Genomic DNA, 57,671 nt, shown 5'->3' on the forward strand with positions numbered 1-57,671 from the left:
AATTTGGTGCGTCCGAGTGGACTCGAACCACCGACCCCCACCATGTCAAGGTGGTGCTCTAACCAACTGAGCTACGGACGCAATCTAAATTGCATTGGTGACAGCGGGGACGAATATTAGCGGCCAGTTAGTCTTCTTGCAAGAGGAATAATACAAATTAAGGTTTAACTGTTCGTATTTGCATCTTTCGCAATGAGCGTGCCGTTTATTTATACAATAAGTATATTCGTCCCCAGTTTTAGAGACAACAAATTAGCGGGTTGAGCGTTGTAAAACCACCTCATCTGATTGTTTATGTATCCGTAAAATACGGAAGGAGATCAGTATTGCTGATGTGGTCAGGCCAATAATAAAGCCAATCCAAAATCCTGTTGGCCCCATGGCGGGTACAATATAGTTGGTTAATCCTAGAATATAACCACTGGGTAACCCCAGAATCCAATAGGAGGTGAAAGTGATATAGAAGATAGATCGCGTATCTTTATATCCACGCAAAACACCAGTACCAACAACTTGTATGGCATCAGATAGTTGGTAAAAAGCAGCAAATAGCATAAGTTGTGACGCCATGGTGACAACTTCAGGGCTGTCGTTATACATCAAGGCTATCGGTTCTCGTAGCATGATAGTAAAGATTGCAGTTAAACAGGAAAATATCAAACCTACGGCAATGCTGGTATAAGCTGATATACGGGTATTCTCAATAGATTTTTGTCCCAGGTTATATCCCACTCGAATAGTGGCTGCAACGCCTAAAGATATTGGAAACATGAACATCAATGAACTGAAATTCAGTGCGATCTGATGCCCTGCCACAGCAGTAACACCTAAAGGGGAAATTAATAATGCAACTATCGCAAATAGAGTAACCTCAAAAAACATTGCCATAGCAATAGGCAAGCCCAGAGAGGAGATACGTTTCAGGATATGCCATTCTGGTGCTGCAAAACGACGTACAGGGCGAATATCCTTTTGTGAGGATGAATGTTTCACATACCAACGTAATAACAGAAACATAACCCAGTAAACGCTAGCAGTAGCAACACCACAGCCAACGCCACCCAGAGCGGGTGCGCCAAATTTACCGTAAATGAGTATGTAGTTAATCGGAATGTTAATTAACAATCCTAAGAATCCAATAACCATTCCTGGCTTAGTTTTTGATAAACCTTCACATTGATTACGAAGTACCTGATAAAACAGGTAACCTGGTGCACCCCACATTATTGCGTGGATAAATCCAACCGCTTTTTCTGCCAAAAGCGGGTCTATATTGTGTTGTTTATCAATGAGAAATTTACAGTTATATAAAATAGCAATAATGATAATTGACAGGAAGGTTGCCAACCAAAACCCTTGCTGTGTTTGGCTGGCAATCATATGCCTGCGACCTGAACCATTCATCTGCGCAATAATTGGTGTCAAAGCCATTAGCAGACCATAGCCAAATAAGATAACTGGTAGCCAGATAGAGGTACCAACAGCAACCGCGGACATATCTGTTGCACTGACACCACCCGCCATAACCGTATCCACAACCCCCATTGCAGTTTGTGAGAATTGGGCAATGATGACGGGAATTCCCAGAGCAAGCAGACTACGCGCTTCTTTTAAATACTTCTGCACGTATACACCTTTTTATAAGTAGAAAATATTAAGTAAAACTTCAGTATATGAGAAATGATTTTCGAAAAATCAATTGCTTAACTAACCATGATATTGTATCCGTTTGATATTATTTAGCAAGAAACGTCTTAACACCTCTTTTGGGCCAGGGAGTTACCACTCAATAGAAATAGGAAATCTACATTCATAAGGCTCGTATAGTATTTATAAATGGTAACTTGATATAAACTAATTAGTAATTTTACATGGTATTAAGAGGTTCTCTTATGTTCACTGGTATAGTTCAAGGAAAAGCACCATTGGTTGCTATTGATGAAAAAAATAATTTCCGGACTTATGTAATTAAATTTCCGGCTGAGTTATTGCCAGGCATTGAAACGGGAGCGTCAGTTGCCAATAACGGTTGTTGTCTGACAGTGACCAAAGTGGAAGGTGATAAGATCAGTTTCGATTTAATGAAAGAGACTCTGCGCTTGACTAACCTTGGTGATTTACAGGTAGGAGATTATGTAAACCTGGAGCGGGCGATTAAATTTGGCGATGAAATTGGTGGACATTTGATGTCCGGTCATATCATCACTGTCGCTGAAATATCTAAAATTTTTACGTCAGAAAATAATCATCAAATATGGTTCCGTATCCACGATAAGCAATTGATGAAATATATCATGCATAAAGGATTTATTGGCATTGATGGCATCAGCTTGACGGTTGGTGATGTGGTGAATAATCGTTTTTGTGTTCACCTTATTCCTGAAACACTAGAACGCACAACATTGGGTAAAAAACGCCTTGGTCAAAAAGTGAATATTGAGATTGATCCACAGACTCAGGCGATTGTTGATACGGTAGAACGGGTTCTTGCTCAGAAAGAGCAGGAAAAAATTATCGCTCAACATCCAGTGATTATTCTTGATGAATAGTTGGTAAACGAAAAGCTACAGGGTGTTCTGTAGCTTTTGGCTTTAAGCTGACAGTGAAGCCATTGAGTCAGTATTATTATGGCGCAAGCCAATAGTTTTGTTTTCATAATCAATCTAATCACATAGCAAAAAGAGTCGTTGAGCTTATCGATGATGGAAAAATGAAGCTTTTGTGATTTCCATTGCAGTATTTTGTGTATTATGTTAGTTAATATAATTTCTGACGTTGCTATATTGTTAAGATACTATCTTGCAAAGTGCAAGTCAGCCACTGTATTACTGTATTTTTAGAGGCTATTTTATGGAAAACACGCTTGAGTTAGATGAATGGCTTGAAGAACCTACCCACGATGATGCTGTTGAAATGATGAATGCACAAGCTGTCGTCCCTTTCGGCACAGCGCTCTGGCCTTAACAGCCCTTCATAAAGAAAAAGTAAGGGGAATATCCCCTTACTTAAAAAAAGACAGGATTGTTCTTATGGATAAAAGTCTTAGAAATATGTATCGATGTTTATCGTATCATCCTGCAATTTCGGATAAAGTAAGAAATAATGAATGTATAAAATTGTTTATTGGAGCTGACATTGAACATGGTGATATTGTACAAAAGATGCATGTGTACGAAAAGAATTTTAAGGTAAAATCAGATCTCATTTTCTTAGAAGAAGCATCAGTTGACGATGTAAAACAGAAAATATCTGATTGCGATTTGTTTATTTTTCTTTATGCATCATCAACATTGAAAAATGCATCTCCACAAGGTCCGGAATATTTAATTAAACTAAAGCGCTTTATTACTGAATCATGGAAAAAGTCAGTACTGTTTAAAGATTACGGTTATCATTTTATTGAAGCATTTAGTGAGTCGCAAGAATCAATAGCAGAAAGAAATAAAAAACTTATTGAGCTATTAAAACGATCACAAAAAATCCAATATACAGATAATAAAGGTAATTCAATTATAGGTTATTTAGATAAAGATCATAAATGGACTTCTGTTGATGGAAGTGGAAATCTTGATGTTATCCCTGGAGAAATAGCAAGCCACATAAAGAACCTTAACGGCAGCATTAGTTTCAGTGGTACCTTTTTGAGCACTGCGCCATTTGCCATAAAATATGGTGTTGTGAATGATATGATGATTATAAATATACAGGACGGTGAGATTATTGGGTTTGATTGTGATAATGCTGAATTTAGTCGGGATTTTGATTTATATTTGAATCATAATCGCGGTAATAGCATTGTCGAAGAATTTGGTATTGGTACCAACACGGGAGTGAAAGCACTCTACGGCAGAAATGCAGGTTTTGAAGAAAGGCACCCAGGTTTGCATCTAGGTTTGGGTGGTGGAATAAAGGGAAGTCATCATTTGGATTTGATATTTTCTGGTGGAAAAATAGAGTTTGATCAAACACTTGTTTTTGATAATGGCTATATTGGTTATTTTAGTTAGCGAGGGGTGTTTATATTTTTAATGTTAAAGACATCTCTTGCATAAATATTTAAATAGTAAAGTTATATTAAAATTCTTCTTTTAATGTTTAAAGATCTGAAATCGATTTCTTATATCGTTTAAATTTAGTTAAGTCCTAGGTTGAGGCTACAGTGGTATTCCGCTGTAGCCTTTGATTAATTAGCGGGTTACTCGCAATCCACCTTCAATACCTTTGGGGCTGAACATTATTTGCCATAATTGAATATCGCGGGCACGAAATGCACCTGCACTGGCATTTAGGTAATAGCTGAACATACGTTTAAATATTGGGCCATAGTTATCTTTTATTTCAGGCCAACTGGCAATAAACCGCTCATACCAGGCCATCAATGTGCGGTCATAGTCTGCTCCAAAATTATGCCAATCTTCCATAATAAGACGGTTTTTACTAGTGTGAGCTACTTGTTCAATAGAAGGTATACAGCCATTAGGAAAAATATATTTACTAATCCACGGATCAGCACTGGCTTTATCTTTGTTAGAACCGATGGTGTGTAGTAAGAATAATCCGTCAGGTTTCAGGTTTCTTTTGACAACCTCGAAGTAAGTTGAATAATTCTTAGGCCCGACGTGTTCAAACATACCTACAGAAACAATCCTGTCGAACTGTTGATGTAAATCTCGGTAATCTGTCAGAAGAATGTTTACGTCCAGATTAATACATCTTTCCTGTGCATATTTTTGTTGTTCCGTAGATATGGTTACTCCTGTTACGGAAACGCCATAATTTTTGGCAGCATAAGCCGATAATCCCCCCCAGCCACAACCAATATCTAGCAGAGTCATACCTGGAGAGAGCTCTAATTTCTCGCAAATGAGTTTCAATTTATCAAGTTGAGCTTGTTCTAATGTTGCAGCTTGTTTCCAGTATCCGCAGGAATATTGCATATGAGAGTCAAGCATACGGATGAAAAGGTCATTGCCTAAATCGTAATGTTTATGGCCTACAATCCATGCCCGTTTTGGGGTTTGCAGATTACGCAAACGAGTTATTGCGATTTTCAGCGTATCTTTGAGGCTATGAGGTATTTTATTTTCTAGTCCAGCTCGTAAAACGCGATAAAAGAAAATATCTAACCGTTCGCAATCCCACCAGCCATCCATATAACTTTCACCTAATCCCATTGAGCCATGCTGTAAAACTCTTTTATAGAAGTCAGGATTTTTTACCTGAATATCATAAGAATTGTGACCGTTAATCTGTATACCCGCTTCTTGTAACATTTCATTGGCAATTTGCTGCCAGGAGTTAGTGACGACTTTCTGGTTTTCGATATAGGATGAACTCATACTACTCTCCAACGTTAAGGTGATGGGATAATTGAGGAGCTTGTTTTAGCTAATAAAGTAGAATGTGAGAACGCAAAATGCGAAAAGTTAAAGCGAAAAACCTTAAAGGTGGCTAATCCATTAGTTTAATAAGAGCAACCATTGCTCCTGAAAACCTCAAATTCCAGATTATTAGAATAAGGAATTGATATGAGTATAAAAGCGTAAAATTGTTTCATCAATTAATAAATAAAGACTGTGATTAATTGAACATTAACAGTCTTTATTTAATTAACACTTTGATTAATATTAAGAATTCTGCTCGGCGGCTTGTTTATAACTGTCAGGTTTTTTTTTCCATTGTATAAAATATCCTAATGACATTAGCACAATGGTAGAAGCCATGACGGCTGTTGTTGATACCAGTGGGTTGCCAATAAGTGGATTGTCGATAAATGCTGAAACAATCAGACTGGCAATAAAACAAAGTCCTAATTGAAGTGTATTTTGCAATGCGGCTGCTTTTCCACTGTCTTGTGGGTAAGCGGATAAAGCGTTTGCTACTGCTATTGGATATGAAGCACCATTCATTACCGCCATAAAACAGAAAGGTATCAGAATTGTGAGCAGAGAGGGGGCACTGAATTTGGCGATTAAATACAGTGAAATCATACTGGCAGCATAACCAGCTAATAGATAAGGGAAAATAATCTCACTTTTTATTTTAGTTAAAATGCTGCGGCACCCGTAACCTCCTATCATAAAGGCCAATGTTTGTGGTACATAACTTAGACCTATGTCATTCGGGTTATATCCCATTTCACTAAGAATAACAGGCGAGCCTGTTAACCAGGCAAAAAAGCCAGCGCTGCATGATGCATATATTAAAACATTGCCACTGAATATCGGTGCTCTGAGTAACGTAAAGAAAGATACATTACTCGTTTGTGTTTGAGCCTGATCCTTTCTACGATTTTCTTGCAGGAATAGAGTTGGTAACAGCAGCAGGAGTGCGGTTGCCATTAATACCAGAAAAATTATGCGCCAGCCGCCATGTTGTAACAGCCAGGCTCCCATCAAAGGCGCCAAAGCAGGGGAAAGGGCAACCAGAGGCATAATCGTTGCAAAAACGCGTTTAGTACGATTGCTATCATAACGATCAATAACGAGAGCTTGCCATGAGACTGCTGCTGAACAAACACCTACAGCCTGGACAAAACGCAACACCAAAAGTTGAGAGGCGTCTGTTACCCAAATCATGCCCAGGCAGCCAATAGAAAACATGGATAATCCTATGATAATAATCGGTTTTCTTCCGAAGCGATCAGAAAGAGGCCCCCATAAAAGCTGAGCAACGGCAAAACCGGCAAGAAAGATGCTTAGGCTGGCACTGATTGCTCCAGCCGATGTGTTTAGCTCTTGTTGCATCGAGCTGAAAGCCGGCAAATACATATCGATAGCCAGATAACCTAGCATACTCAAGCCTGCAAGGTAGAACATGAACTGACTTGAGTTTTTCATTTGATTACTCTCTTTAGGTGTCATGATTGAAATAACTTGCTGTGATAGGTAGATAAAAACACTTGTACCTATTCTATATGCCGTGATTTTTACTTGTGAAACGGTAATATTTGCATAATGCTGTGAAAAAAATTGAAAGGTAAAATTATGTGGTCAGAATATTCACTTGAAGTCGTGGATGCTGTCGCCAGAACAGGAAGTTTTAGTGCTGCTGCGTCGGAACTTCATCGTGTTCCTTCTGCTGTCAGTTATACCGTAAGACAACTAGAAGAGTGGCTTGCTGTTCCGCTATTTGAGCGTCGCCATCGGGATGTGGAATTAACGGAGGCTGGTAGTATTTTCATTAAAGAGGCTCGTTCTGTTATCAAAAAGATGATTGACACTCGCCATCAATGTCAACAGGTTGCAAATGGTTGGAGAGGGCAATTCCATATTGCTATTGACAGAGTAGTAAAACCAGAACGTAGTCGTCAGCTTATTCTTGATTTTTATCACCATTTTCCTGATGTAGAACTGTTTATTCATCAGGAAGTGTTTAATGGCGTGTGGGATGCGTTGGTAGATGGCCGGGTTGATGTTGCAATTGGTGCAACCCGGGTCGCGCCAGTAGGAGCAAGATTCAGTTTCAGAGATATGGGATTTATGCCCTGGTTATGTGTGGTCAGTGCGGGTCATGCTCTTACTCAGTTGACTGCTCCACTGTCTGATAATCAAATGCGACCTTATCCAAGTTTGTGTCTTGAGGATACTTCCCGCAATTTACCGAAGCGTGACACTTGGACGCTGGATAATCAGCGCAGATTGGTCGTTCCTGATTGGGAATCTGGCCTGGATTGTTTGAATGAAGGGTTATGTGTGGGAATGGTACCAAAACATAGGGCAATGCCGCTTATCCGGCAGAAAAAGCTGGAGGCGTTGGAATTGGTTCAGCCTTTGCCAGATAGCCCGTGCTGCCTGACATGGGCACAAAATAGCCATTCTCCAGCATTAAGTTGGTTGCTCGACTATCTTGGCGATAGTGAAACACTTAATGCTGAATGGCTTCAGGAGGAGTGAGGAATAAGCAAAATTAACGACGATAGTCGATAAATGGGCCATCTGCGACGGAACGACGTTCAACCAGGCGTGGATGTACTTCAATGGTTTGTGCATCTTCACGTTTATTGATTATTCTGTCTAGTAACATGGAAAATGCCATCTGTCCCAGGCGTTCTTTGGGTTGATGAATGGTTGTCAATGCAGGCGAAAAATAACGGGCGTTGCGTACATTATCGTAACCAATCACTGAAATATCCTGGGGGACTCGTAACCCTAATTCATCAGCAGCACAAATAGCGCCCATTGCCATAACATCACCACCACAGAAAACCGCGGTTGGACGTTGTTTTTGATTTAGAATTTGATGCATGGCTTTATAACCCGATTCAGGCTCAAAATCTCCTTGAACAATCCATTCGTCTCTGATTGGGATGCTGGCTTCTTTTAATGCTTTCAAGAATCCTTGATGGCGGCCACCACCGGTATTTCGTGCCAGGGGACCAGGGATTGCACCAATATCCCGATGGCCTCGTTCAATAAGATAACGGCCAGCTAAATAACCGCCGTGGAATGCATTATCGATAATAGTATCAGTGAAATCACTTCTGGCTTGTCCCCAATCCATGACGACCATCGGAATATTGCGATAATCTTCCAGCATTCCTAGCAGCTGTTCCGGATATTCTGAACACATAATCAGTAAACCATCCACACGCTTTTGTGCCAGCATGGCTAAATAGGCTTTCTGCTTATCAATATTGTTGTGTGAGTTACATAAAATCAACGTATAGCCTTTGCTGTAACAACTGTTTTCAACGGCTTCAATGACCTCAGCAAAATAGGGGGCCTCACTGGACGTTGCCAGTAATCCGATCGATTTGGTGTGGTTAACCTTCAGACTGCGAGCAACGGCGCTGGGTGAATAATTCAGTTCTTTAATCGCAGCCCAAACCGCAGCCTTAGTATCTTCAGCGACAAAGCGGGTTTTATTAATAACATGGGATACGGTAGTGGTTGAAACGCTAGCATGTTTAGCCACATCTTTGATCGTTGCCATGAGATGAAAGACTCCTGACCTTTTGGTCTAAATTTATAAATCTTTGTGAATCGTTTGCCAATATCTTTGATACATAGGGAACGTGGCAATTATTTATCGATAAACTTCGAATTTTGTCTGATCTGGCTCAAAAGTGAAAGCAATAATCGATGTTATAAAATGAGTGGTAATCGCTATTTTATGCTTTTTCCTTTCTATTAAGGATGATTAGCCATATCAAATCAAGGGTTTTTGTGGCTATAAACTTTTATTTTGAGGAGGCTCTATGGATACCGATTTAAAACTTGGTTTATTGACAGCTGTGAGTACGTTAGTGATGATTGCCATTTTAGCTGCTCTTTGCTTGATTTTTGCGTGATGTTTTTAACTGATTAAATGGTATGGAATATTGAGTTTTATATTAACAGAAAACAGGGCAGATGGCTTGGATGGAGCATCCGCCCTGAATGTTAGAATGGATGGTAATTAGTTGAATGAATAGCTATTAAGCCAGGTTTTCTTCAACGAATTTCCAGTTAACCAATGCCCAGAAACTTTCCAAATATTTAGGGCGTGCATTACGATAATCGATGTAATATGCGTGTTCCCAAACATCCACGGTCAATATTGGTTTATTAGAAGAAGTCAGGGGAGATGCTGCATTAGACGTATTCACGATAGCCAGGCTACCATCAGTTTTCTTAACCAACCAAGTCCAGCCGGAACCAAAATTTTTCATAGCTGAATCGGTAAATTGCTGTTTGAATTCAGCAAAAGAACCGAATGATTTATTAATAGCCTCAGCGATTTTACCTGTTGGTTCTCCACCACTATTGGGAGACAAGCAATGCCAGTAAAAAGTGTGATTCCAGACTTGAGCTGCGTTGTTGAGAATGCCACCTTCAGAAGTTCTTATAATTTCTTCCAGAGACTTCTCGGCAAATTCGGTGTCTTTAATCAGATTATTCAGATTTATGACATAAGTATTGTGGTGTTTACCATAATGGTATTCCAGTGTTTCTGCGGAAATATGGGGCTCTAATGCATCTTTAGCATAAGGCAGAGGTGGTAATTCAAAAGACATTGCGTACTCCTTTTCATTTCGGGTTTTAGCTCTGTAAATCATGCATTCAGTAGGACAAAGCATGGTAAAGAGCAAATGTAAGCTAATTATTGTATGGCTATTTTTGTTAATTATCTTAACAACTTCTACGATAAATAACAGAAAAAAAGATGTCATTTGCGCTTGGATAAGAAAATATCAGGATGCATCTTGGTGAAAGAAAATGGTATTCTCCGCCAATATATTGTGACGATGTTGGCTATCAGCATACTGTTGGTTTAAAGGAAATAAAAATGACGACTATTGAGAAGATTGAGCGCCAAATTAACGAGAACCCAATTTTGTTGTATATGAAAGGTTCTCCTAAATTACCAAGTTGTGGTTTTTCTGCGCAGGCGGTTCAGGCTTTATCTGCATGTGGTGAACGTTTTGCTTATGTTGATATTTTGCAAAATCCAGATATTCGCGCAGAATTGCCAAAATATGCTAACTGGCCAACTTTTCCTCAACTTTGGGTAGAGGGCGAGTTGGTAGGTGGATGCGATATTATAATTGAAATGTTTCAGCGCGGTGAGTTACAAACATTAATTAAAGAAGCGGCTGATAAATACCGCTCTCAGGACGAAAACATCGTAGAGTAATTATTCAATTAACTACAGACTATACCCTATGGATTTCAAGATGCCTCGCGACGGCAAGGGAGCGAATCCTCGGGAACATAGATAACGATGTGACTGGGGTAAGTGAACGCAGCAAACAAAGCAGTAGCTTGAAAGATGACGGGTATATATATGTTATCTCCCCATATTCTGATATATGGGGAGATTATTATCTTATTAAATTACATTTAATTATATTAATCATATAGTTAACTGTAATTCTGTGGTTTATAATTAGCTTATTACGGTAAGAGCATGAGTGATATTCACGATGCACATAAACTTAAATAAGTTTGGTCCATTGGCACTTAATCAGGCATTTTCCTCTACTACTGTTGTTAATGGCCAGCCACCAAGCCGTTTCCAGCGGTTAACCATTTCACAGAATAATTCGGCAGTACGATTAGTATCGTATAAGGCGCTGTGAGCCTGATTATTGTCGAAAGAAACTCCCGCTGTGATGCAGGCTTTTGCCAGAATCGTTTGCCCTAAAACCAAACCACTTAAAGCAGCTGTATCAAAAGTCGCAAATGGATGAAATGGATTCCGTTTTAGCCTCGTGCGTTCCGCTGCGGCCATAACAAAACCGTGATCAAAGTTAGCATTGTGAGCCACTATAATTGCCCGATTACAGTGGCTGTTTTTTATCCCTTTACGAACCATTTTAAAAATAGCATGCAAAGCTTCGTATTCACTCACTGCTCCACGTAGCGGATTTGATGGATCAATTCCGGTAAATTCCAGAGCGGCTGGTTCAAGATTAGCCCCTTCAAATGGTTCAATATGGAAATGAAGTGATTCGTCAGGCGCTATCCAGCCGTCATCATCCATCTTCAGTGTTATCGCAGCAATTTCAAGTAATGCATCTGTTTTGGCGTTAAAGCCGCCAGTTTCAACATCAATGACTACAGGATAATAACCTCGAAAACGTCCACTAAGGACGTTTGGCTCTTTTTTATCAGACATCAGATTGAGTTACCCAGAGCATTGCTGGCATTTTTGTTTTCAATAAGCTCAATTTTGTAGCCATCGGGATCTTCAACGAAAGCGATGATAGTTGTTCCGCCTTTTACCGGGCCAGCCTCACGGGTAATATTTCCGCCAGCTTTGCGAATACGCTCGCAAGTTATTGCGACATCATCAACACCTAATGCTACATGACCAAATGCATTTCCCATCTCATAACTGTCAACTCCCCAGTTATAAGTTAACTCAATCACTGCTCCCTCACTTTCATCAGCATAGCCAACGAAGGCGAGTGAGTACTTATATTCTGTATTTTCACTGACGCGCAGTAGGCGCATTCCTAAAACCTCAGTATAGAAATCAATGGAACGTTGTAAATCACCAACGCGGATCATAGTATGGAGTAAACGCATAATTACCTCTAATTTAATGGTTTTTATTTTATTTTTGTGCAGTACCCCGCACAAAAAACACTAACTATAACTTGTCTTACGGTTACAGTTCAATTTATCCATAATTATAATTTATTCTTATTTAGGTTTATAATTAAACATAGTATATGAAATGTATAGGTAAGGGGATGTGATGGTTGAGCAACTAGAGTTTTTTGCTATTCCTAGCCCTTGCCGAGGAATTTGTCAGGCTAATGAACGGGGCTTCTGCTTGGGGTGCTATCGTAGCCGGGAAGAAAGGTTTAATTGGATGAGAATGACGGATGAGCAAAAGCGCCAAGTATTGAGACTTTGTCGGCAAAGATATTTACGTACATTGAGAGTTCCCAATCAACCAGATGAAGAAAGACCTGAACAGCCATCACTATTTTAATTAACGATTCTTTGAGGTTATTGGGATTAACAATTCAATGATTTACTTATATGGAGTTATATTTTTGGCGAAGTCATAAATGTTCTACTATAATTTAGCGTATTTTGTTTGTTATTTTCTTATTTATTGTTTAGTGGAAAAGTTCATTGTTCTTATTTTGATTGTCTGTATAACATTATGTTTCAAATGAAATTTTTAGCTTGGTTGTGTGACAAATGTAAAATAAAAACAATATTAATGCAAAAATAGATAGATTAGCATTTGGATGACAGCTATCCTTATAGTACTTGGAATAAAGTATTGAATGGTATTTATTGATTCCTATTTGTTTGCATTCATAGTTATGATGGTTTTTATGGTTAAGATATTGTATGTTGATTGTTTTACTTTGGATTTAATTTAAGTTTTGTTGTTCTTGGTTATAGTTACCTGAATTAGTTAGTTATTACGAATTTGCTGTGATTACATAGAAGTTATATATACTTTTTAAGGCTAGTTAGCCTAATTTAGAAAAATTTGGCTGTTATGTTTAGTAGGCTGGTTATTTAAGGAGGGACAATTGGAATCGACATTGGGATCAGATCTGGCACGGTTAGTCCGTATTTGGCGTGCTTTAATTGACTATCGTTTAAAACCATTGGAATTAACTCAGACTCATTGGGTAACGTTATACAATATTAGCCGGTTACCACAGGAGCAATCTCAGATACAGTTGGCGAAAGCTATCGGTATTGAGCAACCATCTTTGGTAAGGACATTAGATCAGCTTGAGGAGAAAAGGCTCATCACCAGGCACACTTGTGCTAATGATCGTCGAGCTAAAAGAATCAAGCTAACTGAAGACTCTGAGTCTGTTATTAGGGAGCTAGATGGTGTTATTGAATCCACAAGAAATGAGATCCTGGATGGTATTACACGAGAGGAACTTGATTTTCTTTCCACTTTAGTTCAGAGACTAGAGCAAAATATTATCCAATTACAGAGTAGATAGTAATTATGGTATTTATGAAGTGCTAACAAAATGAAAGAAGACCGCGACTTGAAAACTAAGTCACGGTTTTCTTATTGATTTCTGATTTATTGTCGAGGAGAAACGGTAATATTGCTGCCTTGGCCTGCAATTCTTACACGTTGACCTTTACTGAAGACTGTTTTGCCTTGTTTTTGAACGACAATAATACTTTCACCGCTATCCCGACGAATTTCTAATTCTACACCTTTAGTTGTGTTGAGTGCGCCTTGAACATTTTGACCTGCAACACCACCAGCAATCGCACCAGCGGCTGTTGCCAATGTGTTACCACTCCCCCCCCCAATAGTATTACCAACCAAACCACCAAGAACGGCTCCACCAATCGCACCTAATACGTTCTCATCACTGCCTGCCTGAATGTTGACAGGGCGAACGGAGACAATAGTACCGTAAGAAACAGTTTGAACCTGTTTAGCTTGCCCGGCAGTATATGTATCTCCAGAAAGGGAATCGGTATTGACACAGCCTGATAATGAAACGACTGCGACCGCGCTAACTAAGAAATGCTTCAACATAGTAACTCCTAATTTCGATGCCTGACTGCGGAAATCTGATAGCTGATGGGCAACCAGGCTAACAACCGGCATTGGCAACAAGTAGTAAAAAGTTTATTTGAATAGAATATCAGTACATTAGCAATCTAGTACTCAATGTATATTAAACGTCAATAGAGATTTTTCAAAGAAATAGCTATTAATGAAAAATTCAGCATTTTTTGTGAGGTTGTTTCCAAAACTCAGGTTTTATTCCTTTGTTTGTCTGTTAGCCATATACAGCTAAAACCACTGCGCTTTATAGTTATTAACTGACATGGTTTCTGATTTTATCAAGACAGATTATAAGCAGGAAGGCAAAATAATGGTTATGAAGTCGGGTCGCTATATTGGTGTAATGTCTGGTACAAGTCTGGATGGGGTTGATGTAGTACTTGCAGCAATTAACGATAAAGTTGTTGCTCAGCAAGCCAGTTATTCGCATTTGTTCCCATATGAATTGAAGCAAAAAATTCTCGCAGTTTGCCAGGGGCAGCAAACGACATTATCTGCAATAGGCCGGTTAGATTATGAACTTGGCTCTTTATTCGCTGAAGCGGTACAAGGTTTACTAGATAAAACAGGATTAACTGCTAGCGATATTACCGCGGTGGGGTGTCATGGTCAGACTGTTTGGCATGAACCAGATAGTCATACTCCGTTCACCATGCAACTCGGTGATAATAACCGTATTGCAGCTTTAACCGGAATTACGACTATTGGTGATTTTCGGCGGCGGGATATGGCGTATGGTGGGCAGGGAGCACCATTAGTCCCGGCGTTTCATTTTGCTGTATTGGGTCATCCGACAGAACGAAGGATAATTCTCAATATTGGTGGCATTGCTAACATAACGACTTTATTGCCAGGTTCATTGGTCAAAGGGTATGACACCGGTCCGGGGAATATGTTGATGGATAGCTGGGTATGGCGCCATCAGAAAAAACCTTATGATAAAGATTCTCAATGGGCACGAGAAGGTGTCGTTAATAGCAGCTTACTCAAACAAATGCTTTCTGATAATTACTTCTCACGACCGGCTCCTAAGAGTACAGGTCGCGAGTATTTCAATATGAGTTGGTTGGAAACACAATTAACGAGCTTTCCGGATATATCGCCTGTTGATGTTCAGGCAACACTGGCTGAGCTGACGGCGGTGTCTGTGTCACAGCAAATCATGTTGAGTGGTGGGTGTGAACGTCTGCTGGTTTGTGGTGGTGGTGCTCATAATTTGCTGATAATGGGTCGACTTTCTGCATTATTGCCGGGAACAGAGGTGTGTCCGACAGATAAATATGGCCTTAGTGGTGATGATATGGAAGCACTGGCATTTGCCTGGTTGGCATTCCGTACAATGTCAGGGGCTCCAGGGAATTTACCTTCTGTTACTGGTGCTAATGCTGAAACTATTTTAGGTGCAATTTATCCTGTTACTAATCAGTAACAATGATAAGCTGTCGTCGGTATTTAATGGGTGATAAGCAGAGTTACATAATGTCAGAGCATAATGAATTTGATGTTGCAAAATTACGCCGAGAATATATTCGTGGTGGGTTAAGACGCAAGGATTTGACCAAAGAACCTATTGAACTTTTTGAGCGTTGGCTTAAGCAAGCATGTGAAGCCAAACTCAGTGATCCAACCGCAATGTGTATAGCAACCGTGGATGAGCATGGTCAACCATATCAACGTATTGTTTTATTGAAGCATTTTGATGCGAATGGATTAGTTTTTTATACAAATTTAGGCAGCCGGAAAGCAAAACATTTGGCTCAGAATAACAAAATTAGCCTTCATTTCCCTTGGTATCCTTTGGAAAGGCAAGTTTCTTTCCTTGGTAAAGCTGAACGCCTTTCTTCTGTTGAAGTGGTGAAGTATTTCCATAGCCGCCCTAAAAATAGCCAGATTGCTGCATGGGCTTCGCAACAATCTTCTCGTATTTCCACGCGAGGTATTTTAGAAGGAAAATTTCTTGAACTGAAACAGAAATTCCTAAATGGTGAGGTGCCTTTGCCGAGTTTCTGGGGGGGATTCAGAGTGACTTTTGATTTTGTTGAGTTCTGGCAAGGTGGGGCAAATCGGTTGCATGATCGGTTTATTTATCAACGAGAAGATGATGGTTGGCGGATTGACAGGCTTGCACCATAAATCGTGGATTATCATTTTTAATACTGGTACTTATAGTAGTGGCGTTTTATGCTATGCCACTCTTTTTTAAGCTGCGACTTATACCCTATGGATTTCAAGATGCATCGCGACGGCAAAGGAGCGAATCCCCGGGAGCATAGTGAACTATGTGACCGGGGTGAGTGAGTGCAGCTAACAAAGAGGCAACTTGAAAGATAACGGGTATATACAACAGATAAATACACAAACCGATGGAGTCATTAATGTCTAGCAATAACCTGATAAAACAACTGCAAGAGCGGGGCCTCATTGCCCAGGTGACGGATGAGGATGCGTTAGTAGAGAGACTGGCGCAAGGCCCTGTTTCTCTCTATTGCGGTTTCGATCCGACCGCCGATAGCTTGCATTTGGGGCATCTGGTTCCTTTGCTGTGTTTAAAACGATTCCAGCTAGCTGGGCATAAACCTGTGGCATTGGTCGGGGGAGCCACGGGTTTGATTGGTGATCCAAGTTTTAAAGCCACTGAGCGCAAATTAAATACTGCGGATACTGTTAAAGAGTGGGTAGAAAAGATCCGCAGACAAGTTTCACCTTTCTTGGATTTTGATTGTGGTGAAAATAGCGCCAAAACAGCTAATAATTATGACTGGTTTGGCGGCATGGACGTTTTGACTTTTTTGCGTGATATTGGCAAGCATTTCTCGGTTAACCAGATGATTAACAAAGAAGCGGTTAAACAGCGTTTGAACCGTGATGATGTTGGTATTTCTTTCACTGAGTTTTCTTATAACCTGCTGCAATCATATGACTTTGTTCGTTTGAATGAAGAACATGATGTTGAGTTGCAGATTGGTGGTTCTGACCAGTGGGGAAATATTACTTCTGGTATTGATTTAACCCGTCGTATCAACCAGAAACAAGTGTTTGGTATGACCGTACCGCTGATCACTAAATCTGATGGTACTAAATTTGGCAAAACCGAAGGTGGCGCTGTTTGGCTGGACCCGAAGAAAACCAGCCCATATAAGTTCTATCAATTCTGGATCAACACTGCGGATGCGGATGTTTATCGTTTCCTGAAATTCTTTACCTTTATGAATCTTGAAGATATTAACGCTCTGGAAGAAGAAGATAAAAATAGTGGTAAAGCTCCTCGTGCCCAGTATGTATTGGCAGAACAAGTCACCGGGATGGTGCATGGTGAAGGAGGGTTGGCAGCGGCTAAACGTATTACAGAAAGCCTGTTCTCCGGTGCTGTTGCTGATTTGACTGAAGCTGATTTTGCTCAACTGGCACAGGATGGTATGCCGGTAATTGAGTTGGAAAAAGGAGCAGATTTACAACAGGCTCTGGTTAATGCTGGGTTAGTGCCTTCCCGTGGGCAGGCTCGTACTATGATTAGTTCCAATGCGGTAGCCGTTAACGGTGAAAAACAATCTGAACCTGAATATGTATTTACTGACAATAATTGCCTGTTTGGTCGCTACACATTATTGCGTCGTGGTAAAAAACACGATTGTTTAATTTGCTGGAAATAACCGATATTGCATAGCATAACGGGCAACGGTAACTAACGTTGCCCTTTCTTACTTATGATTCTTATTTTACAAATAGAAGCCAGAATAAAAAACATAGGCCACCATTGTGAAAAATATCCTTTCAATTCAATCTCATGTTGTTTTTGGGCACGCTGGTAACAGCGCTGCGGAATTTCCTATGCGTCGGATGGGAGTAAATGTCTGGCCGTTGAATACAGTACAGTTTTCAAATCACACTCAATATGCACAATGGAAGGGGTGTGTTATGCCTGCGGGTCATCTTACAGAAGTCGTTCAGGGCATTGAAGAAATTGGACAGCTGAAATCCTGTCATGCTGTGTTGAGTGGGTACATTGGTTCACCGGAGCAGGGAAGTCATATCATTGATATCGTGAAACGGGTAAAAGCTGCGAATCCTGATGCCTGGTATTTCTGTGATCCCGTTATGGGACATCCAGAGAAAGGTTGTATCGTTGCTCCTGGGGTTACTGAGTTTTTGTGTGAAAAGGCGCTTCCTGCGAGTGATGTCATTGCGCCGAATTTACTGGAGCTTGAAACGCTCAGTATGCAGAAAGTGACTAATGTAGAGCAGGCGGTTACAGCTGCTCGCACTCTGTGCGAAAAAGGGCCGGGTATTGTACTGGTTAAGCACCTTAGTCGTGCTGGTTACCAGACTGATTGCTTTGAAATGTTATTGGTGACGCAAAAACATAGCTGGCATGTTAGTCGGCCTTTGGTGGATTTTGGTGGGTGTCAGCCAGTTGGGGTTGGTGACTTAACCAGTGGTTTGTTATTAGTTAATCTATTAAAAGGTGAGTCTTTACAGACGGCTCTTGAGCATGTTGCTGCTGCGGTTTATGAAGTTATGGTAACAACTAAAGATATGGATGAATATGAGTTACAGATTGTAGCTGCTCAAGACAGAATGGTAGCCCCTGACCATAAATTCTGTGCAACACAACTGGATTAATCTCATTAACCGTTCCACGAGTATCGTATGTGGAACGGTTTGTATTATCTGTAAATCAAATTAATCCTTCAGCTTTTAATGCATCACGAACATTCGGACGTTCCGCAATTCTTTCACGATAGTCTTTAAGATGTAACAGATTGGATAGATCTACTTTAACCAAAGGAGCCCAGTTACTGACAGTAAATAAATAGGCGTCAGCAACAGTAAAATGATTTCCGGCAATATAGGGTTGTTTTGCTAATACTTTATCTACGTAAGTGAATTTTTTCAGTAAGTTATTAATAACAATTGGGAAATAATTTTCTGGTGTTCCTGGTAAAAACAGTGGTGAGAATCCTTTGTGAATTTCACTGGAAATATAGCTAAGCCATTCAAGTTGATGATATCGTTCCATGGTTCCGGCTGGTGCAATCAATTGTCTGTCCGGTTTCTGGTCTGCAATATATTGAACAATAACAGTCCCTTCAGTAAGGAGTTCATTGTTGTCTAGCAGGAGAGTTGGTACCTGGCCTTTGGGATTAACTGCGAGAAAATCGTCGCCGTTCTCCATTTTTTTGGTTTTCAAATCAACTTTAATGATGCTGAAATCAAATCCAGCTTCGCGAAGTATGATGTGAGGAGATAAGGAACAAGCTCCGGGTTGGTAATACAGTTTCATGTGTCGCTCCTTAAAAATTTCCGATACGATAATAGATATAATAGGACAAAGGAACTTAGTAAGGCATTTGTCATGGCCTTAATATATATTACCACGACATAGGAGAATATGTTATATCAAACTAATAATTAAACTGAGATAAGATTGTGGAGTTGTATCATGGCGTGCTTTATTTTATCTTTTTCCTTGGCTTATTTGATGTGTTATCTGGGCTTTTATACCCTATGGATTTCAAGATGTATCGCGACGGTAAGGGAGCGAATCCCCGGGAGCATAGATAACGATGTGACCGGGGTGAGTGAGTGCAGCCAACAAATAGGCAACTTGAAAGATAACGAGTATATAACATTTCTGGCAAAATTGTGGTGTAAATAGGAAAAATTAAGGGCAGTTTTGGATGAAATTGTTTATCCAAAACTACCAAATACTTTGTTTCATATCACATATCTTACAATTATTTATGTTATCCTGAATGAATAATAGAGATTGTTGATAATTTCAGAAATTAATCTTCTATTGGCTATAGAATAATTAATATGTTATTTTTGCTGAATGATTTATAATCATAGTAAAATAAATTGAATTTGTTTGTAAAATCATTAAAAATAACCATGCATTTTTTATAGTCTCTTGTAAAAATATCCTTTTTATTTTCTTTTTGAAAACTCTCAATTAATTTAATATAAGCGTCATTAATTATTTTAATTTGCTTATTAAGTCTATTTATTGAATTGTTTATGTTTTCAAAACTGAATGAAACATCAGGTATATTTAAAGTGATTTCCTCTATCAATGAAGAAAATTTATGTATTTGTTTTTTATCCTCTCCATTAGGCATATTCTTTAATAATTGTTGTATTTTTATGTGAGTTTTTATTGCGAAACTTTTCATTTGGTCAAATTCATCTTTAGTTATTTCAAAGAATTGTGGTAACTTTAGGATAAAATCATTCACCTTGTTGAAATCTGACTTGATTTCTTTCAATATGTGATTTACCTTGGCAATATAACCATGACCTAAATACCCACAGCTAAGTGATCCTAGATAATTTGTGGTTTTGTGTATATTTTGAATAATTCTATCAATATCTTGTTCATCAAAATTATATGCGTATTCATAGTTTTCCAGAGCTGACGGCCAGCCAGATAATGATTTGCTAAATTCATGCCAAAAGGCTGTAATCTCTTGCGAAGGATCATGATTTCTCAGACATTCTGGCAATTTTATATTGGTAATTGATTTAAACATATTGGATATAATTAAAAAGTCATTTTTCATTTTATGTACCTTGCTAGAATAATAAAAGTCATTAAATTGTAAAAATTATGGAATATAATGTTTTAGTAAAAAGATTAAAACTATTATAAATATAAGATATTCTATTGTTCTTTCGTTGATTTTATACAAATTAAGTTTTTGGTTATATTAAAGGACAGATTGCTGATTAGCGCAAGGAATAGAGATGATATTTTTTATTTCAGTAAAAACAATTATGAGGTTATATCATTTAACTATTTAATTACAAAGGATTTAATTATTTTTCTTAAATAGTTTCTAATATCTTAATTTAAAATTAAATTTTACCTATTCGAGAATATTTAATTAAGTGATTAATTTATCTTTTTATTATAGATAAAAAGGCCCGAGAAATAGTTTTTTCGGGCCTTATAAATTAAAAATCCATGATCATTAATTAGATTGTTGTAATTCCAGTTCATTCATTGTTGAAATGCTGAAACCACCGTCAACATGCAGAATTTCACCGGTAATACCACCGGACAGATCTGAGCATAGGAATGCCGCCGCGTTACCAACATCTTCAGTTGTTACAGTGCGGCGAATTGGGTTGACGGATTCACAATGAGCCAGCATCTTACGGAAATCTTTGATGCCGGAAGCGGCTAAAGTACGGATAGGGCCAGCGGAGATACCGTTGACACGAATACCTTCAGTACCCATAGCGTTAGCCATATAACGAACATTAGCTTCCAGGGAAGCTTTTGCCAGGCCCATAACGTTATAGTTAGGGATTGAACGTTCTGCTCCCAGATAGGAGAGTGTCAGTAAAGCAGAATTTGGGTTCAGCATTTCACGGCAAGCCTTTGCCAAAGCAACAAAGCTGTAAGAGCTGATATCATGCGCGATTTGAAAGCCTTCGCGGGTAACTGTATCCACATAATTACCATCCAGTTGATCAGCAGGTGCAAAGCCAATGGAGTGAACAAAACCATCGAATTTTGGCCAGACTTTGCCTAACTCAATGAACAGGGCTTCAATGCTTTCATCTTCAGTTACATCGCAAGGCAAAGCAATAGTAGAATTTAGAGATTCAGCGAATTCTTCTACACGAGGTTTCAACTTATCATTTTGATAAGTGAAAGCCAGCTCAGCGCCTTGGTCATGCATTGTTTTTGCAATACCATAAGCGATGGAGAGTTTACTGGCGACGCCAGTGATCAGAATGCGCTTACCGGTCATAAAGCCCATAACAGTATCCTTAGTGTGATAACGTCAAATGATATTAATGAATTAAAATTGCTTACAGAAACAATATCAATATGACGTTTTATTGTTAACAAACCTAGTGATTCTATCACGCTGGAGAGAAATATGCTGTATTTTGCTTTCTGCTCCGAGCAGTGATTATTGTTTTGTATATCCTAAGGCTATCCTAAGGCATATTCTGTCGCCAAGCATCAGCGGTGAGGGGTTCACCGAAATGGCTGGCGATCAGGCGGCGGGTTATATCATGTAGAGGAGAAGCTAACACTTCTGCTGTATTTCCCCGCTCAACAACTTCTCCCTGATGCATTACCAATACTTGGTCGCTGATATGTTTCATCATTCCAAGGTGCTGGGTAACATAGAGATAAGAGATGCCTTGTTTCTCCTGTAGTTCCAACATTAAATTAATTATTTGGGAACGCATAGACATATCGAGTGATGCGAGTGCTTCATCCGCGATAATAATCTGAGGTTGTAAGATCAAGGCACGTGCTAGTGCTACCCGCTGTTTCTGGCCTGAGGCTAGCATATGTGGATAATAGTTGGCGTGGTCCGGTAACAAGCCAACTTGCCGTAATGTTTGGTTAATTCGTTTTTCTCGTTCTGCGGTATTTAGTTCTGTATTAAGTAGAAGAGGGATATCAAGAATTTGCCCAATACGTTGACGAGGGTTTAATGATGTACTTGGGTCTTGAAATATCATGCGAATGCGTTGACTGCGATAACTGTAATCGCCGTAAGTAAGTTTATGACCTTCGATTATAATTTCTCCGGAGGTGGGTTCCATGACACCTGAAAGCATTTTTGCCAGCGTTGATTTCCCTGAGCCATTTTCACCAATAATCGCTAGTGTCTGTTTTGTCTTTAAGGTAAAGCTGACAGGTTTCACTGCATCAAGATGTTGACGATGAAAAAATCCGGTCCGATAACGGAAAGTTTTAGCTAAGTTCCTGACTTCCAATAGAGCATCCGCCATTATTATTCCTCCAAATTCAATGGAAAATGGCAGGCAAAAGCGTGGTTTTTAATTACCCGTAATCGAGGGGTTTCAATACAGGTTTTTTGTGCGTAAGGGCAACGTGGGCCTAGACGGCAGCCGACTGGCAGATGCTCAAGGGATGGAATAGCGCCTGGCAAGGTATTTAGTCTGCTTTTATGAGGTAAGGAGCTACCAAAATCAGGAATAGCGCGGTTCAACGCTTGTGTATAGGGATGGTGTGGTGTCACTAATAATTCATCGGGAGCGGCGCTTTCGACAGTTTGGCCGCAATATAAAACATTAATACGATCCACCAGTTTGCTCATGATTTGTAAATCATGGCTTATTAATAGAATGGTGGTGTTATTGTTTTGGTTCAATTTTGCTAACAGACGGAAAATCTGAGCTTGAGTGGTCGGTTCCATCGCATTCGTTGGTTCATCTGCAATCAGTAGGCGTGGCTGGTTAGCTAATGCAATAGCAATCATGACTTTCTGGCATTCCCCTTCGGTTAATTCATAAGGGAAACTACTCATAATATCTTTGTGATCTTTAATTCCCACGCGATGAAGTAACTCAATAGCTCGGCGTTTACGCCAGTTGAAACATTGCCACCAGCGGCCTTTATAAGTCCAGCGAGGGATTGCCTGAATGAGTTGTTGACCAATATTTTCAGAAGGATCAAGACAAGATTGTGGTTCCTGAAAAATCATTGAGATGTTGTGACCGATAACTTTTCGACGTTGTCGTGGAGTCAGGCGAAGCAAATCAATATCGTTGAAGCGGAAGCGGTCAGCCGTCACTTTGAGATTGTCTTTAGTGACCCCGCTTATTGCTTTGGCAATCAGGCTCTTGCCGGAGCCTGATTCGCCAACCAAGCCACGTATTTCACCTTCTATCAGTGAAATACTAACGCGATCAACGGCTTTTACTGGCCCTTTAGCAGTCATAAATTCAATCGTGAGGTTGCGAATATCAAGTAATGGCATTTATTCCACCCCGGAATTAATTGCACGGTGTAATCCATCACCTAGCAAGTTTATTAACAATACACTTATCATTATTGCTGCGCCGGGTAGCATAACGGTCCAGGGAGCAACATAGATGAGTTCCAGTGAATCTCCCAACATAGCACCCCATTCAGGTGAAGGTAGCTGAGCACCAAGATCGAGAAAACCAAGTGAAGCAATATCGAGTATGGCAATAGAAAGGGCGCGTGTCAGCTCGTTGACCAGTATAGCGGTAATATTCGGTAATACGGCATACCATAGGATGTGGTAATTGGATGCGCCATCTAGACGTGCCGCAATGACATATTCTTTATCCAACTCATCATGAACCGCACTGTAAACAGAGCGCACTATACGCGGTAATAGTGCCAGCCAAATAGCGATTATTGCATGTTGTAAACTGGCACCAACAAAAGCGACAACAATAATTGCTAGCAATAATGATGGGATAGAAAGTAACGTGTCAAGGATATGATTGAGCACGGCGGATTTCAATCCTCGTGTCATACCTGCCAGGCAACCTATGATGAGGCCACATAAAGCTGCCGCCACAGTTACCAACAGCGCTGAACCGAATGTAGATGCAGTACCTATCAATAATCGACTGAGAATGTCGCGCCCAAGATCATCGGTACCCAAAAAGAACGCGATATTACCGTGATGTGACCACGAAGGTGGCAGTAGTTGGTGACCGAGAAATTGTTGATCAAGCTCATAGGGAGCCAAATACTTACCAAGTAGGCTTAAGGTAATAAGAATAAGTACGCCATAAAAACCTGTCATTGCCAGCATATCAGAATAGAAAAAACGCCAGATGACCTTTATCGGAGACGGCATTTTCTTTTCACGATAAAAGTTATCTAAGGGCATACCATTCCTTATGCTTCAAAGGGGTGGTTATTGCGCCAATAATATCAGACAGCACATTGACAGAAATAACCAGTGTACCAACAACCATAACACCGGCAGAGATGGCTGAATAATCCTGCTGACGAATTGCGCTGACCAACCAGTGGCCAAGCCCTGGCCAGTTAAATACTAATTCTGTCATCATAGCTAATGTCAGCATGGTAGAAAATTGTAATCCTAATTTCGGGATGATGGGAGGCAATGCATTATGTAGTACATGACGACGGATAATGGTCAGTCTTGATAAGCCACGGGTTGCGGCAGCTTTAATATAATTTTCCCCAAAAACTTCTTCTGTACTGTTTCTCATTAGCCGGATGACTTCTGTTGTTGGTGCAACCGCGAGGGTAATGACTGGCAAGAGTAGATGTTGAATGGCATTAATAATCATCTCATTGCGATAGGGTGATTTTGATAACCAGGCATCAATTAATGAGAAGCCTGTCACAGGATCAATCTGATATAGCAAATTAAAGCGACCGGAAACCGGTAGCCAGCCAAGATAAAGAGAAAAAAATAAGGTCAGCAATAGTGCCAGCCAAAAGATTGGTATAGAAAATCCGATTAAAGCAATGGAGATGATAACAGTATCGGCTGTTTTATTACGCCACACTCCGGCAATAATACCTAGCGGGATGCCGGCCAGTAAAGCGGCAGAGAAAGCCAGAATGCAAAGCTCCATCGTAGCAGGAAATACTTCCCATAGTTGCTCGCTGATGAGTTCGCCATTGATGCTAGATACACCAAAATCCCATAGTAATAAGCTGTGGAAATAGAAGGTATAAGCATCAAACAGGGATGCACCGCTAAGTGGTGCATTGGGGGTAAAGTAACTGAGGCTAAAGCTAATCAGCGATAGGAAAAATAGTGTAATAATCAGTAGCAACAGACGACGGAGAGTGTAAATAATCATTTGCCGTCCTTTTGAGCAATATGATCGGTTTCTTTTTCTCGGTAAACACCGGCGAAAGAAGTATTACCAAATGGACTAAGTATTAGCCCCTTAATATCATGGCGATAAGCTTGTAAGCGTAGGGAATAAGCTAGTGGTAAAACAGGTAATTGTTGTTCGAGAATTTTTTGCGCGTCATGATAATACTTAATCCGGGATAATAATTGTTGGTTAATCAAAGCTTGCCGCAAAATCTTATCAAATGCTGGGTTACACCAATGGCTGAAATTTGTCTGTGAGGCGATAGCAGCACAGCTTAATAATGGTCGGAAAAAGCTGTCTGGGTCATTACTGTCAGTTGACCAGCCTGACAATGTCATATCATGAGATTTATCCATCAGTTTGGTTTCCTGAAAGCGACCCTCAACAGGTTTGATGCTCATTATAATACCAACCTGTGCTAAATCAGCCTGAATCAGTTCTGCCATTTTTAATGGGCTTGGATTATAAGACTGAGAAGCAGTGGGTACCCATAAGCTAAGTTTCATTCCATTCAACCCAAGATCATTAAGCATCTTACGAGATTTTTCCGGATTGTATTCTGTAATCTCAGCTTGATTATCATAAGCCCATGATGCTCTCGGTAAAATTGATGCAGCTGTTTCTGCTGTTCCATAATAGATGGATTGCATTAACCGTTGGTTATTAATTGCGTAAGCAATAGCTTGTCTAACTTGCAATTGATCAAGTGGCGGCTTACTGGTATTAAAAGCAAGATAGGCGATATTCATTCCTGGACGTAAGGTTAGACGCAAACGAGGATCATCCCGTAAAATCTTGAGTTGGCTGGCTGCGGGATAAGCCAAAACATCACATTCACCAGTCAAAAGCTTAGACATCCGGCCGGTACCGCCAGCACCGACATCAATAACTATTTGTTGCATTTGGGGCTTGCCTTTCCAGTAGTTATCATGACGAACCAGGCGGATAAATTGCTTGGTTTGATAGTTTTTTAGCATAAACGGGCCTGTGCCAACAGGCTTCCAGTCAATTTGTTCATGACGGTTCATCTCATGTAATTGCTGCCCATATTCTTGTGAAAGTACAGGCGCATAATGGGTTGCTAAATGCCAAAGAAAAGAGGCGTCTGGCTCATGCAGGCGAAATTCCACCGTATATTCATTAATTTTACGGATGCTTTGAATGGAATCAGCAAGCTGGAGACTGTCAAAATAGGGATAATTTCCACCATTGACATAGTGGTAATAGTGCTGCTTATCAAACAGACGTTTAAAGCTGAAGATAACATCGTCAGCATTCATTTGACGGGTTGGAGTGAACCAATCTGTTGACTGAAATGAAACGTTATGGCGCAAATGAAAACGGTAGGTGGCGCCATTATCAAGAGTTTCCCAACGGGAAGCTAATTCAGGGAGTAGGCGGTAAGTATAAGGATCGACATCCAGTAGACGCTCATAAAGTTGTGCAGCCAGGGTATCGACCGTTAAACCGCTACTCGTCAGTTGAGGATTAAAAGTATTTAGGTTGCCATTAACGCAATAAACAACCCCCTGTTGCCGAATATCAGCTGGAACGCGAGGCTTTTTTTCAGGCGTAGTCATTGTTGCTGCAATAGTTGGAGTTGAAAGGACTAATATGATCCAATAAATCAAATTGCGCATATAAAGTATCTATTATTATTTAGAATTGACATATTGTATCTCAATTAGCGATTGAGCCAAGAAAAACGCTGAGATGGAGATTAATGAGAAAAATTCTCAACAAAGTGCTTTACAAAACGTATTGAGAAACATTATCATCTGGATCGCATTTCCGGCGTAATAATTTTTGTTATTCCAGGAAAGGCACGACATTGCTCACATTGCTTCCAGTGTTTTTTTAGCCAGCTCGGGTGCTGGCTTTTTTTTATTTACATTCGGATCATTTATTACCTGTATTAATATCGTGTTTCTTGATTAAGCCTCGTAACTGATTGTAGGTCAACCCCAGTTTTTCCGATGCTTTTCTCTGATTGAATTTACTCTCTTTTAATGATAGTTCGATCAATTGCCGTTCACTATCATGTTGCCATTGCTTCAGATTGACAGGTAGAGCAGGCAGAGGCTGTGAAGATGAACTATTATGATCACTAGTATTAGCCAAAAGGGACTGTGCAGAAACGAACGGGTTGATAATGATATTGTCGAGCTGATTGGGATTTTCGCCATGACGATAAACCGAACGTTCCACAACATTTTTCAGTTCACGAATATTACCGGGCCAGTTGTAATTTTGTAGCTGGTGTTTTGCTTGTGCGGTGAAACCGGTAAATAAGGGCAAATTAAGTTCGCGGCACATTTGAATAGCGAAATGTTGTGCCAGCAACATGATGTCTTGCTGTCTTTGTCGCAATGGTGGTATCTGAACCACATCAAAAGCTAACCTATCGAGTAAATCAGCGCGAAATCTACCCTGGATTGCCATTGCAGGTAAATCATCATTCGTTGCGCATATTAATCGAACATCGACTTGTAATGATTGACTGCCGCCAACACGTTCAAGATAGCCATATTCAATGACGCGTAGTAATTTTTCCTGGACTTGTATTGGTGCGGTTGCTAGTTCATCAAGAAATAGGGTTCCCCCATCAGCACGTTCAAATCTTCCTTGATGCCTTTTTTGTGCGCTGGTAAATGCGCCAGCTTCATGACCAAATAGTTCTGAATCTAATAAATTCTCGTTTAAAGCAGCGCAGTTTAGGGAAATAAAGGGGCCTTGCCAACGAGGAGATAGATAATGTAGACGGCGGGCAATCAATTCTTTACCCGTTCCGCGTTCACCAATAACAAGTACTGGTTTATTTAATTTTGCCAGAGCTGATACTTGCTCCAGAATTTCAATAAAACTGTTTGCTTCACCTAATAGATTTTCTGTGATTTCACTCATGGTTATTTTAACCAATAGTTAGTTATTATGACCACTTTATTTTGTTGGCGTAGAAAGTCAAAGAAAAAATATCTCTTTATATTTCATGTAAATAAAATGAATAAAAAAGTTGGCATGATTCTTGATGTATAATCTTCACAGTATTAATAAGTCTTAGTTAAAGAGGATAATTTACTATGGGTATTTTCTCTCGTTTTGCCGATATCGTGAATGCCAACATCTCTTCATTACTGGATAAAGCAGAAGATCCGCAGAAAATGATTCGTTTGATGATTCAGGAAATGGAAGATACTTTAGTTGAAATTCGCTCAACCTCAGCACGCACTTTGGCAGAGAAAAAACAGTTGTCTCGTCGCATTGAGGCAGGTGAACAGCAAGTATCTGATTGGCAAGAAAAAGCTGAGCTGGCATTAAGTAAAGATAGAGAAGATTTAGCTCGGGCAGCATTAATCGAAAAACAGAAAGTTTCTGCTTTACTGGATACATTGAAACACGAACTGGCCATACTGGAAGAAACACTTGAGCGTATGAAAGGAGAAGTTGTCGAGCTTGAAAATAAGCTCAGTGAAACTCGTGCCAGACAGCAATCGTTGGCTCTGCGCCATCAGGCAGCGGCATCTTCCCGACAAGTTCGTCGTCAGTTAGACAGTGGTAAGATTGATGAGGCCATGGCTCGCTTCGAGCAATTTGAACGTCGTATCGATCATATGACAGCCGAAGCGGAAACTGTGGGTATGGGAAAACAAAAATCGCTAGAACAGCAGTTTGCTGAATTAAAAGCAGATGATGAAATCAACGCGCAGTTGGCAGCAATGAAGGCTAAAATAAATGCTAAAGAACAACATTAATCATGGTGTACTCAACTAACCATTAAGGAATAGTAATGGGCTTTATATTTCTTGGCATTCCATTGATGATCTTTGTGCTTTTTGTTTTACCCATCTGGCTGTGGTTGCACTACAACAACCGGAATTCAAACCAAAGTCGGTTGGAGCAACATGAAATTCAGCTTCTGGCAGAGCGTGTACAACATATGCAGGCACGAATCAAAATACTGGAAGATATTCTGGATGCGGAACACCCTGGTTGGAGGCAATATGGCAAATTATAACCACCGGAGATTGTACAGAATACCTGAAAATGGCAGGATTAAAGGTGTTTGTGCTGGGTTAGCTCATTATTTTGGCGTACCAGTAAGCTTAATTCGAGCAATGGCTGTATTGTCGTTGTTTTTGGGCTTGCTTGGTTTAGTCGTTATTGCTTATATCATACTGGCTTTTGTCTTGGATCCAGCCCCGATGGATTATACCGAAGAGGCCGGTCCTTCAGTGCACAAGTTATTGAATGAGGTGGATTATCAGTTGAAAACGGGTGAACTTCGTCTACAGCAAATGGAGCGTTATGTTACCTCAGAAACGTTCAGTGTTCGCAGTCGCTTCAGTCAGCTTTAACAGTAAGGCTTGTGTATTGCTCGGCTATTAAGATTAAAATGAAAAATCGTTATCTGTCAGGCTGGTATAATAAAATTTTTGTGATATTTACCATAGGAGAGACATGAAACGGTTGCAAAATGAATTAACGGCGCTTATTAACCGTGGGATGGATCGTTATTTACGGTTAGCGGTTACAGGGTTAAGCCAAAGTGGTAAAACAGCTTTTATTACATCTTTGGTTAATCAACTACTTCATGCTCACAGCGGTGCACGGTTGCCGCTGTTTTCTGTTGTACGTGACGGGCGCTTACTGGGAGTAAAACGGGTTCCTCAGCGCGATTTGGGGATTCCTCGTTTTGCATATGACGAAGGATTAGCTGCGCTTTACAGTACACCTCCCTCCTGGCCGATACCTACACGGGGTGTCAGTGAAATCTGTCTGGCACTTCGTTACCGTTCTAACGACGCTTTCCTGCGTCATTTTAAAGAAATCTCCACGTTATATCTGGAAATTGTGGATTATCCTGGCGAATGGCTACTGGATTTGCCCATGCTGGCTCAAAGTTATTTGGCATGGTCACGCCAGATGAGTAGTTTACTACAGGGGCAAAGGGCCAAATGGGCAAAATCTTGGCTGGAACTTTGCAAACAGTGTGATCCACTGGCGCCGGTAGATGAAAATCTATTGGCTAATATTGCTCAGGCATATACGGAATATTTGATTAAATGCAAAGAGCAAGGTTTGCATTTTATTCAGCCGGGACGATTTGTTTTACCGGGTGAAATGATGGGCGCTCCGGCCTTACAATTTTTTCCGTGGCCGGATATTGACTATATTGTTGAATCACAATTTGCTCAGGCAGCTCCACACACGAATATTGGTATGTTGCGTAAGCGTTTTGAATATTATTGTCAGTCGATAGTGAAAGGATTTTATAAAGAGCATTTTTTGCGTTTTGATCGACAGATTGTGTTGATTGATTGTTTACAGCCATTAAACGGTGGACCACAAGCCTTTAATGATATGCGTTTGGCACTGACACAATTAATGCAGAGTTTTCATTATGGTAAACGAACACTCTTCCGCCGCCTGTTTTCTCCTTGTATTGACAGGTTGATATTTGCAGCCAGTAAAGCTGATCATGTTACCTCTGATCAGCATGTCAATCTGGTTTCCTTATTACAACAGTTGGTCCAGGAGGCCAGACAAAACGCTGCTTTTGAAGGCATCAGCATGGATTGTGTTGGCCTGGCATCAGTGCAGGCGACAGAGAATGGAGTGATTGAACATAATGGCGAAAAAGTTCCAGCTCTGAGAGGACACCGGCTGGCAGATGGCAAGTTACTGACATTTTTCCCCGGTGAGGTGCCGCTGTGTTTACCAGGAGATGATTTTTGGCAAAAACAGGGTTTTTGCTTCGAGGAATTCAATCCTCGCCAGGTGAATGCTGATACGCCATTACCTCATGTTCGGTTGGATACTGTGCTTGAGTTTTTATTGGGAGATAAAGTGAAATGACAGATCCTCTGAGGCCAAGAATTGACTTTGAAGATCCCTCACTGGCGTCATCAGAGCTGGTTTTAAAGCCAGCGCAGGTCTTTGATGGGAAAAGTAGAGAAAATTTCTCTCCTTTTTCACCAGAACTTGAGGCGGAAGAACGCGAAGGTCAGGTAGAAGGAATCGTCAATGCAGCATTGAAACCTAAGCGCAGCTTCTGGCGTAAAATAGTGTATAGTGCTTTGATTTTACTGGCGGTGAGTATTGTTGTGCAGTCTGTACAGTGGATTTATCAATCATGGCAGCAACAGGATTGGAGCGCATTAGGTGCAGCAGTGGCGGGAGGAATGATTGTATTTGCTGGTGTGGGTTCTATTATCAGTGAATGGCGTCGTCTTTACCGGCTAAGAATGCGAGCTGAAGAACGCGATACAGCAAGAGAACTATTGCAACATCATGGTGTAGGTAAAGGCCGTGAGTTTTGTGAGAAGCTGGCAAGTCAGGCAGGTATTGAACAACACCATCCCGCATTACAACGCTGGCAGGCTGCTTTGCATGATACACATAACGATCGTGAAGTGGTGGTGTTATACGGTAAATTGGTTCAGCCTGTTCTGGATTCTCAAGCAAGGACTGAAATCAGCCGCTATGCTGCGGAATCAGCATTAATGATAGCAGTGAGCCCGCTGGCAATTATTGATATGGCATTCATTGCCTGGCGTAATATCCGGTTGATTAACCGCATTGCTGGTCTGTATGGGATTGAATTAGGGTATTTCAGTCGTATCCGGCTTTTTCGTCTTGTTTTGATTAATATTGTTTTTTCTGGTGTCTCAGAGATGGTGCGAGAAGTGGGTATGGACTGGTTATCGCAGGATATTGCTGCACGTCTTTCTGCCAGAGCAGCACAAGGGATTGGTGTAGGTTTACTGACTGCTCGGCTTGGGATTAAAGCAATGGAATTATGTCGGCCATTGCCCTGGATGGAAGGTGATAAACCTAAATTGGGAGATTTTCGTCGGCAGTTAATCACTCAACTTAAGAATATCGTTCCAAATAAATCTAAGAACATAGTTGATTAAGTGATATATACTTTAAATTTGTATAAAGCACAAAATATCCAGATAACGGTAACATCTTACGTTATTTTATCCATCTGTCTTATAGTCAATCTTGGAATTTATTTATTTTAGTGAAGGTTTCAATTTATTACATAAAAAACCGGGGACCGGTCAATTTTTACTGACAGAATGCTTCATATGGATAATAGTGTAGAGTAATATTAAAAAAAAATTATAGATATTAGTGTAAATAAGGTCAAAACAGATGCGCTTAGAAGTTATTTGCCATGATCGAATCGGGTTAACTCGTGAATTGCTTGATTTGTTGGTATTACAGGACATTGATTTAAAAGGGATAGAAATATCCCAAACTGGCCGGATTTACCTTAATTTTTCACAAGTTGATTTCAATACATTCCGTCGGCTGATGGCAGAAATTCGTCGCATTAACGGGGTTATTGATGTTCGTACCGTCTCTTTTATGCCTTCGGAAAGAGAGCATAAAGCGATGTGTGCACTGTTGGAGTCTTTGCCTGAGCCTGTTTTTTCAGTTGATCTAAAAGGAAATATTGAGTTAGCTAACTCAGCTGCGTTTAATTTATTTGGCGCCAGTGAGGAACAAGCTTATCAAAAACCTATTAGCCAGTTTATCAGCGGTTATAACTTTTCGCGTTGGTTTGAAAATAAAAACGCTCAGCAGCGTGTAGAAAGGATAACTCTTAAAGGTCAGGACTATCTGATGGATATTATTCCAATTCAACTGACTGATGAAAAGCAGCAAATGCAGAGTGTGGGTACAGTGATTATGCTCAAATCTGCCGCCCGAATAGGTCATCAACTGAAAAAATTGGCAGTTAATGATAACAGTGAATTTGAAAAAATTATCGCAGTTAGCCCGAAAATGATTCAGGTTGTCGAGCAGGCTCGCAAAATGGCGATATTGGATGCGCCACTGTTGCTAATTGGAGAGACAGGAACGGGTAAAGATGTTTTGGCAAAAGCTTGCCATTTACACAGTTTACGTGGGAAACAACCGTTTCTGGGATTGAATTGTGCATCTATGCCGGATGATGTGGTGGAAAGTGAGCTGTTTGGCTATGCGGCTGGTGCTTACCCTAATGCCATTGAAGGGAAAAAAGGTTTCTTCGAGCAGGCTAATGGTGGAACCGTTTTATTGGATGAAATTGGTGAAATGTCACCACAGATGCAAATTAAGCTGTTGCGTTTTCTTAATGATGGTACTTTCCGCAGAGTAGGGGAAGAAAACGAAGTTAAAGTGAATGTCAGAGTTATCTGTGCTACACAGAAAAATCTGGTTGAATTAGTACAACGAGGGGAATTTCGTGAAGACCTCTATTATCGCCTTAATGTGTTGGCTATTACGCTCCCGCCGCTACGTGAGCGTAAAGCGGATATTATGCCGCTGGTTGAATACTTTATTGATCGCTTTTCTGAAGAACAAGGGATACCAAAACCTAAACTATCTCCTGAGATTGCTCACTTCCTGACTGGCTACAGTTGGCCCGGTAATGTAAGACAGTTACAGAATGCTATTTATCGGGCATTGACTCAGCTTGAAGATATGGAGCTGAAGCCACGGGATATATTACTGCCAGAATTTGAAACCGAGGTTTCTTTTAGTGAGGATGTGTTTGATGGCTCTTTAGACGAAATCAGTAAACGTTTCGAACGCTCAGTATTGACCCGTCTTTATCGTCATTATCCAAGTACCCGTAAATTGGCTAAACGTCTTGGTGTATCACATACCGCGATTGCTAATAAATTGAGAGAATACGGCTTGAGTAGCAGGAAACATCCTGCCAGGTATGATTTGGATGATGATGAGTAAAAAATAATGCCCATTTTGGTGGGCATTATACGAAAAATGGATTTACTTCAGTACAGCTAGCGCGTTGTCGTAATCTGGCTCATTAGTAATTTCATCGACCAATTGGCTGTAAATCACTTTATCGCTTTCATCAAGTACAACTACCGCACGAGCTGTAAGACCTTTTAGAGGGCTGTCGCTGATAGCCACGCCATAATCTTCACTGAAGGTATCGCCACGCAGAGTAGAAAGAGTGATAACATTTGATAACCCTTCCGCACCGCAGAAACGAGACTGTGCAAAAGGCAGGTCAGCAGAAATGCATAGGACAACAGTATTCTCCAGGTCATTTGCTACCTGATTAAATTTGCGTACTGATGTAGCACAAACGCCGGTATCAATGCTTGGAAAAATATTCAATACCTTACGTTTTCCAGCATAGTGGCTGAGGGAAATATCGGAGAGATCTTTGGCTGTTAGAGTAAAATCTTTCGCTTGTTCCCCCGATTTTGGGAATTGGCCACTGACGGAAATATCATTGCCCTGAAATTTTACTGTTTGTGTCATAGTCTTCTTCCTCTGATAAAATGAACTATAGCTTCTCAGTGTAGAAGAATATTCGGTTCTTGCCCACAAAAATAGCGCCTATAGAGTAAAATTGCGTGATTGTGTCATTTTGACAATGGCTTATAATTCGGCACTGGAATATTTCTTTATACTACATATATACAAGGTAGATTACCTTATGCGTTATTTCAGGCTGACTTCATGTGCATTGCTTATTAGTAGTTCTTTTATCACCGTTTCTGCTTTTGCGGCAGAAGTTCCTCCTGGCACTCAGCTAAATGACAGACAAGAGCTAGTGCGTCATCTTAAAGACGAACCAGCATCTTTAGATCCGATTAATGCTGTAGGTCTGACAGAAGCTCAGATTCAGCGTGATTTGTTTGAAGGGCTGGCAAATCAGGATGCATATGGCAATGCAATCCCTGGGGTAGCGACAGGATGGAAAACAGTAGATAATAGAATCTGGTTTTTTACATTGCGTTCTGATGCCCGTTGGTCAAATGGGGAGCCGGTCACTGCTACAGATTTTGCTTATAGTTGGCAGCGGTTGGTTAATCCGGCTAATACTTCGCCTTTTGCTTGGTTTACGGCACTGGCAGGTATTGAAAATGCACAAGAGATTATTGATGGTAAATTGCCACCAGAAAAACTGGGTGTTAAGGCCATTGATAAACATACATTACAGGTTAAACTGGACCGACCCGTTCCTTATTTTCCTAATTTGACGGCAAATTTCAGTCTCTATCCAGTTAATAAGAACGTAGTAGAAAAATATGGAAAAGATTGGATAAAGGTTGGCAATTTAGTAGGAAATGGTGCTTTCAAATTACATGAGCGAGTTGTTAATGAAAAAATTGTTCTGACACCAAATCCTTATTACTGGGATCATAAAAAAACAGTTCTAACCAAAGTTACATTTGTGCCGATTAATCAGGAATCACATGCAACTAAGCGTTATCTGGCAGGTGATCTGGATATCACTGAATCCTTCCCTAAAAACATGTACAAAAAGTTGCAACATGAATTACCTGGGCAGGTATATACGCCTGATCAGTTGGGGACTTATTATTACGCTTTTAACACACAGCGCGCACCAACTAATGATGCCAGAGTGCGTAAAGCGCTTTCCATGACGATTGATCGTAAAATCATTGCGGAAAAAGTACTGGGGACAGGAGAAAAACCAGCTTGGCATTTTACGCCGGACGTGACAGCAAATTTCCATCCTACAATCAGTGAAATGGAACGGCGCACACAGGCGGAACTGGATCAGCAAGCTAGAGCTCTGTTGCAGATTGCAGGTTATGGTCCGAATAATCCGTTGAAACTTTCCCTGCTCTATAATAGCTCGGAGAATCATCAAAAGATTGCTATTGCTGTTGCTTCCATGTGGAAGAAAAAACTGGGGGTGCAGGTGAATCTGGTTAATCAGGAATGGAAGACATATATTGATAACCGTAATACTGGTAATTTTGATGTTATTCGAGCATCTTGGATTGGCGATTACAATGAGCCATCCACATTTCTAAGCCTGCTGACTTCAACACATAGCGGCAATATTGCTAAATTCCATCAGGCTAATTATGACAGACTTTTACGGGCAGCTAGCGTACAAACAGATGATGCTCTGAGAAATGATGACTATAACAAAGCGGAGCAGATGATTGCTGAACAGGCACCGATTGCACCGATTTATCAGTACACTAACGGCAGGTTGATAAAGCCCTGGTTAAAAGGATACCCAATTACCAATCCAGAAGATGTTGCATACAGTCATACTATGTACATTATTAGGCATTGATTATCCATAAGAGCCTATAGGTGTTTTTCCGGCAGCTAAAAAAAGAATTGTAGCGAAGGGCAACACGGAAGTTGAAAAAAGGGTCGCGATTATTCACAGCTTTTTTCTTTTTTCATACCCTTCATCCTTCAAGTTGCCTCTTTGTTGGCTATACTCTCTCTCCCCGGTCACATCGTTCTCTATGCTCCCGGGGATTCGCGCCCTTGCCGTCGCGAGGCATCTTGAAATCTATTGGGTATAGCTAATTAACCCGGTAGTTGAACAAGATTATTTCAATCTCCGAAGAATGATTGTTGAGAATGATAGGCAACGTGAAAGATAACAGGTATATCTAGTTTATGCCCAACATTGGTATTATGAAAATCATTATCAGGTTGTGGCTATAGTGATACCAGATGCACACTCGTACATTGGAGCTGGATGTGGAAACAATTTATGGTTCATTGTTGAAAGATGCTGATGCTGTCTATGCCTGTCAGTTTGACGGTAAGGGCGGTATTACACCAATTGATATCAATGTATCAGCTACACCAGCTCAACCTTTCTGGCAGCATTTGGATTACCATAATACTAAGAGTTATCAATGGATTATGGATACGAATTTGTTACCAGAACCTATCAAGGCAGGGTTAGCAGGCGAAAGTTTGAGGCCGAAAGTGATCCGTACTGGTAACGGTACGATGATCACTCTCCGAACAATTAATAACAATGAAAGTGAACGTCCAGATCAATTGGTAACGTTCCGTATTTATATCAATGCTAAAATCATTATTTCTAGCCGCCATCGTAAAGTTCATTCACTTGAACAGGTGTTAAGCGATTTACAAAATGGTATAGGAGCGAAAACAACTGGGCACTGGTTGGTCGAAATGATTGATGCCATAACCGATGAAGTGGGTAATTTTATTGAAGATCTGCATGACAACCTTATTGAGCTTGAGAATATGACTCTGGAGCAACAAATGCCCGGGCGGGGTGAATTAGCTTTGCTGCGTAAGCAACTGATTATTCTACGTCGTTATATGGCTCCCCAGAGAGATGTATTTTCCCGTCTTGCTAGTGAAAAATTCCCTTGGATGAGTGATGAGGATCGCCGCCGAATGCAAGAAATTTCCGACCGTTTGGGGAGAGAGTTGGATGACTTGGATGGCTGCATTGCTCGCACGGCGATTATTGCTGATGAAATTGCTTCAATGCTGGCGGATGCCATGAATCGTCGTACTTATACCATGTCATTACTTGCTATGATCTTTTTACCAACAACATTCTTGACTGGATTATTTGGCGTCAACCTTGGTGGTATTCCTGGCAATGAATATTATTTGGGTTTCAGTATCTTTTGTTTATTGCTATTGGGATTGATTTTATTTGTTGCGTGGTGGTTAAGACGAAGTAAATGGTTATAAAAGTCAAACAGTTATTTGGAGAAATAAAACATCATTATCGGAATGTTTTGCTAAAACTAGTTTTTAATTTGAGATATATCAATGTTCCTCAAGAATACTTCAGGCATTATGGCTCCTGCAGGTGAAAGCAACGTTAAGCGATGAACGTTGTGCTCCATAATTGTAGTTTTTCTCACATTGAATCTTTATATAAATTGCCCATTCCTGTGCCGATGTTATTTTTTAATGTCGGCTTTTTTTATTTTTCATTATTATCCAAATTAGAACAAGAAACTCATAAATGGAAACTAGGGTTAAAAATAAAAAGAAATTACTGCTCTGAAATATGTCTAAAGCGGTACTTATACGGAAAAAACCATTATTCATTCGGATCAGGGTCGTTAGTACGGAAATGGCGATAGTTGGCTGTAGTGTAGTTGCTCGACTTTAGTGAAAATCGCCGTAAATCCTCGATTGAGTGGGGAGTCGTCACCTACAGATATGTTTCAAACAAAAAGAAAAATCCGTATAATCCCCCCACTGCAAAAATCTATATAGGAAATCCATAGTCGATACAATCGACAATGTGGGAAGTCGTGATGAATCAGAAAGATACGAGAAAAGAGACACTTGAATTCAATAAGCTCCAGAAACGCTTAAGGCGGAATGTTGGCAATGCTATTATTGATTACAGTATGATTGAAGAAAATGATGTTGTAATGGCATGTATTAGCGGTGGCAAAGATTCATTTGCGATGTTAGATATCCTATTGAATCTGCAAAAGGCTGCACCAATAAAATTTCAAGTAGTTGCGGTGAACCTTGATCAGAAACAACCTGGCTTTCCTGAACACATTCTACCTCAATATTTTGAGAGTCTGAATATTCCATATTATATCGTAGACAAAGACACATATTCAGTTGTTAAAGAGAAGATACCGGAAGGTAAAACCACATGTGGATTATGTTCAAGGCTTCGCCGTGGAACGCTCTACTCTTTTGCTGAAAAAATTGGGGCAACAAAAGTTGCACTTGGACATCATTTAGACGACATTGTTGAAACGCTGTTTCTTAATATGTTTCATGGTTCACGTATGAAAGCAATGCCCCCAAAGTTACGATCTGATGATGGACGTAACGTAGTCATAAGGCCACTAACATATTGCCGAGAGAAAGACCTTATTAAGTATGCGGAGTATAAAGATTTTCCAATTATTCCTTGTAATCTATGTGGTTCTCAAGAAAACCTACAGCGGCAGGCGATTAAAGCTATGTTGATAGATTGGGATAAGAAAACACCAGGCAGGGTGGAGAGTATTTTCAAATCCATTCAAAATGTTAATCCAAGCCAATTAGCAGATAAAGCGCTTTTCGACTTTGTCAATTTACCGTTGTATCGTGAAGGTAAAAGAGAAGAATACGCATTTAGCGAAGCAATAATATCGTCGACTAACATTGATGAATCTATGTTTATTAATGTGTGAGATGTCCAGTAATTTGGTTATCACAATCACACTACAATTTACGGACTTGCTCTTAAGCAAGTCCGTATAGAATTGTTTAATCAATTACTAACACCTATCTGTTTCATAAGCTCAGCATCGTCCCAGAACAGATACTCTTCATCCATAACCCCTCTTTTATTCCAATGTCCGAGTGTCGCCATGGGGAGGTGGTACGCCTTACCTGTAGGTTGAATAACCTTACCATCCGAGAGAATCATGGGTTTCGTAAATGTTCCATCAGTAAATCCCGTTACAGCGGTCCATTCCGCATCAGCGGTACCAAACCGTACCGGATGCTCCGTGATTCGGTTATCAGGGGCAAATGTCCACATATACTTCAGATCTTCAATATGTTTTCGAATACCCTTGGTAGTATGACCATCGGGGTAGTGAACAATAATGTCCATGGCATGGCTCTTATGTAGATCCCACCATCTTTGGTGTGTATAGACACGGAAATCAAGATCATCAAAGTTAGCCAAATTTTTTGCCAGAGCTTCGGGCATCCCTTTGATTTTAGGTGTTGGTTGATTTACTCTCGTGCCGGGCCAATTGTTCTGCACCGCAAATGCTACTGGACTGGCAATAAACAGTAAAAGCGTGAATAATGATAACCTCTTGTGACTTTTCATGGTCTTTCCTCTTTGTTAGTGCTAAAGGAACTAACAGATTGTTTTTACGACTTAAGTATTGCTGGACTCCTTCATTAGATAAATTAAAAACGATTGTTCATCGGCCCGCTTGACTTTGACTTGATAGAGAAGAACCACCCAGAACAACACAATTGAATCAAAGAGTTAGTGACTAAACCGACTCATACACTGGATAACTATCGTATAAAAAGTTATCAGGTTACCCCGATACTACGCCTAATAGAAAACCCTGTAAATAGTCACATACAGTAATTATAACTATAAAAAATCAACTGGCTTGGATTGACCGTTTCTACATCAAAACCGGTTTCCATTAGTTTCATTTATACCCAATAGATTTCAAGATGGATTGCGACGGCAAGGGAGCGAATCCCCGGGAGCATAGATAACGATGTGACCAGGGTGAGTGAGTGCAGCTAACAAAGAGGCAACTTGAAGGATGAAGAGTATATCTCTATGCTGCAAAAACCAGGTAAATAGTTAAATGAATTTTATTTTATGCCCTGTTAAAAATGTAGAATTGTCCTGATAAATTAATGCCTTTATTTAATAATTCGTAATTGGAGAATATAGTTTCGAATTGTTTCTGTGATACCTTTGAATATTAAAATTATGGCATTTATTAAATATTTTCTTTTAATATTTAGAAGTCTAATTACATTTGGCTTAATTATGATGATTTTTTAAAATAACAGTATTCATAAAGCTAATAATACTATAAATATGGAATGAATTTTGCGCCTATTACTCTGTATGTCAAATCAATTGAGTGAGGAGAAAGATATGGCAACGCAAAAAACTGTTTATTTCCATATTATTTTCTCCGAAATTCTTTTAATATGATTGTTTGTTTTAGATAAAATAAATTCTTTATGATTTCGAATTCATTGCTTTGTCGGACAATAGGATTATTTTTAACATATAAATACTCTGATTTGCAATTCTACAGTGCTATATTTTTATTAGATAATTCTCAAGATTATCGTGTTAAAGAATTCTGGCCTGAATCTCAAAATTGGAACCTGTCATTAGCTCTTTCTTCCGTTTCTGGTAGAATCTCTTTAATACTTTTTATCCATCGGGAATCCTTCCGTAGGCCCATTGTAAATAATATGTAAATGGGGTTTAGAAAGTGAAATATATCATTTTTGTTACGTTACACCTTAAAGAGTTTGTGATAGATTCAGCCCGTTTTTATCTATTAGTGTTGAACAATAGGTTTTTTTTCTGCTATAGAGAGTAAAGATATGAATGGATTTTTATATTTAGCAATGGCAATTGTGGCTGAAGTCGTAGCAACGGCTTCATTAAAAGCTTCCGATGGATTCAGTAAATTATTTCCGTCTATACTGGTCATCGTTGGGTACGGTATCGCTTTCTGGGGATTATCTCAGGTAGTTAAAGTTGTTCCATTAGGAATTGCTTATGCGATATGGTCCGGCCTTGGTATTGTGTTGGTTTCCATTGCGGCGATATTTTTATATCAGCAGAAGTTGGATTGGGCGGCTATTTTAGGTATGGGGCTCATCATTGCTGGTGTGATGGTAATAAATTTGCTTTCTAACAGCGGTGCACATTAATTAACGATGTTACTTGATTTTTCCTGAATCGTTTTTTGGAGAAGAGATATGCTAAATTTCGGCGATAAGAAAGGATTCAAAGCAGCCTTATTAGGGGGAGTATTCTTTAATTTTTCTTTATTGTTTGGCTGTAGTAGTCAGGCAGGGAAAGCATTTATCCAAGATCAGGTAATACAATATTCTCAGCCAGAAATGAGCCTTGGAAATGATGCCAAAACGACGTGTATTTATGCAGGTGGTACGCCTGCATTAGCAATACAATTGAATGGTACGCAAGTACCTGTTTGTCAATTAGCGAATGGTAAACGTTGTGATGAAAGGGCATTGTTGCAGGGTTTTTGTGCTTAAATTTAATGTAGCAATCAAGCAACTAAAATGTTTGTTATCAGCAGGAACATGCCGTTGGTAGCTCTGGTGATGGAGTTACTTTTGGCATGATTCTGCGGGTATATTTGATTCATCAGACAAACATTTTCAGTAGTCTGAGTTGGAAATTATTTACGGCCAAAAAATTGGCTGATTAACACTAATACCGCAACCACCAGATAGGCGGCAAAAATACCGACTAGCCATTGTGGCATCTCTAATGACAGGAATTGCCATTGCTTTACTGAACAGTCACCATAGGCTTCAAATACAGAAGGAGCCCATTGATTTAATGCCAGCCATGAAGGAAAGTTTACGAAGAAATCACAGATATTAAATGGAGAAGGATACAATTGAATTATGGTATGTTCCCATGCCAGTTTCAGACCACTCCAGGCACTGTAGATCCACAAAATGATAGCCAGCCAGCGTAATGGCGTTTTTGGTGCTATTGCGCCCAGTAATCCAGCACCTAATACACCAAACAGAGCAACTCGCTCATAAATACACATCACACAGGGCTGTAGTTTCATCACATGTTGAAAATATAGTGCTGAGCCTTCCAGTATTAGGGCAGTAAGTGTCATTAACAACCATGCGTTTCGTCCCTGAGAACAGCGGGTTAAAAATCGTATCATTTCCTTTTTTCCATGTAGATAAGGTAAGCAATTGAATGCCTATTCTGCCGACTTACCTGAAACAAAAAAAGTCAATTAAGGTAAATTTGGTTTTTTCAGGTAAAGAAATGAAGCCGTATTGAGCTATCCCGTGCTCGATACGGCATGAGTTGCTTATTCGTTATGGTAAAACGATTAATCCCCACTGAACCATCATGTCAGTGACCGGAATTAACAGAAATTCCACGCACAGCAAACCAACCAGTGTCATCACAATGGTATAGGGTAATGCCATCATGACCATACGACCATAAGAAAGGCGAATTAATGGGGATAATGCTGAGGTCAATAGGAACAAAAATGCGGCTTGCCCGTTAGGGGTTGCAACAGAAGGCAGATTAGTGCCGGTATTAATAGCAACTGCCAGATATTCATATTGTTTATGTGAGATCAGGCCATCTCGCATAGCAGCCATCGCTTCATTAATATAAACCGTGCCAACAAATACATTATCTGATACTGCGGAGAGCAAGCCGTTAAATAGGTAAAACAGAGAAAGCTGTGAAGCTTCTGAAGCTTGTAAAACGAACTGAATAAATGGAGTAAACAGTTGTTGATCAACTATCACTGCAACAATACAGAAGAATACCGTTAGTAATGCAGTGAATGGTAATGCTTCTTCAAACGCTTTACCCAAAGCATGCTCTTCCGTAATGCCACAGAATGAAGTAGTGAGAATAATAACAGAAAGGCCGATCAGACCAACTTCTGCCAGATGAAATGCCAAAGCAATAACTAACCATATACCGATTAATGCTTGAGCAATAAGCTGTGTTTTTTCCTGTCGGGTTCGTTTTGCACTGGTTTTTTTATCATAATCTTCCAGTACCTGTCGGACGCGTTCCGGTAATTCTGCACCATAACCGAATAGCTTAAAGCGTTCGACCAGGAAACACACTAATAGTCCGCAGATAAAAACAGGTAGAGTGACTGGAGCCATGCGAATAAAGAACGTGACAAAATCCCAGTCAACGTGTTTGGCGATAATCAGATTTTGTGGCTCTCCTACCATCGTCATCACACCACCGAGTGCAGTACCTAGACCTGCGTGCATCATCAGGCTGCGCAGAAAGGCACGAAACTGTTCGAGAGTCTGTTTCTTTTCTGCGGTATTAATGTGACTATTATCATTAATTACGTCATGTTGATTAGATATAAAATTGTTATAGATAGAATAGAAGCCAAGGGAAACACTGATAACTACCGCGATAACTGTCAAAGCATCAAGGAATGCAGAGAGGAATGCGCTGGCCAGGCAGAACGCTAAAGCAAGCATTCGCTTAGATTTTATGGAAAGAAGTAGTTTAGTGAAAGCGAACAATAATAACTGCTTCATGAAGTAAATCCCTGCAACCATAAATATCAGTAATAGGATCACTTCCAGATTATTAGCAATTTCATGACCGATTTGTTGGGGCGATGTCATGCCGATGATAACGGCTTCAATGGCCAACAAGCCACCCGGTTGTAATGGATAACATTTAAGTGCCATTGCCAAAGTAAAGATAAATTCGGCAACAAGTAACCATCCTGCAACAAATGGATTGATGAAAAAAAATACAATTGGGTTGATGATAAGAAAGCTGAAGATAGCTAGCTTATACCAATCTGGCGAGTTGCCGAGAAAGTTTTTTGTCACTGCTTGTCTGATACTGGTTTTCATTGTGATTAAAATTCATCCAAGTATGTAAGGTTGTATTCATTAAACAATAGTACGCTTTAATACAAAATATTTTAAGAGAGATTAGGGGTAATTAAGTTGTTAACATGTCTTTTTTATGGTCATTTTTCTGGTTTCTAGACTAGATCGCTATATTGGGGTTGCGGATTCTGATATAATTTCATCTATTATTAGTTGAAATAATCGCGTTGGAATAACAAAAATATGGTCATTAAGGCTCAAAGTCCTGCAGGTTTTGCGGAAGAATATATCATTGAGAGTATATGGAACGGACGTTTTCCTCCTGGCTCCATTCTACCAGCAGAGCGTGAATTATCTGAGTTGATTGGTGTAACAAGGACTACCCTACGTGAGGTATTGCAACGTTTGGCACGTGATGGCTGGTTAACTATTCAACATGGCAAGCCAACAAAAGTGAATAACTTTTGGGAAACATCGGGCCTTAATATTTTAGAAACTCTGGCCCGTCTTGATCACGATCGTGTTCCTGAGTTGATTGATAACCTATTGGCAGTAAGAACGAATATTGCAGCAATATTTATCCGTACTGCTTTCAGGCACAATCCTGCTCAGTCATTGGAAGTGTTAGCAGAAAAAGAGAATGTAGAAGATAGCTCAGAGTCATTCAGTACTTTGGATTATGACATTTTCCGCGGGCTGGCTTTTGCTTCAGGAAATCCAATTTATGGGCTGATTATCAATGGGTTGAAAGGGCTTTACACGCGTGTAGGGCGCTATTATTTTTCTAATCCTGAAGCACGCAAATTAGCGATGAACTTTTATCAGCAATTGGTGATGTTATGCCGTGATAAATCTTACGATAAGGTCATGGAGTGTGTGCGTAACTATGGTAAAGAGAGCGGTGTAATTTGGCATAGTATGCAAAGTACGATGCCAAGTGATTTATCTGACGTTTATCGTTGATATCACATTAGTATTTTTGCTTAACTTCACGTCTGATCTTGATCTATTAATTTCAAATCAAAATTATTTTGAATTGGCCCGAGGTAGAGTACTCTGTCTCGGGAATTTTATTTTTTCGTTCTTCTTAGTTCCAGGTTAATTATCAGAATGCTTGTTTTAGCATATTATTCCTAATTTTTGGTTTTTGTCTGAGTTTTTATTTCGATTAATTGATAGTTATTGGTATCTTGTGGGTGTTTGATTGATTCACTCTATTTTAGACAAAAAGCTAAGAATAACTACTGGTATGAAATAATTAGTATGCAATCCACAACACGATTTTTATTTTAATTATATGATTTTAATGTCATTTTTTATAAGTTGTCTGGACGTAAATAACAAATGAAATTGTTGCGTAATTGTAACTTCATTGTGACCTAAATCATAAATATAGATTATTGACGTTACCGATGATTGTTCTATATTGGTTTTTTATAAACAGCATATTATGCTTGCCTAAATTTTTTATCATCAGGGGACCATGATGAAAATCCTTGTCTTAGGTAGTGGTGTTATAGGTGTAACCAGTGCCTGGTATTTAGCGCAGCAAGGTCATGAAGTAACTGTTATTGATCGCCAGGGAAGTGCTGCAGAGGAAACCAGTGCTGCTAATGCCGGGCAGATTTCTCCTGGATATGCGACCCCATGGGGGGCACCGGGTATTCCGCTGAAAGCGATTAAATGGATGTTTCAACGCCATGCTCCATTAGCTATTCGACCTGATGGTTCGTTGTTTCAGTTGCGCTGGATGTGGCAGATGTTACGTAATTGCGATGCAAGTCACTATGCGATAAATAAAAGCCGGATGGTACGACTAGCAGAGTATAGTCGTGACTGTATCAAACAGCTGAGAGTAGATACTGGTATTCAGTACGAAGGTCGTCAGGGAGGGACTCTTCAGTTATTTCGTACCAATAAGCAGTTTGATAATGCGGTGAATGATATAACTGTTCTTGAACAGGAAGGTGTTCCTTACAATTTATTAACTGCGGATAAACTGGCAACAGTAGAGCCGGCATTGGCGCATGTTGCTCACAAACTGACAGGCGGCTTGCAATTACCTAATGATGAAACAGGAGATTGCCAGCTTTTTACCAAAGAGCTGGCAAAAATGGCAAAAACGGCTGGTGTAACGTTTTTATTTAATAAACAAGTCAAACGGTTGTTGGTAGAAGGGCACTGTATTATTGGTGTACAGTGCGAAGATGGTGTCATGACAGCAGATCGCTATGTTGTGGCGATGGGGTCATATTCCACTGAACTGTTGAAAGATCTTGTCAAAATTCCGGTATACCCACTGAAAGGTTATTCATTAACTATGCCTATTGTGGATGCGGAACGGGCTCCGATATCTACTGTATTGGATGAAACATATAAAATTGCTATGACCCGGTTTGATAACCGTATTCGTGTTGGCGGAATGGCGGAGGTTGTGGGCTTCAATTTAAATATTCTTAAAGCCCGTTGTGAAACACTGAAAATGGTGGTGCAGGATCTCTATCCGGGAGGAGGGGATATTGCTCAAGCTGATTTCTGGACAGGTTTACGTCCAATGACACCAGATGGAACCCCAATTGTTGGACCAACGGAATATAACAATCTCTATTTAAATACAGGGCATGGTACGTTAGGATGGACGATGGCATGTGGTTCCAGCCAGTTACTGGCTGATCTTATTTCAGGCAGGAGACCCGCCATTGCATCTGATGATCTGTCAGTATTTCGTTATATTAATGGTTGCAATACAAAACCTGGGTTATTCAGCCACCAATTACACACTGAACTGAGGGGCTAATATGCCACGTCCGATTTCGGCAACTATACATCTTGATGCATTGGAGAATAACCTGGCTGTTATTCGTAATAAGGTTGGTAATAGTAAGATTTGGGCTGTAGTTAAAGCAAATGCTTATGGTCATGGTTTACGTTGTATATGGCCGCATCTTGATCAAGCAGATGGATTTGCCTTACTTGATTTTAATGAGGCTATTTTATTGCGGAAGCAGGGTTGGCAGAGGCCAATATTACTGTTGGAAGGTTTTTTCCAACCGGAAGATTTGCGAATAATTGATGAATATCAATTGACGACAGTAGTACATAGTCATTGGCAGCTTAAAGCAATAGAAGCGGCTAATTTTAGTAACCCAATCAATATTTATCTTAAACTTAATAGTGGTATGAATCGGTTGGGATTTCCTGCCGATCGATATAGAGATGTTTTATCGTTGGCAAGGAATATTCGACAAATTGGGCAAATAACGTTGATGTCACATTTTGCGAATGCAGATAAAAAGATTGGCGTTACTGAACAACTTAACGTTATCGATTCGGTTAGTCAGAGCTTGAATATTTCTCAATGTTTGGCTAATTCGGGTGCTTGTCTATGGTATCCGCAAACTCATAGAGATTGGGTACGTACCGGTATTGCCCTTTATGGTGCTTCACCCAGTGGAAAGTGGGAAGATATTGCAGATGTTGGATTGAAAGCAGTAATGAGTTTGAAAAGTGAGATTATTGCGGTTCAGAATCTCAAGGCAGGGGACAAAATTGGTTATGGCAGTAAATATACAGCATTATGCCCTATGAGAGTCGGTACAGTTGCTTGCGGTTATGCTGATGGTTATCCTCGTAGTGCAATGACCGGAACGCCGGTTATTGTAAATGGCGTCAGAACTCAAATGTTAGGTGCGATATCAATGGACATGATGACAGTGGATTTAACGCCTTGCCCGCAAGCACAAATTGGCAGCCCTGTCGAATTATGGGGGCAAAATCTGCCAGTGGATGATGTGGCTGGCGTTCCTGGAACTATTGGATATGAATTGCTGTGTGCATTAGCAGATCGGGTTCCGGTATCCGTATGTCGTTAGATATTGGATGGGGCAGTTTGCCCGGAAAGATGGAATGGTAAATAACGGTTTATTGCTGATATTATTGAAAGAAAAGTGTTATTGTTTTTACTAAATTAATATATTGTTGTTTCATATATACCGAATGAACTTCAAGATGCTTGAGCCGTCAGACATAAAAACATTTAAATTCAACAGCATAATCGTTTTTCAAACATGCACTTTGAGGTATCTTGAGTATATATAATTTGTATATTTTTGCTAATAAGAGTAATTAGCGTTTAGGCATATGATGCGCTTTGAGCAAAATTAGAACTTTATTACTTGGAAATGAGGAGAATGACTTTTACACTTGAAACCGGATAACTGCATACATATATTGTTTATAGGAAATCGTTAACAATGGCCAATAAAGTTAAAATTCTAGCCGCAGTAGCAGCTTTTTGTCTTTCTTCATCTGTAGCCTATGCAGGGCAGTGGTCAATTGGCGCATCTGTTCTGGCTGAGGCATCACCTTATAAGGGGGTGAAGAATAAAGATAAAGTATTGCCTGTTCCAATGGTAAATTATGAAAGTGAAGATTTCTACTTTCATACTTTAGCCGCTGGGTATTATTTGTGGAATCAACCGAAAGATCAATTGTCTTTAGACGTTTATTATTATCCTCAAAATTTCCGTCCAAAAGATAACAAAGATGAACAGATGAAAAAACTGGATCGTCGCCGTGATACCATTATGGGTGGTTTCAGTTATCGTCATATTGAAGACTGGGGGACGTTACGTAGTTCTTTTGCTGCGGATACTTTGGGTAAAAGTAAAGGTGTGACGGTTGACCTTGCTTATCTGTATAGTTTTGAAAATGATGATTGGTCATTACAGCCGGGATTAGGTGTGGTCTGGAGTAGTAAGAAACAAAACCGCTACGAATATGGAATTAAAGGTAGTGAATCACGTCGTAGTGGACTAGAAAAATATACGCCAGGTGATAGCTGGACTCCTTATTTGGAATTATCTGCCAGTTATAAATTTAATCAGAAATGGTCTGCATTTGTGATGGGGCGTATCGAACGTTTACCCGATGAAATTAAAGACAGCCCGATGGTTAATAAATCATATTCAAGTATCGCCTGGGCTGGTATTACGTATAGTTTCTAATTGCTATCGGCGATAATACCAGAGAAAAACTGGGTCCAGCACTGTTGATTTATGGGTTCAGTTTTTCTGTTGGAAAGTAATTTAAGATATTTACCAGTTGTCTTTTCGGCAACGGATTGTAACCGAAATGTGAGCTGGGCTATCATCTTGGGTCATTAATGGTTTATTTATACGTGCTGTTTCTACGCAAACCATATTTTTGTAACCTTTATCGCATATATCTTGCATATTATCCGATAGAGCGGCCCCAGGGTTCCAGCATACAACATCACTGTGATGATAATGGTAAATTTCAATCGTTCGTTTTAGTGATTTATCTCTTATCAGACTAAAATCTTCTGGTTCTGTATAAACGCGGTCAATACGATCATTGAAAATAAGATATTCTTCTGTTGTGTATTGCTTTTTGCCAGTAATCACATCAATAAAGCGTTTACCCAAGCCGCTGACAGAAATTTGATTAACATCGCCGACATTCAGATACGTATGTAGGGCACCTGTTGCTTGATAATTACCATAAGTTTCCAATTCTACTTCACAGGTTTCACACAGTTTGAAGCGTGCAATTAGGGTGAAATCATGAGGCCACAATTTATGAGTATATTCACTGTCTCTCAGGGTGAAAGTTAATGTTACTCCATTTTCATGTTCATTATGTGCACTAAACTCCCAGAGTAAAACTCTGGCAAAACCGTGACTTGGTGTTCCAGCTGAGCCAAACCAAGGCCAGCAAATAGGAATCCCGCCGCGGATAGCTGTGCCTGCTTTAAATACTGCTTTCTTGCTTAGCCATAATCCCGGCTCCTGACCTCTGGGTTGCCAGGCGACGAGATGTGCCCCTTGCAGGCTGATTGCACCACGAACTTTTGGATGAGATATGACAATCAATGGAAGTTCATCCATATTTCGTTGACTGATAGAAGGGGATATCTGTTTTGCAACAGGTAATGCAAAAATTTTATCGTTCATCCATATAACCTTGTGAAACCAAAGCAGGGGATTGCATTACCTAAGAATAACGCATGTTGTATACAGATTAAAACAAAAGAGCTGCCGGGAAAGGCAGCTCTTTTAGACCAGGCGATGACTCAGTTACTTAGAGATGTGAGTGATCAGATCCAGAACTTTATTAGAGTAACCTGTTTCGTTGTCATACCAGGAAACCAATTTCACAAAGTTACCGCTCAGGGCGATACCTGCTTTTGCATCAAATACGGAAGTCAGTTGTTCGCCATTGAAATCGTTAGATACTACATCGTCTTCGGTGTAGCCCAAAACGCCTTTCAGTTCACCTTCGGCTGCATCTTTAATTGCATCACAAATTTGCTGATAAGTGGCTGATTTTTCCAGACGTACAGTCAGGTCAACAACAGATACGTTAGGGGTTGGAACACGGAAAGCCATGCCGGTCAGTTTACCGTTCAATTCAGGGATCACTTTACCGACTGCTTTAGCTGCGCCAGTAGAAGATGGGATGATATTTTGAGCAGCACCACGACCGCCGCGCCAATCTTTTGCAGAAGGGCCATCAACGGTTTTTTGAGTTGCAGTGGTTGCATGAACGGTGGTCATCAGACCTTCAACAATGCCAAATTTATCATTGATAACTTTAGCCAGTGGTGCCAGGCAGTTAGTGGTACAGGAAGCATTGGAAACGATATCCTGACCTGCATAAGATTTATGGTTAACACCCATAACAAACATAGGCGTGTCATCTTTGGACGGGCCGGTCAGAACAACTTTTTTTGCACCAGCGATAATGTGCTTACGTGCTGTTTCGTCAGTCAGGAAGATACCTGTTGCTTCGGCAACAACATCAACGCCCACATCATTCCATTTCAGGTTAGCCGGGTCCCTTTCTGCTGTAACACGGATAGTTTTACCGTTAACAATCAGGTGGCCCTCTTTGACTTCAACAGTACCGTTGAAGCGACCATGAGTTGAATCGTATTTCAGCATGTAAGCCATATATTCGGCATCTAGCAAGTCGTTGATTGCAACGATTTCGATGTCTGAACGTTCTTGTGCAGCACGGAAAACAATACGGCCGATACGACCAAAACCGTTGATACCTACTTTGATAGTCATAGTATTCCACCAGCTATTTTTTAGTGAATAAAAAGTTGTTACTAAAGTTACCAAAACCTTACCAGCCGTCAAGCGGAATCGTGTCAATAATCGAAAAACCTCAACTTTGAGTCCACCATTTAGACGTTTGCTCTTAGAGTACTGGCAATCGATCCGGCCATCATTATCGGGGCATCGACAGATATTTAAAGTTAATCGGTTAGATATGAGAGTCTCATCACAAATAGTAGGATATACCTGTTATCTTTCAAGTTGCCTCTTTGTTGGCTGTTAGCCACTTAAAATAAATTCCGCTGATGTGATGTTAATTTTTTGTTATTATTAATTTTATTGAAAATGTTAGTCTTATTAAGGTGGTTGTTATGGCTAAGAATCCTGATGTTTCCCTTTATACAGAACTGACTGATATTCAGCGTCATGTTACCCAGAATGCTGGGACAGAGCCTCCATTCTCAGGGAAATTGCTACATAATAAAAAAAGTGGCGTGTATCATTGCTTGTGCTGCGAACAGCCGTTATTTGTGTCTGATACTAAATTTGATTCTGGCTGTGGCTGGCCAAGTTTTTATCAGCCTATCAATGATAAAGCAGTACTGTATATTGATGATAACTCTCATAATATGCATCGTATTGAAGTTCGTTGCAGTCATTGTAACGCACATCTGGGACATGTATTCCCTGATGGACCGAAACCGACAGGAGAGCGTTTTTGTATTAACTCTGCTGCATTAAGTTTCACTGATGAAAATACAGGTGAAAAAACAGTAGGTTAGTTATTTTTATCATTTTGTCGGTATCACTGTTAATTCACGAAATTAAATCGTTTCAGCTAATTCTGGAAAGTAATGAGGAAATACAATGGAACTGGATGATCTTTTATCTGTAATGACACCAGAAATATATCAAAACTTGGTTCGGGCAGTCGAACTGGGTAAATGGCAGGATGGTGTGCCTCTGACCGCAGAGCAGAAGGAATATAGCCTACAAATGGTTATGTTATGGCAGGCAAGACATAACCATGATCCGGATCATATGACAATTGGCACCGATGGTCGGTTGGTGATGAAGAGTAAACAAGAGCTAAAGGCGGTTTTTCAGTCTGAAATGGTTGCAACATTAAAACCATAACCTTTGAAAGACCAGGTCATGGCAAGGGCTGAGTTTGTTAAACTCAGCCTGACCCTGCTGACATCAGAAAAGGACGTTTTCCAATTGGTCAATCTTTATTAGCATAGCGCCTTGCTCTTTTATCTCTTGAAAAGCTGACTTACTGTCATCTGGATTGAGATTCACTCCCCGGCAGCCATCGGTAATTACCCAGGTTTCATAACCTAATGCCAGCGCATCCAGAGCAGTAAACTTCACACAATAGTCAGTGGCGATGCCAATAATAAACAGGCGTTCAATTTGCTGTGTTTGCAACCAGTCATCAAGCTGGGTTTTACTTTGATGGCCATTGTCAAAGAAAGCGCTGTAGCTATCGATCTGTGGATTTTCACCTTTATGGAAAATCTCGATAATTGCCTGTTTGTTTAGTTGTGGATGAAAGTCAGCACCATGTTGTCCTTGAACACAATGTTCTGGCCACCATATTTGAGGAATGCCATTCAATATACCAACATCACCGATCTTCTGACCAGAGTTCACTGCGAAGCTCATATGCTCAGCAGGGTGCCAGTCTTGGCTGGCAATAATGCTGATATTGTGTTTTAGGCAAATATCAATAGCCTGATTGGCAACATCAATGACTTGTTCACTCTCTTTTACGGCTAAAGCGCCGCCAGTACAGAAATCATTCTGTAGGTCTATAAGTAATAGCGCAGTCTTCATTTTTTTCCTGGATTATTTGTCGGCATAACTTAATTCACCACGTAAATTTTGTTGCATAAGATATCGAATTTCTTCGTGGCTATATGGTTGACTGAGTAAATAGTGCAATTTGGTTAAAGTTGCTTCGAAAGTCATATCATAGCCACTTATCACACCCGCTTCAGCCAGAGCATGGCCTGTGGCGTATCCCTCCATATTTACCCTACCAGAAATGCATTGCGTTAGATTGATAACCACAATCCCTCTTTTTGTTGCCTGTTTTAGCTCTTTCAGTAATTCAGGATGCTGTGGTGCATTTCCAACACCATATGATCTCAGGATCAGTGCCTTAACCGGCTGCATTAAAATGTTATTCACAACTTGACTGGAAAGACCGGGGTAAATGGTGACGACTCCGATTGGTTGAGGGGTAATCTGGTGAGTGATAAATTCACCGTGGCTAACCGGTGCCGGGCATGTATTGAAGGCTTTGATATTAATACCTGCTTCCATTAATGGAGAGCAGTTTGGTGAAGCAAAAGCATCGAAACCATCTGCATGTGCTTTAACTGTCCGGTTCCCACGGAACAGTTTATTATTGAAAAACAGGCTGACTTCATTGACTGGATAGTTAGCGGCAAGATAAAGCGCGTTCAGCAAGTTTGTCTGCCCGTCGGAACGCAGTGCTTCCAAAGGGATTTGTGACCCTGTAACAATAACGGGCTTACCGAGATTCTCAAACATAAAAGAGAGGGCTGATGCAGTAAATGCCATTGTATCTGTGCCATGCAGAATGACGAAACCATCATAATCATCGTAATTCTGCTGGATATCGTCAGCGATAAATTGCCAGTCTTCTGGCGTCATATCAGAAGAGTCAATTAGTGGCTGATGCTCACGGATAGTAAATATTGGCATTTCAGCGCGGTGGAATTCAGGCATCTTTGTTAATTGGTGCTGCAAATGCCCCGAAACGGGGATGTATCCTTGAGATGAATGTTGCATCCCAATTGTTCCGCCAGTATAGACGACATAAATAGATTTCTTCTGCATGGCTTATGCCTCGTAAAAAGATCAACTGGATTATAGGGATATTACCAAATAAAAAAAGCCTGACAGGGGATCTGTCAGGCTAAATACCGTCAGAACTATGCATGGTTATGGCTTTTTTAGCGGATGTCCTCGCAATTTAAACAAAATGCATAACGATTTTGTGGATCATTCAAATGGAGATAGAACTCTGCCTGTTGTTTTACTTGTTGAGCGACTTGAACCAGTGGAGCTGGCAGCCATGCCTGAATAGCTTCTGGCATTATGGCTTGAGCGGTTGTTGTTAATTGATTTATCAATAATTCACTAAACGACATCTCAGGTTGCATCCAGTCAAGTTCTGGCTTATCCAATTTTGCCAATTCAGTTGCTTTAGCAACAGCATCATCGAAATCACCTAATTGGTCGACCAATCCATTGGTTTTAGCGTCATTACCAATCCACACGTGCCCCTGAGCAATCTTATCAACTTCTTCCGGTGTCTTATTGCGAGCATCAGCAACCAAGCCAATAAAGTTCTTGTAGCCATTCTCAATATTGAGCTGCATGAGTTCTGAGAACTCTTTACTCAGCCCTTTGGTGAAGGATATATCAGCTAATGGCGTTGTGGAGACGCCATCAGTGTGGATACCAATATGATCCAAACTGTTTTCATAAGTTGTGATTACACCGAAGATGCCGATAGAACCCGTCAATGTACTTTGGTTTGCGATAATGTAATTGGCAGGTGTAGAGATCCAGTAACCGCCGGATGCAGCCATCCCTCCCATAGAAACGACAACGGGTTTATTTGCTGCACGTAGGGCGGCCAGTTCGGTACGGATAACATCAGAAGCGCTCACGCTGCCACCAGGGCTGTTGACTCGAAGAATAACTGCTTTGATATTATCGTCCAGACGAGCCTGACGAATTTGCGCTGCAGTTGTATCACCACCCACCATCCCCGACGCTTGTTGTCCATCAATGATCGCACCTTGTGCTACGATAACGGCAATATTGCCCTTAGATGATGATCTATTTTGGGGTGCATAATCATAAATACTGATGGCATTGAAATGCTGGTTTTTCTCATCCCAACCAAAGGTTTTAGTCATTTCACTTTCAATGATATTGCGTGGAGCAACATAGTCGACCAGCTTGCGTTTAAGTGCGTATTGGGCGTTATCACCACCGGCAGCACGCAGATCTGCAATCATCTCGTCAGCACCAGGAAATACCTGGCGAACAGAAAGCTTGCGGTTAGTGGCGATAGTATTGAGGTAGTTGTGCCAAAGGCCGTTAACCCAACGGCTATCAGCTTCGCGGGCTGCTGGGGACATATCATCGCGCATAACGGGTTCAACAGCTGATTTATACGTTCCGACTCGGAAAATATGTGTGGTTACTTTCAGTGAATCTAGCAAGGATTTGTAATAGAGATTATTGGTTGAGTAGCCGTAAAGACCAACAGTTCCTTGTGGTGACAGATAAATTTTATCGGCATAGGTGGCTAGATAGTATTGCGACTGATTGTAACTATCACTGATAGAGTAAACTGGTTTGCCAGAGGTTTTAAACTCATTAATCGCTTTACCGATATACTGCATAGATGGCTGGTCAGCACCAATGAAATCATCTAGTTTCAGTATCAGACCTGTGATTTTGTCATCAGTTTTTGCCCGGCGAATATTATCAACAATATCAAACAGGGAATTTTCCTGTAATTTATTGCTGGATGCGCCAAACAACTCGCGCCCCAACTGATTCAATGGGTTACGACTGGAAACTTGATCCACAACAACGCCAGTGAGATTGACATACAAGGCTCCCTGATAACTATCTACCGTTTTGTTTGGTTGTTGATAAATCAGAAATCCCCCAATAACAGCCAGGATAAGTGCAATAAAAATCAGGTTTGAAACGACTTCCCGAATAAAATTAAGGAGTCGCCAACTCCATTTAAATAATCTTGCGATCGACTTCCATAAAATACGCATATTATCTCCAAATGTGGGATCAAATGAGGCTATCCTAATGACCAGACATGTAAATGTCAGCTTCAAATAGTGGCATATTGCCTGGAAAGACAACTTTTGGGCTTTTATTCATTAACTAATAAATAGAAAATGTTAGCTTATAATAAAATATCTTAATCTAGGAGGAAAAATATGGACGCATTGGAACTATTGTTGAATCGCCGTTCAGCATCACGTTTAACAACACCTGCACCTCAAGGTGAAGCATTACAGAATATTCTGGCTGCGGGTATGAGAGCACCTGATCATGGTGCATTACGCCCATGGCATTTTATTGTCATGCAAAATGAAGGTATTGAGAGATTTAGCCAATTACTCCATCAGGCTGCTGTTAACAGCAATCAGGGAATTGAAGCGGAAGAAAAGGCAAAAAATGCGCCTTACCGTGCACCATTAATCATCTCTGTTATTGCAAAAGTGACTGAGAATTCAAAAATACCGGAATGGGAACAAGTGGTTGCGGCTAGTTGTGCTGTACATGCAATGCAAATGGCTGCAGTGGCCCAAGGGTTTGGTGGTATCTGGCGTTCCGGCGCATGGACTGATAATGATACAGTGCGAGCCGGTCTGGGGTGTAATGAGCATGACAAAATAGTGGGTTTTCTCTACCTTGGAACACCTGCCCTGAAAGCATCGGGCAAAGTTGCCATGCCGGACATGACCAATTTTGTCAGCTACTTCTAACCGGAGTCTGTTATGTCAGCAGAAATTCGCCTTACCCAATACAGTCATGGTGCTGGGTGTGGCTGTAAAATTTCACCGAAAGTTCTGGAAACTATTCTGCACAGTGAGCAGGAAAAATTTCTTGACCCTCATTTATTGGTTGGTAATGAAACGCGTGACGATGCTGCGGTTTATGATATTGGAAATGGTATCGGCATCATCAGCACGACAGATTTCTTTATGCCGATTGTTGATGATCCGTTTGATTTCGGGCGCATTGCTGCAACAAACGCTATCAGTGATATTTATGCAATGGGCGGTAAGCCCATTATGGCGATAGCTATTCTGGGATGGCCGATTGAGAAGTTGTTACCAGAAATTGCCCGCAAAGTAATTGAAGGTGGTCGGGCTGTTTGTAAAGATGCAGGGATTGTACTGGCCGGAGGACATTCTATTGATGCGCCTGAACCTATTTTCGGCTTGGCTGTAACTGGTATTGTTAATATTGATCGGG

At 40.3% G+C, this 57,671-nt stretch carries 55 protein-coding genes, 1 tRNA gene and 1 pseudogene (1 of these 57 running past the window's edge); 30 read left to right on the forward strand and 27 right to left on the reverse strand.

Going from position 1 to position 57,671, the window contains the following annotated elements; genetic code table 11:
* Nucleotides 1–4: 4 nt before the first annotated feature.
* Nucleotides 5–81: transfer RNA gene (locus BO26_RS20850), tRNA-Val, on the reverse strand.
* A 171-nt stretch (nt 82–252) separates the two neighbouring features.
* Nucleotides 253–1,626 (reverse strand): MATE family efflux transporter, encoded by a 1,374-nt coding sequence (locus BO26_RS20855; protein ID WP_036774809.1) that lies wholly within the window; start codon nt 1,624–1,626, stop codon nt 253–255.
* Between the two features lie 266 nt (nt 1,627–1,892).
* Between BO26_RS20855 and BO26_RS20860 the strand changes: the two genes are divergently transcribed.
* Nucleotides 1,893–2,549, forward strand: coding sequence for a riboflavin synthase (locus BO26_RS20860; RefSeq protein ID WP_036774811.1), 657 nt, complete (start codon nt 1,893–1,895; stop codon nt 2,547–2,549).
* 480 nt (nt 2,550–3,029) lie between these two features.
* Complete coding sequence (locus tag BO26_RS20870; protein ID WP_036774815.1) at nt 3,030–4,007, forward strand: CgnE/CgnB domain-containing protein; 978 nt, start codon at nt 3,030–3,032, stop codon at nt 4,005–4,007.
* A 180-nt stretch (nt 4,008–4,187) separates the two neighbouring features.
* Here the strand turns inward: BO26_RS20870 and cfa are convergent, their stop codons facing one another.
* A complete protein-coding gene (cfa, locus tag BO26_RS20875; RefSeq protein ID WP_036774817.1) occupies nt 4,188–5,339 on the reverse strand; it encodes a cyclopropane fatty acyl phospholipid synthase in 1,152 nt (383 codons plus the stop codon).
* 288 nt (nt 5,340–5,627) lie between these two features.
* Nucleotides 5,628–6,863: a purine nucleoside transporter PunC gene (gene punC / locus BO26_RS20880; protein WP_036774819.1), complete on the reverse strand. Its 1,236-nt coding sequence runs from the start codon at nt 6,861–6,863 to the stop codon at nt 5,628–5,630.
* A gap of 123 nt (nt 6,864–6,986) precedes the next feature.
* Between punC and punR the strand changes: the two genes are divergently transcribed.
* On the forward strand, nt 6,987–7,895 hold the full coding sequence (gene punR, locus BO26_RS20885) for a DNA-binding transcriptional activator PunR (protein ID WP_015834063.1): 909 nt from the start codon (nt 6,987–6,989) through the stop codon (nt 7,893–7,895).
* A gap of 13 nt (nt 7,896–7,908) precedes the next feature.
* Here punR and purR read toward each other — a convergent pair whose 3' ends face one another.
* A complete protein-coding gene (gene purR / locus BO26_RS20890; protein ID WP_036774821.1) occupies nt 7,909–8,934 on the reverse strand; it encodes an HTH-type transcriptional repressor PurR in 1,026 nt (341 codons plus the stop codon).
* Between the two features lie 484 nt (nt 8,935–9,418).
* On the reverse strand, nt 9,419–9,997 hold the full coding sequence (gene sodB / locus BO26_RS20895) for a superoxide dismutase [Fe] (protein WP_036774823.1): 579 nt from the start codon (nt 9,995–9,997) through the stop codon (nt 9,419–9,421).
* Between the two features lie 272 nt (nt 9,998–10,269).
* Between sodB and BO26_RS20900 the strand changes: the two genes are divergently transcribed.
* The gene (locus tag BO26_RS20900; RefSeq protein ID WP_015834067.1) at nt 10,270–10,617 is read left to right on the forward strand and encodes a Grx4 family monothiol glutaredoxin; all 348 of its coding nucleotides are present in this window, start codon (nt 10,270–10,272) and stop codon (nt 10,615–10,617) included.
* A 330-nt stretch (nt 10,618–10,947) separates the two neighbouring features.
* On the opposite strand, the gene rnt is transcribed toward BO26_RS20900, so the two are convergent.
* Nucleotides 10,948–11,601, reverse strand: coding sequence for a ribonuclease T (gene rnt / locus BO26_RS20905; protein ID WP_036774826.1), 654 nt, complete (start codon nt 11,599–11,601; stop codon nt 10,948–10,950).
* A complete protein-coding gene (gloA, locus tag BO26_RS20910; protein ID WP_036774828.1) occupies nt 11,601–12,014 on the reverse strand; it encodes a lactoylglutathione lyase in 414 nt (137 codons plus the stop codon). The genes rnt and gloA overlap by 1 nt, the downstream gene beginning before the upstream one ends.
* Before the next feature lie 172 nt (nt 12,015–12,186).
* Here gloA and BO26_RS22575 point away from each other — a divergent pair, with 172 nt between their 5' ends.
* Nucleotides 12,187–12,426, forward strand: a complete 240-nt coding sequence (locus BO26_RS22575) for a DUF1289 domain-containing protein (protein ID WP_072023318.1) — start codon at nt 12,187–12,189, stop codon at nt 12,424–12,426.
* A 559-nt stretch (nt 12,427–12,985) separates the two neighbouring features.
* Nucleotides 12,986–13,417, forward strand: a complete 432-nt coding sequence (gene slyA, locus BO26_RS20915) for a transcriptional regulator SlyA (RefSeq protein WP_036774830.1) — start codon at nt 12,986–12,988, stop codon at nt 13,415–13,417.
* 86 nt (nt 13,418–13,503) lie between these two features.
* On the opposite strand, the gene BO26_RS20920 is transcribed toward slyA, so the two are convergent.
* Entirely contained in the window at nt 13,504–13,974 is a 471-nt protein-coding gene (locus BO26_RS20920; protein WP_036774832.1) for an outer membrane lipoprotein, read from the reverse strand.
* 349 nt (nt 13,975–14,323) lie between these two features.
* Here BO26_RS20920 and anmK point away from each other — a divergent pair, with 349 nt between their 5' ends.
* From anmK to pdxY, 4 genes are all read left to right on the forward strand, one after another.
* On the forward strand, nt 14,324–15,436 hold the full coding sequence (gene anmK / locus BO26_RS20925; RefSeq protein WP_036774920.1) for an anhydro-N-acetylmuramic acid kinase: 1,113 nt from the start codon (nt 14,324–14,326) through the stop codon (nt 15,434–15,436).
* 50 nt (nt 15,437–15,486) lie between these two features.
* Nucleotides 15,487–16,140: a pyridoxamine 5'-phosphate oxidase gene (gene pdxH / locus BO26_RS20930; protein WP_036774835.1), complete on the forward strand. Its 654-nt coding sequence runs from the start codon at nt 15,487–15,489 to the stop codon at nt 16,138–16,140.
* A gap of 242 nt (nt 16,141–16,382) precedes the next feature.
* Nucleotides 16,383–17,657, forward strand: a complete 1,275-nt coding sequence (tyrS, locus tag BO26_RS20935; RefSeq protein ID WP_036774837.1) for a tyrosine--tRNA ligase — start codon at nt 16,383–16,385, stop codon at nt 17,655–17,657.
* 106 nt (nt 17,658–17,763) lie between these two features.
* Nucleotides 17,764–18,627, forward strand: a complete 864-nt coding sequence (pdxY, locus tag BO26_RS20940) for a pyridoxal kinase PdxY (protein WP_036774838.1) — start codon at nt 17,764–17,766, stop codon at nt 18,625–18,627.
* A 55-nt stretch (nt 18,628–18,682) separates the two neighbouring features.
* Here pdxY and gstA read toward each other — a convergent pair whose 3' ends face one another.
* The 9 genes from gstA to pspF form a co-directional block, all read right to left on the reverse strand.
* The gene (gene gstA / locus BO26_RS20945) at nt 18,683–19,288 is read right to left on the reverse strand and encodes a glutathione transferase GstA (protein WP_036774840.1); all 606 of its coding nucleotides are present in this window, start codon (nt 19,286–19,288) and stop codon (nt 18,683–18,685) included.
* A gap of 520 nt (nt 19,289–19,808) precedes the next feature.
* On the reverse strand, nt 19,809–20,567 hold the full coding sequence (locus BO26_RS20950) for a hypothetical protein (protein ID WP_036774841.1): 759 nt from the start codon (nt 20,565–20,567) through the stop codon (nt 19,809–19,811).
* 411 nt (nt 20,568–20,978) lie between these two features.
* The gene (gene fabI, locus BO26_RS20955) at nt 20,979–21,776 is read right to left on the reverse strand and encodes an enoyl-ACP reductase FabI (protein ID WP_036774844.1); all 798 of its coding nucleotides are present in this window, start codon (nt 21,774–21,776) and stop codon (nt 20,979–20,981) included.
* 184 nt (nt 21,777–21,960) lie between these two features.
* Nucleotides 21,961–22,770, reverse strand: a complete 810-nt coding sequence (sapF, locus tag BO26_RS20960; protein ID WP_036774846.1) for a putrescine export ABC transporter ATP-binding protein SapF — start codon at nt 22,768–22,770, stop codon at nt 21,961–21,963.
* Between the two features lie 2 nt (nt 22,771–22,772).
* Nucleotides 22,773–23,762, reverse strand: a complete 990-nt coding sequence (gene sapD / locus BO26_RS20965; RefSeq protein WP_036774848.1) for a putrescine export ABC transporter ATP-binding protein SapD — start codon at nt 23,760–23,762, stop codon at nt 22,773–22,775.
* Nucleotides 23,763–24,653 (reverse strand): putrescine export ABC transporter permease SapC, encoded by an 891-nt coding sequence (gene sapC / locus BO26_RS20970; protein ID WP_036774850.1) that lies wholly within the window; start codon nt 24,651–24,653, stop codon nt 23,763–23,765.
* Nucleotides 24,640–25,605, reverse strand: a complete 966-nt coding sequence (gene sapB, locus BO26_RS20975; RefSeq protein ID WP_036774852.1) for a putrescine export ABC transporter permease SapB — start codon at nt 25,603–25,605, stop codon at nt 24,640–24,642. Before sapB ends, sapC begins: the two co-directional genes overlap by 14 nt.
* Entirely contained in the window at nt 25,602–27,266 is a 1,665-nt protein-coding gene (gene sapA, locus BO26_RS20980) for an ABC transporter substrate-binding protein SapA (RefSeq protein WP_036774855.1), read from the reverse strand. The genes sapB and sapA overlap by 4 nt, the downstream gene beginning before the upstream one ends.
* Nucleotides 27,267–27,525: 259 nt before the next feature.
* Nucleotides 27,526–28,530, reverse strand: a complete 1,005-nt coding sequence (pspF, locus tag BO26_RS20985) for a phage shock protein operon transcriptional activator (RefSeq protein WP_036774857.1) — start codon at nt 28,528–28,530, stop codon at nt 27,526–27,528.
* 176 nt (nt 28,531–28,706) lie between these two features.
* Here pspF and pspA point away from each other — a divergent pair, with 176 nt between their 5' ends.
* The 6 genes from pspA to tyrR all read left to right on the forward strand — a co-directional run bounded on the left by pspA (nt 28,707) and on the right by tyrR (nt 34,371).
* Complete coding sequence (pspA, locus tag BO26_RS20990) at nt 28,707–29,378, forward strand: phage shock protein PspA (protein WP_036774859.1); 672 nt, start codon at nt 28,707–28,709, stop codon at nt 29,376–29,378.
* Nucleotides 29,379–29,413: 35 nt separating this feature from the next.
* On the forward strand, nt 29,414–29,641 hold the full coding sequence (gene pspB, locus BO26_RS20995) for an envelope stress response membrane protein PspB (protein WP_015834087.1): 228 nt from the start codon (nt 29,414–29,416) through the stop codon (nt 29,639–29,641).
* Nucleotides 29,628–29,981, forward strand: coding sequence for an envelope stress response membrane protein PspC (pspC, locus tag BO26_RS21000; RefSeq protein WP_036774861.1), 354 nt, complete (start codon nt 29,628–29,630; stop codon nt 29,979–29,981). The genes pspB and pspC overlap by 14 nt, the downstream gene beginning before the upstream one ends.
* Nucleotides 29,982–30,084: 103 nt before the next feature.
* Complete coding sequence (locus BO26_RS21005) at nt 30,085–31,482, forward strand: YcjX family GTP-binding protein (RefSeq protein WP_036774864.1); 1,398 nt, start codon at nt 30,085–30,087, stop codon at nt 31,480–31,482.
* Entirely contained in the window at nt 31,479–32,543 is a 1,065-nt protein-coding gene (locus BO26_RS21010) for a YcjF family protein (protein ID WP_036774866.1), read from the forward strand. The genes BO26_RS21005 and BO26_RS21010 overlap by 4 nt, the downstream gene beginning before the upstream one ends.
* A gap of 244 nt (nt 32,544–32,787) precedes the next feature.
* On the forward strand, nt 32,788–34,371 hold the full coding sequence (gene tyrR, locus BO26_RS21015; protein WP_036774867.1) for a transcriptional regulator TyrR: 1,584 nt from the start codon (nt 32,788–32,790) through the stop codon (nt 34,369–34,371).
* Between the two features lie 42 nt (nt 34,372–34,413).
* Here the strand turns inward: tyrR and tpx are convergent, their stop codons facing one another.
* On the reverse strand, nt 34,414–34,917 hold the full coding sequence (tpx, locus tag BO26_RS21020) for a thiol peroxidase (RefSeq protein ID WP_036774870.1): 504 nt from the start codon (nt 34,915–34,917) through the stop codon (nt 34,414–34,416).
* Between the two features lie 178 nt (nt 34,918–35,095).
* Here tpx and BO26_RS21025 point away from each other — a divergent pair, with 178 nt between their 5' ends.
* The 4 genes and pseudogenes from BO26_RS21025 to ttcA all read left to right on the forward strand — a co-directional run bounded on the left by BO26_RS21025 (nt 35,096) and on the right by ttcA (nt 39,587).
* On the forward strand, nt 35,096–36,718 hold the full coding sequence (locus tag BO26_RS21025) for a peptide ABC transporter substrate-binding protein (protein ID WP_036774872.1): 1,623 nt from the start codon (nt 35,096–35,098) through the stop codon (nt 36,716–36,718).
* A gap of 364 nt (nt 36,719–37,082) precedes the next feature.
* Nucleotides 37,083–37,178: pseudogene (locus BO26_RS24750) on the forward strand (hypothetical protein); the annotation flags it as partial.
* Nucleotides 37,141–38,124 carry a zinc transporter ZntB gene (zntB, locus tag BO26_RS21030; RefSeq protein ID WP_036774922.1) on the forward strand — a complete coding sequence of 328 codons (984 nt, stop codon included), beginning with the start codon at nt 37,141–37,143 and terminating at the stop codon, nt 38,122–38,124. The pseudogene BO26_RS24750 and the gene zntB, both read left to right, overlap by 38 nt.
* A 578-nt stretch (nt 38,125–38,702) precedes the next feature.
* Nucleotides 38,703–39,587, forward strand: coding sequence for a tRNA 2-thiocytidine(32) synthetase TtcA (gene ttcA / locus BO26_RS21035; RefSeq protein ID WP_036774925.1), 885 nt, complete (start codon nt 38,703–38,705; stop codon nt 39,585–39,587).
* An 80-nt stretch (nt 39,588–39,667) separates the two neighbouring features.
* Here the strand turns inward: ttcA and BO26_RS21040 are convergent, their stop codons facing one another.
* Nucleotides 39,668–40,240 (reverse strand): ester cyclase, encoded by a 573-nt coding sequence (locus tag BO26_RS21040; protein ID WP_036774873.1) that lies wholly within the window; start codon nt 40,238–40,240, stop codon nt 39,668–39,670.
* Nucleotides 40,241–41,508: 1,268 nt separating this feature from the next.
* Between BO26_RS21040 and BO26_RS21045 the strand changes: the two genes are divergently transcribed.
* Together BO26_RS21045 and BO26_RS21050 are read left to right on the forward strand one after the other, a co-directional pair.
* Complete coding sequence (locus tag BO26_RS21045; RefSeq protein WP_036774875.1) at nt 41,509–41,841, forward strand: DMT family transporter; 333 nt, start codon at nt 41,509–41,511, stop codon at nt 41,839–41,841.
* 48 nt (nt 41,842–41,889) lie between these two features.
* Nucleotides 41,890–42,189 carry a putative hemolysin gene (locus BO26_RS21050; RefSeq protein ID WP_036774878.1) on the forward strand — a complete coding sequence of 100 codons (300 nt, stop codon included), beginning with the start codon at nt 41,890–41,892 and terminating at the stop codon, nt 42,187–42,189.
* 146 nt (nt 42,190–42,335) lie between these two features.
* On the opposite strand, the gene dsbB is transcribed toward BO26_RS21050, so the two are convergent.
* A complete protein-coding gene (gene dsbB, locus BO26_RS21055) occupies nt 42,336–42,845 on the reverse strand; it encodes a disulfide bond formation protein DsbB (RefSeq protein WP_036774880.1) in 510 nt (169 codons plus the stop codon).
* Between the two features lie 160 nt (nt 42,846–43,005).
* Nucleotides 43,006–44,547, reverse strand: coding sequence for a sodium/proton antiporter NhaB (nhaB, locus tag BO26_RS21060; protein WP_036774884.1), 1,542 nt, complete (start codon nt 44,545–44,547; stop codon nt 43,006–43,008).
* A gap of 222 nt (nt 44,548–44,769) precedes the next feature.
* Between nhaB and fadR the strand changes: the two genes are divergently transcribed.
* The 4 genes from fadR to BO26_RS21080 all read left to right on the forward strand — a co-directional run bounded on the left by fadR (nt 44,770) and on the right by BO26_RS21080 (nt 49,532).
* On the forward strand, nt 44,770–45,489 hold the full coding sequence (gene fadR, locus BO26_RS21065; RefSeq protein ID WP_036774886.1) for a fatty acid metabolism transcriptional regulator FadR: 720 nt from the start codon (nt 44,770–44,772) through the stop codon (nt 45,487–45,489).
* Nucleotides 45,490–46,012: 523 nt separating this feature from the next.
* Complete coding sequence (locus BO26_RS21070; RefSeq protein ID WP_036774888.1) at nt 46,013–47,323, forward strand: D-amino acid dehydrogenase; 1,311 nt, start codon at nt 46,013–46,015, stop codon at nt 47,321–47,323.
* Nucleotide 47,324: 1 nt separating this feature from the next.
* Nucleotides 47,325–48,398, forward strand: coding sequence for a catabolic alanine racemase DadX (gene dadX / locus BO26_RS21075; RefSeq protein WP_036774891.1), 1,074 nt, complete (start codon nt 47,325–47,327; stop codon nt 48,396–48,398).
* Nucleotides 48,399–48,779: 381 nt separating this feature from the next.
* A complete protein-coding gene (locus BO26_RS21080) occupies nt 48,780–49,532 on the forward strand; it encodes a MipA/OmpV family protein (RefSeq protein WP_036774892.1) in 753 nt (250 codons plus the stop codon).
* Nucleotides 49,533–49,622: 90 nt separating this feature from the next.
* On the opposite strand, the gene BO26_RS21085 is transcribed toward BO26_RS21080, so the two are convergent.
* Together BO26_RS21085 and gapA are read right to left on the reverse strand one after the other, a co-directional pair.
* Entirely contained in the window at nt 49,623–50,501 is an 879-nt protein-coding gene (locus BO26_RS21085) for a D-hexose-6-phosphate mutarotase (protein WP_036774894.1), read from the reverse strand.
* A gap of 123 nt (nt 50,502–50,624) precedes the next feature.
* Entirely contained in the window at nt 50,625–51,620 is a 996-nt protein-coding gene (gene gapA, locus BO26_RS21090; RefSeq protein WP_036774896.1) for a glyceraldehyde-3-phosphate dehydrogenase, read from the reverse strand.
* Between the two features lie 362 nt (nt 51,621–51,982).
* Here gapA and msrB point away from each other — a divergent pair, with 362 nt between their 5' ends.
* Nucleotides 51,983–52,393 carry a peptide-methionine (R)-S-oxide reductase MsrB gene (gene msrB / locus BO26_RS21095; protein ID WP_036774898.1) on the forward strand — a complete coding sequence of 137 codons (411 nt, stop codon included), beginning with the start codon at nt 51,983–51,985 and terminating at the stop codon, nt 52,391–52,393.
* A gap of 85 nt (nt 52,394–52,478) precedes the next feature.
* On the forward strand, nt 52,479–52,748 hold the full coding sequence (locus BO26_RS21100) for a YeaC family protein (protein ID WP_036774900.1): 270 nt from the start codon (nt 52,479–52,481) through the stop codon (nt 52,746–52,748).
* Nucleotides 52,749–52,811: 63 nt separating this feature from the next.
* Here the strand turns inward: BO26_RS21100 and pncA are convergent, their stop codons facing one another.
* The 3 genes from pncA to sppA form a co-directional block, all read right to left on the reverse strand.
* Nucleotides 52,812–53,450 (reverse strand): bifunctional nicotinamidase/pyrazinamidase, encoded by a 639-nt coding sequence (gene pncA / locus BO26_RS21105; protein ID WP_036774902.1) that lies wholly within the window; start codon nt 53,448–53,450, stop codon nt 52,812–52,814.
* A 12-nt stretch (nt 53,451–53,462) separates the two neighbouring features.
* Nucleotides 53,463–54,482 carry an asparaginase gene (gene ansA, locus BO26_RS21110; protein WP_036774903.1) on the reverse strand — a complete coding sequence of 340 codons (1,020 nt, stop codon included), beginning with the start codon at nt 54,480–54,482 and terminating at the stop codon, nt 53,463–53,465.
* A 116-nt stretch (nt 54,483–54,598) separates the two neighbouring features.
* Nucleotides 54,599–56,455 (reverse strand): signal peptide peptidase SppA, encoded by a 1,857-nt coding sequence (gene sppA, locus BO26_RS21115; RefSeq protein WP_036774905.1) that lies wholly within the window; start codon nt 56,453–56,455, stop codon nt 54,599–54,601.
* A 171-nt stretch (nt 56,456–56,626) separates the two neighbouring features.
* Between sppA and BO26_RS21120 the strand changes: the two genes are divergently transcribed.
* Together BO26_RS21120 and selD are read left to right on the forward strand one after the other, a co-directional pair.
* The gene (locus tag BO26_RS21120) at nt 56,627–57,178 is read left to right on the forward strand and encodes an NAD(P)H nitroreductase (RefSeq protein WP_036774906.1); all 552 of its coding nucleotides are present in this window, start codon (nt 56,627–56,629) and stop codon (nt 57,176–57,178) included.
* A 12-nt stretch (nt 57,179–57,190) separates the two neighbouring features.
* On the forward strand, nt 57,191–57,671 hold the 5' portion of the coding sequence (gene selD / locus BO26_RS21125) for a selenide, water dikinase SelD (RefSeq protein ID WP_036774907.1). The gene runs 563 nt beyond the window's last position; the window shows 481 of its 1,044 coding nt (coding positions 1–481); the start codon lies at nt 57,191–57,193; its stop codon lies beyond the right edge, outside the window.

Source organism: Photorhabdus australis DSM 17609 (genome assembly GCF_000711895.1).
Taxonomy (GTDB): Bacteria; Pseudomonadota; Gammaproteobacteria; order Enterobacterales; family Enterobacteriaceae; genus Photorhabdus; species Photorhabdus australis.

Bases quoted from the DNA above. Each gene is read 5' to 3' on its own strand.
- BO26_RS20860 (WP_036774811.1), top strand. From the start codon at position 1,893: ATGTTCACTGGTATAGTTCAAGGAAAAGCACCATTGGTTGCTATTGAT.
- BO26_RS20870 (WP_036774815.1), top strand. From the start codon at position 3,030: ATGGATAAAAGTCTTAGAAATATGTATCGATGTTTATCGTATCATCCT.
- cfa (WP_036774817.1), bottom strand. From the start codon at position 5,339: ATGAGTTCATCCTATATCGAAAACCAGAAAGTCGTCACTAACTCCTGG.
- punC (WP_036774819.1), bottom strand. From the start codon at position 6,863: ATGACACCTAAAGAGAGTAATCAAATGAAAAACTCAAGTCAGTTCATG.
- punR (WP_015834063.1), top strand. From the start codon at position 6,987: ATGTGGTCAGAATATTCACTTGAAGTCGTGGATGCTGTCGCCAGAACA.
- purR (WP_036774821.1), bottom strand. From the start codon at position 8,934: ATGGCAACGATCAAAGATGTGGCTAAACATGCTAGCGTTTCAACCACT.
- sodB (WP_036774823.1), bottom strand. From the start codon at position 9,997: ATGTCTTTTGAATTACCACCTCTGCCTTATGCTAAAGATGCATTAGAG.
- BO26_RS20900 (WP_015834067.1), top strand. From the start codon at position 10,270: ATGACGACTATTGAGAAGATTGAGCGCCAAATTAACGAGAACCCAATT.
- rnt (WP_036774826.1), bottom strand. From the start codon at position 11,601: ATGTCTGATAAAAAAGAGCCAAACGTCCTTAGTGGACGTTTTCGAGGT.
- gloA (WP_036774828.1), bottom strand. From the start codon at position 12,014: ATGCGTTTACTCCATACTATGATCCGCGTTGGTGATTTACAACGTTCC.
- BO26_RS22575 (WP_072023318.1), top strand. From the start codon at position 12,187: ATGGTTGAGCAACTAGAGTTTTTTGCTATTCCTAGCCCTTGCCGAGGA.
- BO26_RS20920 (WP_036774832.1), bottom strand. From the start codon at position 13,974: ATGTTGAAGCATTTCTTAGTTAGCGCGGTCGCAGTCGTTTCATTATCA.
- anmK (WP_036774920.1), top strand. From the start codon at position 14,324: ATGAAGTCGGGTCGCTATATTGGTGTAATGTCTGGTACAAGTCTGGAT.
- pdxH (WP_036774835.1), top strand. From the start codon at position 15,487: ATGTCAGAGCATAATGAATTTGATGTTGCAAAATTACGCCGAGAATAT.
- tyrS (WP_036774837.1), top strand. From the start codon at position 16,383: ATGTCTAGCAATAACCTGATAAAACAACTGCAAGAGCGGGGCCTCATT.
- gstA (WP_036774840.1), bottom strand. From the start codon at position 19,288: ATGAAACTGTATTACCAACCCGGAGCTTGTTCCTTATCTCCTCACATC.
- BO26_RS20950 (WP_036774841.1), bottom strand. From the start codon at position 20,567: ATGAAAAATGACTTTTTAATTATATCCAATATGTTTAAATCAATTACC.
- fabI (WP_036774844.1), bottom strand. From the start codon at position 21,776: ATGGGCTTTATGACCGGTAAGCGCATTCTGATCACTGGCGTCGCCAGT.
- sapF (WP_036774846.1), bottom strand. From the start codon at position 22,770: ATGGCGGATGCTCTATTGGAAGTCAGGAACTTAGCTAAAACTTTCCGT.
- sapD (WP_036774848.1), bottom strand. From the start codon at position 23,762: ATGCCATTACTTGATATTCGCAACCTCACGATTGAATTTATGACTGCT.
- sapC (WP_036774850.1), bottom strand. From the start codon at position 24,653: ATGCCCTTAGATAACTTTTATCGTGAAAAGAAAATGCCGTCTCCGATA.
- sapB (WP_036774852.1), bottom strand. From the start codon at position 25,605: ATGATTATTTACACTCTCCGTCGTCTGTTGCTACTGATTATTACACTA.
- sapA (WP_036774855.1), bottom strand. From the start codon at position 27,266: ATGCGCAATTTGATTTATTGGATCATATTAGTCCTTTCAACTCCAACT.
- pspF (WP_036774857.1), bottom strand. From the start codon at position 28,530: ATGAGTGAAATCACAGAAAATCTATTAGGTGAAGCAAACAGTTTTATT.
- pspA (WP_036774859.1), top strand. From the start codon at position 28,707: ATGGGTATTTTCTCTCGTTTTGCCGATATCGTGAATGCCAACATCTCT.
- pspB (WP_015834087.1), top strand. From the start codon at position 29,414: ATGGGCTTTATATTTCTTGGCATTCCATTGATGATCTTTGTGCTTTTT.
- pspC (WP_036774861.1), top strand. From the start codon at position 29,628: ATGGCAAATTATAACCACCGGAGATTGTACAGAATACCTGAAAATGGC.
- BO26_RS21005 (WP_036774864.1), top strand. From the start codon at position 30,085: ATGAAACGGTTGCAAAATGAATTAACGGCGCTTATTAACCGTGGGATG.
- BO26_RS21010 (WP_036774866.1), top strand. From the start codon at position 31,479: ATGACAGATCCTCTGAGGCCAAGAATTGACTTTGAAGATCCCTCACTG.
- tyrR (WP_036774867.1), top strand. From the start codon at position 32,788: ATGCGCTTAGAAGTTATTTGCCATGATCGAATCGGGTTAACTCGTGAA.
- tpx (WP_036774870.1), bottom strand. From the start codon at position 34,917: ATGACACAAACAGTAAAATTTCAGGGCAATGATATTTCCGTCAGTGGC.
- BO26_RS21025 (WP_036774872.1), top strand. From the start codon at position 35,096: ATGCGTTATTTCAGGCTGACTTCATGTGCATTGCTTATTAGTAGTTCT.
- ttcA (WP_036774925.1), top strand. From the start codon at position 38,703: ATGAATCAGAAAGATACGAGAAAAGAGACACTTGAATTCAATAAGCTC.
- BO26_RS21040 (WP_036774873.1), bottom strand. From the start codon at position 40,240: ATGAAAAGTCACAAGAGGTTATCATTATTCACGCTTTTACTGTTTATT.
- BO26_RS21045 (WP_036774875.1), top strand. From the start codon at position 41,509: ATGAATGGATTTTTATATTTAGCAATGGCAATTGTGGCTGAAGTCGTA.
- BO26_RS21050 (WP_036774878.1), top strand. From the start codon at position 41,890: ATGCTAAATTTCGGCGATAAGAAAGGATTCAAAGCAGCCTTATTAGGG.
- dsbB (WP_036774880.1), bottom strand. From the start codon at position 42,845: ATGATACGATTTTTAACCCGCTGTTCTCAGGGACGAAACGCATGGTTG.
- nhaB (WP_036774884.1), bottom strand. From the start codon at position 44,547: ATGAAAACCAGTATCAGACAAGCAGTGACAAAAAACTTTCTCGGCAAC.
- fadR (WP_036774886.1), top strand. From the start codon at position 44,770: ATGGTCATTAAGGCTCAAAGTCCTGCAGGTTTTGCGGAAGAATATATC.
- BO26_RS21070 (WP_036774888.1), top strand. From the start codon at position 46,013: ATGAAAATCCTTGTCTTAGGTAGTGGTGTTATAGGTGTAACCAGTGCC.
- dadX (WP_036774891.1), top strand. From the start codon at position 47,325: ATGCCACGTCCGATTTCGGCAACTATACATCTTGATGCATTGGAGAAT.
- BO26_RS21080 (WP_036774892.1), top strand. From the start codon at position 48,780: ATGGCCAATAAAGTTAAAATTCTAGCCGCAGTAGCAGCTTTTTGTCTT.
- BO26_RS21085 (WP_036774894.1), bottom strand. From the start codon at position 50,501: ATGAACGATAAAATTTTTGCATTACCTGTTGCAAAACAGATATCCCCT.
- gapA (WP_036774896.1), bottom strand. From the start codon at position 51,620: ATGACTATCAAAGTAGGTATCAACGGTTTTGGTCGTATCGGCCGTATT.
- msrB (WP_036774898.1), top strand. From the start codon at position 51,983: ATGGCTAAGAATCCTGATGTTTCCCTTTATACAGAACTGACTGATATT.
- BO26_RS21100 (WP_036774900.1), top strand. From the start codon at position 52,479: ATGGAACTGGATGATCTTTTATCTGTAATGACACCAGAAATATATCAA.
- pncA (WP_036774902.1), bottom strand. From the start codon at position 53,450: ATGAAGACTGCGCTATTACTTATAGACCTACAGAATGATTTCTGTACT.
- ansA (WP_036774903.1), bottom strand. From the start codon at position 54,482: ATGCAGAAGAAATCTATTTATGTCGTCTATACTGGCGGAACAATTGGG.
- sppA (WP_036774905.1), bottom strand. From the start codon at position 56,455: ATGCGTATTTTATGGAAGTCGATCGCAAGATTATTTAAATGGAGTTGG.
- BO26_RS21120 (WP_036774906.1), top strand. From the start codon at position 56,627: ATGGACGCATTGGAACTATTGTTGAATCGCCGTTCAGCATCACGTTTA.